Origin of the sequence: Arcanobacterium buesumense (assembly GCF_012563545.1) — a bacterium.
Classification (GTDB): domain Bacteria; phylum Actinomycetota; class Actinomycetes; order Actinomycetales; family Actinomycetaceae; genus Arcanobacterium; species Arcanobacterium buesumense.
Window position 1 is genome coordinate 346,029 of sequence record NZ_CP050804.1, and the last position, 57,671, is coordinate 403,699.

At 49.2% G+C, this 57,671-nt stretch carries 55 protein-coding genes and 1 tRNA gene (2 of these 56 cut by a window edge); 41 read left to right on the plus strand and 15 right to left on the minus strand.

Annotation, left to right across the window (positions count from 1 at the left end; genetic code table 11):
* On the minus strand, positions 1-349 hold the 5' end (the start) of the coding sequence (locus HC352_RS01535) for an AAA family ATPase (protein ID WP_168917270.1). Its footprint begins 2,717 nt before the window's first position; only the first 349 of its 3,066 coding nucleotides appear in the window; the start codon lies at positions 347-349; the stop codon falls past the left edge of the window.
* Between the two features lie 2 nt (positions 350-351).
* Positions 352-1,530, minus strand: a complete 1,179-nt coding sequence (locus HC352_RS01540) for an exonuclease SbcCD subunit D (protein ID WP_168917271.1) — start codon at positions 1,528-1,530, stop codon at positions 352-354.
* 164 nt (positions 1,531-1,694) lie between these two features.
* Between HC352_RS01540 and HC352_RS01545 the strand changes: the two genes are divergently transcribed.
* Positions 1,695-3,134 carry a PAS domain-containing protein gene (locus HC352_RS01545; RefSeq protein WP_168917272.1) on the plus strand — a complete coding sequence of 480 codons (1,440 nt, stop codon included), beginning with the start codon at positions 1,695-1,697 and terminating at the stop codon, positions 3,132-3,134.
* A gap of 80 nt (positions 3,135-3,214) precedes the next feature.
* Here HC352_RS01545 and HC352_RS01550 read toward each other — a convergent pair whose 3' ends face one another.
* The gene (locus HC352_RS01550) at positions 3,215-4,525 is read right to left on the minus strand and encodes a hypothetical protein (protein WP_168917273.1); all 1,311 of its coding nucleotides are present in this window, start codon (positions 4,523-4,525) and stop codon (positions 3,215-3,217) included.
* 43 nt (positions 4,526-4,568) lie between these two features.
* Positions 4,569-5,300, minus strand: coding sequence for a FadR/GntR family transcriptional regulator (locus tag HC352_RS01555; RefSeq protein ID WP_168917274.1), 732 nt, complete (start codon positions 5,298-5,300; stop codon positions 4,569-4,571).
* Between the two features lie 111 nt (positions 5,301-5,411).
* Here HC352_RS01555 and HC352_RS01560 point away from each other — a divergent pair, with 111 nt between their 5' ends.
* Genes HC352_RS01560 through HC352_RS01575 form a run of 4 tightly spaced genes read left to right on the plus strand, consistent with a single transcriptional unit; the run spans position 5,412 to position 9,687 of the window.
* Positions 5,412-6,749: an ABC transporter substrate-binding protein gene (locus tag HC352_RS01560; RefSeq protein WP_168917275.1), complete on the plus strand. Its 1,338-nt coding sequence runs from the start codon at positions 5,412-5,414 to the stop codon at positions 6,747-6,749.
* A gap of 24 nt (positions 6,750-6,773) precedes the next feature.
* On the plus strand, positions 6,774-7,709 hold the full coding sequence (locus HC352_RS01565) for a carbohydrate ABC transporter permease (RefSeq protein WP_168917276.1): 936 nt from the start codon (positions 6,774-6,776) through the stop codon (positions 7,707-7,709).
* Positions 7,709-8,545: a carbohydrate ABC transporter permease gene (locus HC352_RS01570; protein ID WP_168917277.1), complete on the plus strand. Its 837-nt coding sequence runs from the start codon at positions 7,709-7,711 to the stop codon at positions 8,543-8,545. Before HC352_RS01565 ends, HC352_RS01570 begins: the two co-directional genes overlap by 1 nt.
* A gap of 35 nt (positions 8,546-8,580) precedes the next feature.
* Positions 8,581-9,687 (plus strand): Gfo/Idh/MocA family protein, encoded by a 1,107-nt coding sequence (locus HC352_RS01575; RefSeq protein WP_168917278.1) that lies wholly within the window; start codon positions 8,581-8,583, stop codon positions 9,685-9,687.
* 230 nt (positions 9,688-9,917) lie between these two features.
* On the opposite strand, the gene rsgA is transcribed toward HC352_RS01575, so the two are convergent.
* From rsgA to HC352_RS01595, 4 genes are all read right to left on the minus strand, one after another.
* Positions 9,918-10,961: a ribosome small subunit-dependent GTPase A gene (rsgA, locus tag HC352_RS01580; RefSeq protein WP_168917279.1), complete on the minus strand. Its 1,044-nt coding sequence runs from the start codon at positions 10,959-10,961 to the stop codon at positions 9,918-9,920.
* A gap of 6 nt (positions 10,962-10,967) precedes the next feature.
* Positions 10,968-12,323 carry a 3-phosphoshikimate 1-carboxyvinyltransferase gene (gene aroA, locus HC352_RS01585; protein ID WP_168917280.1) on the minus strand — a complete coding sequence of 452 codons (1,356 nt, stop codon included), beginning with the start codon at positions 12,321-12,323 and terminating at the stop codon, positions 10,968-10,970.
* A gap of 27 nt (positions 12,324-12,350) precedes the next feature.
* On the minus strand, positions 12,351-12,863 hold the full coding sequence (locus tag HC352_RS01590; RefSeq protein WP_168917281.1) for a DoxX family membrane protein: 513 nt from the start codon (positions 12,861-12,863) through the stop codon (positions 12,351-12,353).
* Positions 12,864-12,929: 66 nt separating this feature from the next.
* Positions 12,930-13,688: a FadR/GntR family transcriptional regulator gene (locus tag HC352_RS01595; protein ID WP_168917282.1), complete on the minus strand. Its 759-nt coding sequence runs from the start codon at positions 13,686-13,688 to the stop codon at positions 12,930-12,932.
* A 120-nt stretch (positions 13,689-13,808) separates the two neighbouring features.
* On the opposite strand from HC352_RS01595, the gene HC352_RS01600 reads away from it, so the two are divergent.
* The 8 genes from HC352_RS01600 (at position 13,809) to HC352_RS01630 (ending at position 18,963) form a co-directional block, all read left to right on the plus strand.
* Positions 13,809-14,729 (plus strand): ROK family protein, encoded by a 921-nt coding sequence (locus tag HC352_RS01600; protein ID WP_168917283.1) that lies wholly within the window; start codon positions 13,809-13,811, stop codon positions 14,727-14,729.
* Entirely contained in the window at positions 14,729-15,400 is a 672-nt protein-coding gene (locus HC352_RS01605) for an N-acetylmannosamine-6-phosphate 2-epimerase (RefSeq protein WP_168917284.1), read from the plus strand. The genes HC352_RS01600 and HC352_RS01605 overlap by 1 nt, the downstream gene beginning before the upstream one ends.
* Before the next feature lie 34 nt (positions 15,401-15,434).
* Positions 15,435-16,211 carry a glucosamine-6-phosphate deaminase gene (locus HC352_RS01610; protein ID WP_168917285.1) on the plus strand — a complete coding sequence of 259 codons (777 nt, stop codon included), beginning with the start codon at positions 15,435-15,437 and terminating at the stop codon, positions 16,209-16,211.
* Entirely contained in the window at positions 16,208-17,368 is a 1,161-nt protein-coding gene (locus HC352_RS01615) for an N-acetylglucosamine-6-phosphate deacetylase (protein ID WP_168917286.1), read from the plus strand. Before HC352_RS01610 ends, HC352_RS01615 begins: the two co-directional genes overlap by 4 nt.
* Positions 17,369-17,482: 114 nt before the next feature.
* Positions 17,483-18,091 carry a sigma-70 family RNA polymerase sigma factor gene (locus HC352_RS01620; protein ID WP_168917287.1) on the plus strand — a complete coding sequence of 203 codons (609 nt, stop codon included), beginning with the start codon at positions 17,483-17,485 and terminating at the stop codon, positions 18,089-18,091.
* The gene (gene rsrA / locus HC352_RS01625; protein WP_168917288.1) at positions 18,088-18,369 is read left to right on the plus strand and encodes a mycothiol system anti-sigma-R factor; all 282 of its coding nucleotides are present in this window, start codon (positions 18,088-18,090) and stop codon (positions 18,367-18,369) included. The genes HC352_RS01620 and rsrA overlap by 4 nt, the downstream gene beginning before the upstream one ends.
* Positions 18,370-18,490: 121 nt before the next feature.
* The gene (locus tag HC352_RS09165; protein ID WP_369801280.1) at positions 18,491-18,565 is read left to right on the plus strand and encodes a 50S ribosomal protein bL37; all 75 of its coding nucleotides are present in this window, start codon (positions 18,491-18,493) and stop codon (positions 18,563-18,565) included.
* A gap of 104 nt (positions 18,566-18,669) precedes the next feature.
* Entirely contained in the window at positions 18,670-18,963 is a 294-nt protein-coding gene (locus HC352_RS01630) for a P-loop NTPase family protein (protein ID WP_168917289.1), read from the plus strand.
* A gap of 222 nt (positions 18,964-19,185) precedes the next feature.
* Here HC352_RS01630 and HC352_RS01635 read toward each other — a convergent pair whose 3' ends face one another.
* From HC352_RS01635 to HC352_RS01645, 3 genes are all read right to left on the minus strand, one after another.
* A complete protein-coding gene (locus tag HC352_RS01635; protein ID WP_168917290.1) occupies positions 19,186-19,401 on the minus strand; it encodes a type II toxin-antitoxin system antitoxin in 216 nt (71 codons plus the stop codon).
* Between the two features lie 4 nt (positions 19,402-19,405).
* Positions 19,406-20,242, minus strand: coding sequence for an SPFH domain-containing protein (locus tag HC352_RS01640; protein WP_369801253.1), 837 nt, complete (start codon positions 20,240-20,242; stop codon positions 19,406-19,408).
* A 282-nt stretch (positions 20,243-20,524) separates the two neighbouring features.
* On the minus strand, positions 20,525-21,772 hold the full coding sequence (locus HC352_RS01645) for a DUF5692 family protein (RefSeq protein WP_168917291.1): 1,248 nt from the start codon (positions 21,770-21,772) through the stop codon (positions 20,525-20,527).
* Between the two features lie 170 nt (positions 21,773-21,942).
* On the opposite strand from HC352_RS01645, the gene HC352_RS01650 reads away from it, so the two are divergent.
* A complete protein-coding gene (locus tag HC352_RS01650) occupies positions 21,943-22,980 on the plus strand; it encodes a hypothetical protein (protein WP_168917292.1) in 1,038 nt (345 codons plus the stop codon).
* Between the two features lie 66 nt (positions 22,981-23,046).
* Here HC352_RS01650 and HC352_RS01655 read toward each other — a convergent pair whose 3' ends face one another.
* Positions 23,047-24,111: a DUF5692 family protein gene (locus HC352_RS01655; RefSeq protein WP_168917293.1), complete on the minus strand. Its 1,065-nt coding sequence runs from the start codon at positions 24,109-24,111 to the stop codon at positions 23,047-23,049.
* Positions 24,112-24,547: 436 nt separating this feature from the next.
* Between HC352_RS01655 and HC352_RS01660 the strand changes: the two genes are divergently transcribed.
* From HC352_RS01660 to HC352_RS01675, 4 genes are all read left to right on the plus strand, one after another.
* Positions 24,548-28,045 carry an HtaA domain-containing protein gene (locus HC352_RS01660; protein ID WP_168917294.1) on the plus strand — a complete coding sequence of 1,166 codons (3,498 nt, stop codon included), beginning with the start codon at positions 24,548-24,550 and terminating at the stop codon, positions 28,043-28,045.
* Positions 28,046-28,124: 79 nt separating this feature from the next.
* Positions 28,125-29,195, plus strand: coding sequence for a heme/hemin ABC transporter substrate-binding protein (locus HC352_RS01665; RefSeq protein ID WP_168917295.1), 1,071 nt, complete (start codon positions 28,125-28,127; stop codon positions 29,193-29,195).
* A 3-nt stretch (positions 29,196-29,198) separates the two neighbouring features.
* Complete coding sequence (locus tag HC352_RS01670; RefSeq protein WP_168917296.1) at positions 29,199-30,248, plus strand: FecCD family ABC transporter permease; 1,050 nt, start codon at positions 29,199-29,201, stop codon at positions 30,246-30,248.
* Position 30,249: 1 nt separating this feature from the next.
* Complete coding sequence (locus tag HC352_RS01675) at positions 30,250-31,029, plus strand: heme ABC transporter ATP-binding protein (RefSeq protein ID WP_168917297.1); 780 nt, start codon at positions 30,250-30,252, stop codon at positions 31,027-31,029.
* 3 nt (positions 31,030-31,032) lie between these two features.
* On the opposite strand, the gene HC352_RS01680 is transcribed toward HC352_RS01675, so the two are convergent.
* Both HC352_RS01680 and HC352_RS01685 read right to left on the minus strand, forming a co-directional pair.
* Entirely contained in the window at positions 31,033-31,650 is a 618-nt protein-coding gene (locus HC352_RS01680) for a GDSL-type esterase/lipase family protein (protein ID WP_168917298.1), read from the minus strand.
* Between the two features lie 126 nt (positions 31,651-31,776).
* Positions 31,777-35,493, minus strand: a complete 3,717-nt coding sequence (locus HC352_RS01685) for a multifunctional oxoglutarate decarboxylase/oxoglutarate dehydrogenase thiamine pyrophosphate-binding subunit/dihydrolipoyllysine-residue succinyltransferase subunit (RefSeq protein WP_168917299.1) — start codon at positions 35,491-35,493, stop codon at positions 31,777-31,779.
* 251 nt (positions 35,494-35,744) lie between these two features.
* Between HC352_RS01685 and HC352_RS01690 the strand changes: the two genes are divergently transcribed.
* The 4 genes from HC352_RS01690 to HC352_RS01705 all read left to right on the plus strand — a co-directional run bounded on the left by HC352_RS01690 (position 35,745) and on the right by HC352_RS01705 (position 40,033).
* Positions 35,745-37,055 carry a hemolysin family protein gene (locus tag HC352_RS01690; RefSeq protein ID WP_168918560.1) on the plus strand — a complete coding sequence of 437 codons (1,311 nt, stop codon included), beginning with the start codon at positions 35,745-35,747 and terminating at the stop codon, positions 37,053-37,055.
* Positions 37,052-38,083 (plus strand): hemolysin family protein, encoded by a 1,032-nt coding sequence (locus HC352_RS01695; protein WP_168917300.1) that lies wholly within the window; start codon positions 37,052-37,054, stop codon positions 38,081-38,083. The genes HC352_RS01690 and HC352_RS01695 overlap by 4 nt, the downstream gene beginning before the upstream one ends.
* 99 nt (positions 38,084-38,182) lie before the next feature.
* Positions 38,183-39,256 (plus strand): M23 family metallopeptidase, encoded by a 1,074-nt coding sequence (locus HC352_RS01700; RefSeq protein ID WP_168917301.1) that lies wholly within the window; start codon positions 38,183-38,185, stop codon positions 39,254-39,256.
* Between the two features lie 6 nt (positions 39,257-39,262).
* The gene (locus tag HC352_RS01705; protein WP_168917302.1) at positions 39,263-40,033 is read left to right on the plus strand and encodes a glycerophosphodiester phosphodiesterase family protein; all 771 of its coding nucleotides are present in this window, start codon (positions 39,263-39,265) and stop codon (positions 40,031-40,033) included.
* A 160-nt stretch (positions 40,034-40,193) separates the two neighbouring features.
* On the opposite strand, the gene HC352_RS01710 is transcribed toward HC352_RS01705, so the two are convergent.
* Positions 40,194-40,266: transfer RNA gene (locus HC352_RS01710), tRNA-Arg, on the minus strand.
* A gap of 151 nt (positions 40,267-40,417) precedes the next feature.
* On the opposite strand from HC352_RS01710, the gene argS reads away from it, so the two are divergent.
* From argS to nucS, 19 genes are all read left to right on the plus strand, one after another.
* Positions 40,418-42,088 (plus strand): arginine--tRNA ligase, encoded by a 1,671-nt coding sequence (gene argS / locus HC352_RS01715; protein WP_168917303.1) that lies wholly within the window; start codon positions 40,418-40,420, stop codon positions 42,086-42,088.
* A 15-nt stretch (positions 42,089-42,103) separates the two neighbouring features.
* Positions 42,104-42,964, plus strand: a complete 861-nt coding sequence (locus HC352_RS01720; RefSeq protein WP_168917304.1) for a GHMP family kinase ATP-binding protein — start codon at positions 42,104-42,106, stop codon at positions 42,962-42,964.
* Positions 42,965-43,205: 241 nt separating this feature from the next.
* Entirely contained in the window at positions 43,206-44,918 is a 1,713-nt protein-coding gene (rho, locus tag HC352_RS01725) for a transcription termination factor Rho (RefSeq protein WP_211080718.1), read from the plus strand.
* A gap of 195 nt (positions 44,919-45,113) precedes the next feature.
* Positions 45,114-45,326, plus strand: coding sequence for a 50S ribosomal protein L31 (gene rpmE, locus HC352_RS01730; protein WP_168917306.1), 213 nt, complete (start codon positions 45,114-45,116; stop codon positions 45,324-45,326).
* 137 nt (positions 45,327-45,463) lie between these two features.
* Positions 45,464-46,579, plus strand: coding sequence for a peptide chain release factor 1 (gene prfA / locus HC352_RS01735; protein ID WP_369801254.1), 1,116 nt, complete (start codon positions 45,464-45,466; stop codon positions 46,577-46,579).
* Positions 46,580-46,590: 11 nt separating this feature from the next.
* Positions 46,591-47,436 carry a peptide chain release factor N(5)-glutamine methyltransferase gene (prmC, locus tag HC352_RS01740; RefSeq protein WP_168917307.1) on the plus strand — a complete coding sequence of 282 codons (846 nt, stop codon included), beginning with the start codon at positions 46,591-46,593 and terminating at the stop codon, positions 47,434-47,436.
* Positions 47,426-48,064, plus strand: coding sequence for an L-threonylcarbamoyladenylate synthase (locus tag HC352_RS01745; protein ID WP_168917308.1), 639 nt, complete (start codon positions 47,426-47,428; stop codon positions 48,062-48,064). Before prmC ends, HC352_RS01745 begins: the two co-directional genes overlap by 11 nt.
* Positions 48,061-49,206, plus strand: coding sequence for an MraY family glycosyltransferase (locus tag HC352_RS01750; protein ID WP_168917309.1), 1,146 nt, complete (start codon positions 48,061-48,063; stop codon positions 49,204-49,206). Before HC352_RS01745 ends, HC352_RS01750 begins: the two co-directional genes overlap by 4 nt.
* 1 nt (position 49,207) lies before the next feature.
* Entirely contained in the window at positions 49,208-49,627 is a 420-nt protein-coding gene (locus HC352_RS01755; RefSeq protein ID WP_168917310.1) for a hypothetical protein, read from the plus strand.
* A 184-nt stretch (positions 49,628-49,811) separates the two neighbouring features.
* Positions 49,812-50,612 carry a F0F1 ATP synthase subunit A gene (atpB, locus tag HC352_RS01760; RefSeq protein WP_247645209.1) on the plus strand — a complete coding sequence of 267 codons (801 nt, stop codon included), beginning with the start codon at positions 49,812-49,814 and terminating at the stop codon, positions 50,610-50,612.
* Positions 50,613-50,636: 24 nt separating this feature from the next.
* On the plus strand, positions 50,637-50,846 hold the full coding sequence (atpE, locus tag HC352_RS01765; RefSeq protein WP_168917311.1) for an ATP synthase F0 subunit C: 210 nt from the start codon (positions 50,637-50,639) through the stop codon (positions 50,844-50,846).
* Positions 50,847-50,851: 5 nt separating this feature from the next.
* Positions 50,852-51,412 (plus strand): F0F1 ATP synthase subunit B, encoded by a 561-nt coding sequence (atpF, locus tag HC352_RS01770; RefSeq protein ID WP_168917312.1) that lies wholly within the window; start codon positions 50,852-50,854, stop codon positions 51,410-51,412.
* Positions 51,412-52,227 carry a F0F1 ATP synthase subunit delta gene (locus tag HC352_RS01775; protein WP_168917313.1) on the plus strand — a complete coding sequence of 272 codons (816 nt, stop codon included), beginning with the start codon at positions 51,412-51,414 and terminating at the stop codon, positions 52,225-52,227. Before atpF ends, HC352_RS01775 begins: the two co-directional genes overlap by 1 nt.
* 46 nt (positions 52,228-52,273) lie before the next feature.
* A complete protein-coding gene (gene atpA, locus HC352_RS01780; protein ID WP_168917314.1) occupies positions 52,274-53,899 on the plus strand; it encodes a F0F1 ATP synthase subunit alpha in 1,626 nt (541 codons plus the stop codon).
* A gap of 2 nt (positions 53,900-53,901) precedes the next feature.
* The gene (locus HC352_RS01785; protein WP_168918563.1) at positions 53,902-54,795 is read left to right on the plus strand and encodes a F0F1 ATP synthase subunit gamma; all 894 of its coding nucleotides are present in this window, start codon (positions 53,902-53,904) and stop codon (positions 54,793-54,795) included.
* A 36-nt stretch (positions 54,796-54,831) separates the two neighbouring features.
* On the plus strand, positions 54,832-56,292 hold the full coding sequence (gene atpD, locus HC352_RS01790) for a F0F1 ATP synthase subunit beta (protein ID WP_211080689.1): 1,461 nt from the start codon (positions 54,832-54,834) through the stop codon (positions 56,290-56,292).
* Positions 56,292-56,543: an ATP synthase F1 subunit epsilon gene (atpC, locus tag HC352_RS01795; RefSeq protein WP_168917315.1), complete on the plus strand. Its 252-nt coding sequence runs from the start codon at positions 56,292-56,294 to the stop codon at positions 56,541-56,543. Before atpD ends, atpC begins: the two co-directional genes overlap by 1 nt.
* Before the next feature lie 2 nt (positions 56,544-56,545).
* Positions 56,546-56,953, plus strand: a complete 408-nt coding sequence (locus HC352_RS01800; RefSeq protein ID WP_168917316.1) for a DUF2550 family protein — start codon at positions 56,546-56,548, stop codon at positions 56,951-56,953.
* A 35-nt stretch (positions 56,954-56,988) separates the two neighbouring features.
* On the plus strand, positions 56,989-57,671 hold the 5' portion of the coding sequence (nucS, locus tag HC352_RS01805) for an endonuclease NucS (RefSeq protein ID WP_168917317.1). The gene runs 13 nt beyond the window's last position; only the first 683 of its 696 coding nucleotides appear in the window; it begins with the start codon at positions 56,989-56,991; its stop codon lies off the right edge, out of view.

Below are 57,671 nucleotides of genomic sequence, written 5' to 3' on the forward strand. Positions count from 1 at the left end.
AGAGATGCGCTTTTTCAGATACCGTGGTGAAGCCCCCACCGCGCTTTGGTTTATCCCATCGTGGAGAGCGCTCCACCCGATAAGTTCCAGAGCTGACCGTAAAGACAAGTTCTACCCGTGAAGGCTTTGCAATATCCGCATACGATGAACGAATCCGGCTATAGTCTGATTCGGCTCCTGCAGGATCGCCATAAAGAGCGAAAACAATGGCATCAATAAGCGAGGACTTTCCAGAACCGGTTGGCCCTTCGAGTAAGAAAAGACCTCCAGCAGTTAACGAATCTAGATCTATGGCATGCTGCCCACCAAAAGGGCCAACGCCATCAATAACGAGGCGACGAAATAGCATCTCTATTCTTCTCCCTTCGCAAGACTTTCCCATTGGCTAGCAATTAAGGCACGCTCTTCATCGTGCAGTTCACGGCCCCCAGCACTGGTAAAAAACTCATTTAACACATCAAGTGGATTCGTGCCGGCGCGGGTAACATCACGTGACGATAATTGATGGAACTCCACATCATGTTGGACTTCAAGGAGATGAGGAAAATGAAGACGAAGCCGGGCAACCATCCGTGGGGGACGATCAGTATCGGTGACGTATATCCGAACAAAATGATCCTGATAGGCAGAATATTTATCTGAAAGTAGTTCATCAAATGTGCCACGAATCGTAGCTAACGGCCGATAAATGGGGGCTGGAATCAGTTCAACATCTGGAGTATCACCCGGGGCATCAATCGTGACAATAGCACTCGATTTATGGTGGTGTTCCTCAGAAAAAGAAAAAGCGATAGGCGAGCCAGCATAACGCATTAACGGTTCTTCATTCACCTGTTGAGGCCCATGCAAATGCCCGAGCGCCACATAATCGATCATAGAATTTCCGCCAACCCTGACATCAAAAACTGCACTAGGCACACTATCAACGCCACCAATATGGAGATCACGTTCCGAATCAGATGGTTCGCCACCAACAACGAATTCATGAGCCATCACGATACGCGGGACAGCCACATCACAATGCGCAACAATATCCTCACGCACCAAATCCATCGCAGCTTTGACAACCGCCTCATGGCTACGTGCCAATGGTTCATCTGGATCCTCAGCTAACCGCACCCGATCAATATCTGGTTCTAAGTACGGTAGTGCATAGACCTGACCAACAAGCTCACCACCGCGAATGATATCTATCGGTTCCCCAGCCTTGCGAGGATCGGGCACAATCACAACGCGATCCTTCAACAGCCCTGCAGTAAACCCCAAGCGAGTTGGCGCATCATGATTACCCGGAGTCAGCACAACTGTTGTGTATTGTGATAGCCGTTGTAACGTCTCAGAAAGCAACCGCACCATCGTAACTGGCGGAATCCCACGATCAAACACATCACCAGCAATCAGAACCGCATCGAGATCACGGGTGCGCGCTAACTCCACTACATGATCGCACCATAAGGTAAACGCATCAGATAAATCCGCACCGTGGAGTGTGCGGCCCAAATGCCAGTCAGACGTGTGTAAAAACTTCATATTCCAAGTCTACCGAGAGCCTCCCACATAGTTTCATGTACACCCCTCAACTGCCAACACAAGACGCTATACCGCTACACCCTAGCCAGCACCGACTGATAAAATGAAACACAGTCAGGCGTTAACGCAACGTGTGGCACCGTCGTCGTCCCAAGGAGAATCACGTGAAACCCACACCGACCGGAGAAAAACAACAGGTTCAACCCTACGAACTATTCTTTTCCACCACGGATTCTAAAGGCGTAATCAAACTATCAAACGAAGTCTTCACCAGGCTATCACGCTACGACATTGACCAATTACGCGGAGCGCCACACAATATCGTTCGTCACCCAGATATGCCAGCCTCCGTTTTCAAATTAGTGTGGGACACCCTCGAAGCCGGCAAACCATTTGCCGCCTACATGCTCAATCTTGCCGGCGATGGCTCTGAATACGACGTTTTTGCAACCATCACGCCACTACCTGCCGGTGGATATCTATCCGTACGCGCCCGGCCCATGCGCGATCACGTATTCGCCCAGATCCGGGACGTCTACGCCCGGGTGCTCGAACACGAAAAAACATTGATCGACGGCGGACACAACCGTCGCCAAGCAGCCGAAGCCGCCCTGCCATTCCTCGCCCAAACACTGCGCGAGAGCGGAATTGAATCATACGAAGAATTTCAAACCCAATCCCTGCCAGAAGAAGTTGCCGCGAGGGAAGCCGAAGGCGCCAATTTCCCACAACGCGAAGGCGATTCCCAACTTCATGACATGCTCCTCGCCGTCCAGAACGAACACGACACGCTTGATGCGTGGATGCGCCACCAGGACGAACTCGTTCGGATGAATGAGCGACTGACCGCCGTCGTCGAACACGTCCATCACGATATGGAAAAAATGTCCGCCGTATCTCACGAGTTTACCCAACTAGGTGAAGGCAACCCGGCGCTTGCCATATCGCTCGAACCATTGCTGGTATGGAACCGGATGCAAGGCGTGACCCAGACATACCTCGCCACGTTAATCTCCAAAATCACTGCGCTCAGCACACATATTGCACAGACACGGTTCCATATCGCACTCTCGCGCCTGCACTCGGATATGTGTGGAGTTTTTCTTGCCGAACTTATTGACACCGGATACGACGCTAAAATCGGCGTCCCCGGATTAGCCCCCGGATTTGTGACCCGGGAAGTCTTCGGGGTTGCAGAACATGAAACACCACAAGAGCGCGAAATACGCGAGCGGTTGGAATCCCTCGAAATGCTCAGCTCAGTATTGACAGCCGACGTTGAAACGATTCACAACGATGCCGAAACCTACCAAGAACTGGCACAAGACATCGCCCGCTATATGGACCGCGTACTACATGCCATTTCTGTACCGCGTCAGCTACTTGAACTCTGGCAAATGTCAGCCGCCGAAGTTCCGATGCCACAAATCGTAGACTCGGTAAACTCCACAGTTTCCCAAGCAATTGAGCATGCTGAGGTTTTCCATAACCGGCTCACCGTTTTCCAAGGGGAACTTGGCAATGCTAACAACGTAGAAAACTTTGATGAGCTGTCCCGGATCGTGTTAGAGATCCACGCAAAAGTGCTGATTATGCAGGGGTAGGGGCAGAACACCAGCACAAAATCTCGGGATTTGGAACAGCAGGGTCGTATAGTGCACTGCTATGCCAAATCCCGAGATTTTTAGCCGACATCAATAGTAATTGGCGCATCCTGTTTACGGACAAATGTCAATATATAGTTCTTTTCGTCAAACCGGTAGACCGCCTCTTGCATGTTCCCGTTGACAGTGTCGTCACCATCGCTTCCTTGCCTGATAATGGCGTAGATATCTTCGTCCCGGTAGAAAAATTCTGGCGTTGAGTATCCTGGCAAAACAATATCGAGGGTAACATCTTGGTAGGAAACCCCACCATCGAATGTCGCGTAAATGGCAGGTTCTTCTGCCGGGTAACCAATGAAACCATTGTCCGCAGACAGCCATGATGATAAGGAAAGATTAGGCGGAAAATCGCGGAAAAGGGGTTGTTGTGACCACTTGGAAAAATGGCTAGATACATCGCTTCGCCATGAAACATAGTAGTCTGATCCGCCGGCACGCTCTTGAGCAAACGTTGCGATGGCGTGGCCATCGGCGTAGGAAAGAAAACGCGGAGCAGGATAGCCAGAACCAATACTTGTTGTTGACCAGGAAGCTCCTGAATCGGTAGAAAAGATCAGGCGTGCTTGGTTGTCGTCAAAACCAATGAACCCGGTAAAATCTGGGGAAATAACGTAAGAACCGCGGGGTAAATTGGTATCGTTTGAGCCGTTATTCGTGTGCGTGACCGCATCGTAGGCGTGCGGGACTGCTATCCAAGTGTGGCCGAAATCGTAACTTACACTTAACATCCTGTCTGCAATGCGATAGGTGTAAGCGACGGTGGTATCGGGAAGCTTTTCCGCCGGGCCAGGATCGGTAAGAAGTTCTGGGTTTGTCATAATATCGTAGCGGGCTGGCAACATCATTTCGGTAATAACATGCCCATGTTTATCGCGGTTGATAATGATAATCCAGTCGCTATGGAGCACTCCGTCGCTATCTTTGAGTAGGAGAAAATTAGGATTTGCAGATAATTTTTCCACGGAAGAAAAGCGAGGTGTGAGTGTGGCAGTGAGATGAAAAGCCTGAGAGTTGTCCGAAGTGTTTGGTGGAGTTAGTTCTGTCAGAGAATCTATTGATCCGGCTGTTAGCTGGAAAGACGGGGCGACGAAGAAGGACGAGTGCGTTGCCGTCCATCGGATAAACCAGTTTGCTACGTGCTCTGTGGTGACCTGGGTGGGAACAGGTGATGTTTTATTTTTATCTGGTGATAGGTGGAAAACTGATTGCCCAATGATGGGGGATTCTTGATAGCGCGCCCAGGAGATGCCAAGAACCATGCCAGTGCACATCAAGAATCCCGTCACTAATGCTATTGCCCATTTTAGCCGGGAATATCGAGCTGTTTTCATGGCGAATTAGCTTTCGTTAGCGGAGTGGGAGATATGCTTGTGGTTATTCTTCGTCGGGGAAGTAATCTGGGTGGGGGAGGCGTGCCCGCAGTGGCGCGTAGTGTTCTTTTAACCTTTTGCGATAAAGGCGTAGGTTGCCTTCTTCGGCAGCTTCCAGAAGCAGACGATGATGAATCCCGACATCTTTATTATTTTCTAGGGAATCTGTTGGCAGTTTCGGGATGACGACGTCTTCGATGTCCCAAAAAGCATCCATGAGTTGGAGGAGTAAAAGGTTGTTCGCCTTTTTTGCGAGGAGTTTATGGAACTCTCGATCAGCCTCGCGGAATTTTTCTGCGCAATCAGCGTATTTTTCCATTCGGTCGACGAGGGCGTGAAGATCCGGGTGTTCTTTTCCGGCAAGTTTTTTGACGATTTGCGGGGCGTATGCGTCATCGAGGTGTGCACGTAGCTCGATGACGTCACCTAGTGCCATGAGTCCGCCACTGGGGGTGAGCGCGGCTCGGAAAATAAGCGATTGGACCATGGGTTTTAGTGACATATTAGACACATATGTCCCGGTTCCGTGTCGCACTTCAACGATATCTAGGGTGGAAAGGACTTTTATTGCCTCTCGAATTGACGATCGGGATACGTCTAACAGTTCCATCAGGACTGTTTCGGGTGGCAGTAAGTCTCCACTTTGTAATCCTCGTTCAAGGATGAGTTCCTTTAAAGCGTTTACTACCCAGTTTTCTGTTGGGTGAGTGTGTCTGCGAGAATTTCGTTTGACCATCTTAACCTTCTCAGTATTCCTTGACAGCCGTTTTGGATAATTGTACCATGTCGATATGACGTGAGACGTCAGACGTCTAATGTGTAAATTCAGTGGACAAAGGAGTTCATTATGCATAAAAAACTATTTGCCGGATTATTGGCAGGAGCTATGTCGATTGCTGGGTTGGCCAGCTGTTCAAGCGATGCGGATAGCACTAGTTCGTTGGACGGGGAACTAGCCGGAGACATCGTCTTTTGGTCAAGTTACACACAAGGCCCGCGATCTGATTACCTAAAGTCAATGGCTGATCGGTTCATGGAAGAAAACCCCAAGGTCAAGATCAAGATCGAAAATTTTTCGTGGAGCGAATTTAACACGAAGTGGACAACTGGAATTTCAACCGGGCAAGTTCCTGATCTTTCTAGCGCATTGCCTAACCAGGTAACGGAAATGATCGATGTTGATGCGCTGGTACCGCTAGACGATGTTATTGCCGATATCGGAAAAGATCGATTCTATGAGGCAGCACTCGCCGAAGGTGAAAAAGACGGAGAGCACTATTCCATCCCGCTGTACTCCCATGCACAACTCATGTGGTACCGGACAGACCTCCTTGACAAGGCAGGTCTAGAAGTTCCACAAACATGGGATGAGCTCGCCAAGGCGGCTGATACGCTCAGCGATGATGAGACATATGGTTTGTCGGTACCTCTTGGGACAAATGACATGATGGCTACTCGATTCCTTAACTTTTATGTCAAATCAGCCGGGAAAGACCTTATTGCCAAAGATGGAACTATCGATTTAACAAATGAGACAGTTTATGACGGCATCCGTTATTGGGTGGATCGATATAAGAAATCGGCACCAGAAGGCTCGCTAAACTTCAACATCCTTGACCAGGCAACACTTTTCTACCAAGGAAAAACAGCATTTGATTTCAATTCGGGATTCCATATTGGTGGGGTAGAAAGTACAACTCCGGAACTTGCAGACAAGATTGCTGCTGCGCCATTGCCACGGATGAATGCTGATGATCCAATTTATGGCGGGGAAACTACTAACCAGCCAATGGTGGTGTGGAAGAATTCGAAGCATCCAGAAGTTGCTAAAGCCTTCCTGAAAACTCTCTACCAGACCGATGACTACATTAAGTTTTTACATTCGGTTCCTGTTGGCATGATGCCAGCTTTGAAAGACATTGTGGATAACCCTGACTTCTTAAACAACGATCACATTGAAAAATACCGGAGTGTATTCGATAGCCTCAACGAAGTTATCCCACTTGGACAAGCAATCGGCATGGAGCAAGGTCCACAGTTGCAGGCTGGAATTGTTACTAGCCAGGGCATCATTGAACAGATGTTCCATTCGATCATTCTTGATGGCGAATCAGTAGAAAAAGCAGCGAAGACTGCTGAAGACAAGCTCAACGATCTATTTAAAAAAGCTGGCGCTATTAAGTAACGGATCGAAGGGAAAGACAGTAGCATGAACACGCCTCCAGCAAGTACTGGTACTGTTCGTCGGCCGGGTATATGGCAAAAATGCACTAACCTGAATTGGACCGGAGTATTGTTTGTTGCTCCGTCAGTTATTTTAGTAGTCGCACTCTTGTTTTATCCGCTAGGTTCAGCAGTATTCTACTCGTTAACAAATAAGAATCTCATTAAAGCTAATTACGATTTTGTAGGATTAGCCAATTTTTCTGAGTTGCTCCAAGATCCGACGTACTGGCGAGCTTTTGCCATATCAATAAAGTGGACAGCATTGTCGCTGATCGGGCAACTTGGCTTGGGATTTCTTCTAGCTATGGCACTTGATCGTATTCGTCATTTATCGGGCCTATTCCGAACACTCTTGATAGTTCCGTGGGCATTCCCAGCAATTATCATCGGTTTTGGGTGGAAGTGGATTCTAAACGATGTCTACGGATTTGTGCCTAATGCCTTGCGCGATATCGGACTAACGGATGGGTTAGTGGCTTTATTAGCCGATCCAGACGCTGTATTTTGGGTAGTTTTAGGGATCAATATATGGTTTGGTACTCCACTATTTATGGTCAATATCCTGTCTGCCTTAAAAACAGTACCAGCAGATCAGTTGGAGGCTGCAGTAGTTGACGGCGCCAGTGCTTTCCAGCGTTTTCGTTATGTGACATTGCAACATATTCGAGCTGTGATCGGATTACTTGTCGTTCTCAGAACGATCTGGGTTTTCAACAATTTTGATCTGTTATTCCTTATTACAGGTGGTGGCCCAGGTGATTTAACGACGACGCTACCAATATATGCATACCGAACCGGATGGGGATTAAAGCAGTTGGGAATGGCTTCGGCAGTCACCATTACACTTTTGGTATTTCTCATTGTGGTGGCAGTAATTCTCTTTAGATTCATCAATCGGTGGGAAAGGGAAGATCGATAATGAAAGCCTTAGCTAGACGCCGTTTTGTTACCGGTATCGCTTATCTTTTCTTGATCGTGGTAAGTTTGATTTTTATTTTTCCACTGCTATGGATCATTATTTCGAGTTTTAAAACAGGAGCTGATTTAGCTTCAAGCCCGACGTCGTTCATACCGGAAACATTTACCTTAGAGAATTATGTTCATGCGTTATGGGATTTAGGGTTCGTCGTTAATCTCAAAAACAGTCTCATCGTTTCTACGGTCACCACTATTATCACTGTTATTGTCTCTTGTTTAGGGGCATACGGGATTGTTCGGTTCTTTCCGAAAGTCGGTCGTAGGATCACGAAAGTTTTGATCACAACGTATATGTTCCCACCTGTTCTTTTGGCTGTGCCGTATTCGATGGTGCTAGCAAAAATTGGGTTGGTTAATACGTTTACAGGTTTGGTGCTTGTTTACCTATCATTTTCAATTCCTTACGCGTTGTGGATGCTGGTTGGGTTTTATCAAACAGTACCAAGAGAAATAGAAGAAGCTGCAGCCGTGGATGGTGCTGGACGGTTCCATATCTTTATCCGGATTTCAACCCCCATCGTGCTTCCTGGGATTGTAGCGACGACGATTTACACGTTCATCAACGCATTCAACGAGTTCTTGTATGCGCTGTTGTTCATGGGATCTTCCGAAAAAATGCCGGTTGCTGTTGGCTTGTACTCATTAACAGGTACGGAAGTTCTTGATTGGGGAGCGCTCATGGCAGCGTCCACCTGCGTGGTGGTGCCATCTGTTGTTGTCTTTATGTTTATCCAAAAGTACATTGCCGCAGGTTTGAGTGAAGGCTCAGTGAAGTAATAATTCGGCACTTATTTTGAGAAAGGTATATTACCGTGACTATCAATTACGGGGTTATTGGTTCTGGATATTTTGGGGCAGCGCAAGCTCGTGTTCTCAATCAGATTCCAGGAGCGAATGTTATGGGAATCTACGATCCGCATAACGCTGAAGGTCCAGCTAAGGAAGTTGGCGCAAAAGTCTACGAAAAAATGGATGATTTGATCAACGATGATCAAATTGAGGCAATTATTGTGGCTTCGCCAAATGGTGAGCACGCTAAACCTGTTATTCTTGCAGCTCAAGCTGGGAAAGCAGTTTTTTGCGAAAAGCCGATCGCATTAAGCTATGCCGATTGTAAGATGATGGTTGATACAGCCAAGAAGAATAACGTCTTTTTTATGGCTGGACACGTGATGAATTTTATGAACGGTGTACGTCTAGCCAAGCGTCTTATTAACGAAGGTAAGATCGGAAAGGTCCTCTATATTCATACTGCTCGAAATGGATGGGAGGATAAGCAACCTGAAATTTCATGGAAGAAGATTCGGGAGCTATCTGGCGGGCATCTTTATCACCATATTCATGAGCTTGACTTCGTGCAATCCATTCTTGGACCAGCTTCGCGAGTAAATATGATAAGTGGCGATGTTGCGCATCAAGGCGAAGATTTTGGCGACGAGGATGACATGCTGTTTATCCAGTTAGAATTTGATAGTGGCGCGTTTGCGACCTTGGAATATGGTTCAGCTTTCCGCTGGCCAGAACACTATGCGCTTATTCAAGGAGAACAGGGCGCTATCAAGATTGATATGCAACATACTGGAGTCATGGTCATTACACCTGAGGGCGAAGAAAAGTACCTGCTTCACCGCAGTGAAGAAGAAGATCAAGAACGGACCGCGATCTACTCTAATTCTTCAACTGACGGCGCAGTTCAGTATGGCAATCCGGACAAAAAGCCACCTTTGTGGTTAAACGGAATCATCGAAGAAGAGATGAAGTACTTCCATAGTTTGATGGAAGGCAGTCCTGTTCTTGACGAATTTGCCAAGCTTTCTGATGGAACTGCTGCGATGGAAGCTATAGCTACCGCAGATGCCTGTACGCTTTCAGAGCGCGAGGGCCGACGCGTCGAAATAGCCGAAATAATGAATCAGTAACGTTTTCGTGTAGAAATCCTCTCCAATATCTTCTACACATGTATGCCATTGCATATCGCAATAGCGCATGGATGTGGGCAAGTGGATAACTTGCCCACATCCACTTTTTAACAGCAGTTCTCAGAGTTAAGAAAACTCCTCATTGCGGCGTCAAGATAAGCTCGTTTTTTGATCGTAGATATGACGGTGTTATATCTACGACGCTATCCGGGGGAACATTATCTAATGTTTCACCACTCAGGTTTCCCACGGGACGCTAAGAGACGCCTAAAGGAATCTACGCGCGTTGCCAATAATGAACTAGGTTCAACGAATTCCGGATCGTCTAAACAACATTCGATGACGCCTTCTTCGTGAGTGCATCCGCGTGGACAGTTGGCGGCAATCTCTTCTAAATCAGGGAATCCGCGCAACAAACCGTCAGGGGTAACGTGCGCTAACCCAAAAGTACGAACGCCCGGTGTATCGATAACAGTTCCATCACCGAGATAGTCGAATGCCATTGCCGACGTCGAGGTGTGCCGACCCCGGCCAGTCACCTCATTAACATGTCCAGTTTCTCTGGTGGCTTGTGGAATAAGCGCATTAATCAGCGTCGATTTTCCAACCCCAGAATGGCCCACAAGAACTGAAACGCGGCCAGTGAGTTTTTCCCGCAAATGGGCCAAGCCATCATCAACGCTATCGGTGGCTGAAGCATCGTCGTCCCCAACTACGCTAGTGACCACGATATCTAAGCCCATCGGTTCATAGATTGCACGCAACGTGTCCGCCGGCGCCAAATCGGACTTAGTCAAGACCAAAATAACGTCCATACCGGCGTCGTAAGCAGCAACCACACACCGATCAATCATCCCGGTCCGCGGTTCGGGTTGCGCCAACGCAGCCACGATCACTAACTGATTCGCATTGGCGACAATAATGCGTTCGTTTCCGGCTGCTTCGCCTTCCTCACCGACCCGGCGTAGCACGGTTTGGCGTTCGTCAACGTCTGCGATTCGCGCCAGGGTATCTTTGCGACCTGACAGATCGCCAACCATTGCGCACACATCGCCGACGACGATTCCACGCCGTCCTAGTTCACGCGCTTTTACCGCCACAACATTCGTGCCGTCGTCGATCATCCGCACATGGTAACGTCCGCGATCAACACGATAAACCCGTCCCCGCGGAGCCACTGAATAATCGGGGCGAATTTTCGTACGTGGCCGTGACGGCTTGCCCGGACGTACCTTTACCCGATAATCATCAGTGCCAATATCGCGTCTACTCACTTATGTTCATCCATTCATGACCATTGTTTCCCACATGCTGACAAACTGTGGGAATGTTTTTGCCGTAGCTTCCATATTAGCAACTCGAATACCGGGAACGCGTAATCCGAGGATGGCGCCACATGTTGCCATTCGGTGATCGGCGTAAGAATCGAGGTCGCCGGCGTGGAGCGCTCGCGGATTTCCTTGAATAATGAGGGCATCGGTTGTTGCAACCGCAGGTATGCCCACATGCGCTAGAGTTTGTGTGATGGCGTGTAATCGATCTGTTTCATGCCCGCGTAGGTGGCCAATATTGGTCAGGTGGCTTTGGCCGTCTGCGTAGGCACATAGTGCGGCAATGCTTGGGACAAGTTCTCCGACGTCGTGCATATCAGCTGATAATGGAGCAATGGTGGCAGGGCCGCGGCAGGTGAGTTTGCCTGCGGTGCGTTCGGTGAATGTTGCGCCGGCTTGATGCAATAGATCCAGGTAGGCCATTCCCGGTTGATTCGATTGAGTGGGCCAGTTGTCGATTGTGACGTCTCCGCCACTGACCATCGCAGCTACCAGGAACGGACCGGCGTTGGACAGGTCGGGTTCGATGGTGAGGGTTTGGGGGAGTATGAGATCTGCATGCGGAACCGGTTCGACGTGCCACGAATGATCGCCGACGACGACGGAGATTCCGCATTCGGCTAACACCTCAACGCTCATGTTCACATGGGGAGTGGAGGGCAGCAAATGATGTTTGAGATGGACGGTGAGCCCATTTTCCATCAGCGCTCCGGCTAGTAACAGTGCGGAGATGTATTGCGAGGAAGCCTGGGCATCGACCGCTACCGTACCACCGGCTAGGTGGCCTTTTCCGTGAACAACAAATGGAAAGGCAAGAGGACCGTTGGCTGACTGGGGCTGAGTGGAAGTGATGTGTACTCCGAGGTCACGTAGTGCTGTAACCAGGCCGTCTATGGGCCGGTGGCGGGCGTTGTCTGCACAGTCAATCTCAACTGGGCCACGAGCCATAGCCGCTAACGGCAAAATAAAACGCATAACTGTTCCGGCTTGGCCGGCATGTATGCGCACTCCGCCTCGGATTATGATTTTCCCGGTGCTCGTCCGAGGAAAAGGCTTGATAACGCAGGCGTCGAGGTTCCAATATACCCGCGCGCCGAGTTGCTCAAGGGCATGTGCCATTGTTCGAGTATCGGCTGAATCTAAGGCGCCAACAAGACGGGTTGTGCGCCGTGCGAGTGCTGCCAGAATCATCCAGCGGGCAGTCAAAGATTTAGAACCGGGCAATCGAATGGTGCTGGTGAGGCGGGCGTAAGGCGGTAACGTGGGGGCTTGCCACAACGTTGGGTTGCCGAGTGTTGAGGTCATGAGCGTGTACTCATGAATCGATAGCCGTTAGCGTCCCGAAGAAAGCTGATCGAAACGTTGCGAGGCGTTGTCCACCGCGCGTTCACTTAACCGTGCGGCACGCCAACCCATTGAGGGCTTACCAGAACGGTCAGTCGATGCGATTAAGGCACCGCCAATGAGTCCGGCGGCAGCAAGGAGTCCAGAAACATCCTTCTTGCGTTCCGCATAAGATTTCTTTTCCCACACTGGATTATTTGCTAATGCGAGCGGGATTTGAGTGAGCCCTAATAGTAGCGCTGCTGAGCGTGGCGCGCGCGAACGCGCCAGCTGGACGCCTGCTCCCGTAACAACAGCTCCTGAGGCACGTGTGAGGAGATCTAACGTAGCATCGGTCGGTTCGGACATGCCGAGCTTACGATCGATACCAAATTTTTGTGCCAGTCCCCAAAGTTTGCGGGCCGGCTCTCGATGTCCTTGAGGTTTAGTCAAAGCATCAAGACCAGTAACAATAAATGGGGCAGCGAGTAACGGACGAGCGAGTTTATTTACGATAGCCATGCCTCTAGCTTACCGTCCGTTTCCACCATCGTGTGGACAACAGTGAAAATTGTGCCAAAAATGAAGTTATAGGTCGATGATTTTGGCAAGCGGACCGTAATGTGCATCAACCGCGTTCTTGTAAGCCTCTAAATCGCCATTCTCGGCTGCTTCGAGCATAGCGCGGTGGGCGTGCGCAGTTGCCGTTAGTTCATCAGTTGGCGGAGCACCTAAACCGGGGATGAACGCTTGATGAACGAGCCACATGGCGCTCATCAACTGGGCGATAAGTGAATCTCCAGCAAATTCGATGAGAGCTTCGTGGAAAGCAATATCTTCATCAAGATATGTTTGTCCATTGGTAGCTCGCTCAACCATGGTGTCTACCAAAGTGTGGAGTTCTGGATTATGTGTTCCGGTGAAATGTGTGACGACGTCGTCGGCAATACCTAAATCAAGAACTTTTCGGGTGGCCACAACCTGACGCAAACTTGCTTTGCCAGAATTTTGGTCAATCGCGTTACGTAAAATGAGGGTCTGGACCAGCGGTTCGAGTGACATGTCTCCAACAAAAGAGCCACGCCCTTGATGAACAGTCACGATATCAAGAGCCGCAAGTTGACGCAGAGCTTCGCGCACCGATGAACGCGACACCCCGAGGTCAGCACATAGTTCAGCTTCAGTAGGTAACTGATCGCCAGGCTTGAGACGATGGTTGAGAATATAACCTTTAATCGCGTCCATCGTGGCTGTTGAGCGCATGACAGTGCCGATCAGCTTATTATCGGTTGCTGAGGGAGTGCTGTATTTCCTCAGAATCGCTTGCAATGATTTGTCTGACAACATAGGCTTAATTCTAACGAACACAAGGCAGTGTTGCCCTGTTTAACTAACAAAAATGTCTTCATAGTTTAGCGTATTTTTGTTAAAACGGTGTGCAATGAGAAAGAAAGCATAGGAGCAAGGGTGGTTCTTCTTTCGTTAGATATCGGCGGCACAAAAATTGGATGGGCGATTGTGACCGGCAAAACCGGCAATCTTGCTATCTGCTCACGCGGAGAAATCCCTACCCAGGCTTTCGACGGCGGGGCGCGCGTAGCTCAGCGAATCTGCCAGTTAGCCAGCGATCTTGTTGCCCGTGTTGATATTGACGGCGTTGCCGTGGCATCCGCTGGCGTCGTCGATCCGAATACTGGTGCTATCGTTTCCGCCACCGGAACCATGCCCGGCTGGGGTGGAACTGCGCTCGGCGATCTATTACGTGAAGCAACACACAAGCCAGTGTGGGCAATTAATGACGTACACGCACACGGACTTGGCGAAGCGCTCCTTGGTGCCGGTCGGGATTTCCGTTCAGTTTTAGCATGTGCGGTTGGAACTGGAATTGGTGGCGCGCATATAGTCAATGGTCAGATTGTTTTTGGGGACCATAATTTAGCCGGCCATTTCGGTCATATACACCATTATTATGCGGCCGGCCAGCCATGTTCATGTGGTCGTGAAGGACATATTGAAGCTATTTGTTCCGGGTCTGGTATAACCAGCTGGTTCAACTCGCGTGCCAAAGGTGAGACCGTTCGTAACGGGCGCGAACTCCAAGACCTCGCCGAACAAGGACATGAATTAGCTACCACGACATTCGCACAATCAGCATACGCACTCGGAGAAGTGCTGGGTTCGCTGGCCAACGCGATTGACCCTTCCGTCGTCGTTCTTTCTGGGTCAATGACTCGTTCTGGACAAACATGGTGGGAAGAAGTACGTCGTGGATATCGCGCCAATGCCATGGATTTCGTTGCCGGCCTTGAGCTACGCAACGGGGAATTAGGATCAGACGCCCCATTATACGGCGCCGCCCTCTATTACTATTCAAGGGAGAATAATTGATGAATCAACTCATCGAATCATTGCGAGGCACAGTAATCGTCTCTGCCCAAGCATACCCGGGTGAGCCACTGCGTCATCCAGAAACTATGGCGCAAATGGCACGGGCAGCGGAACTTGGTGGGGCCTCTGCTATCCGCTGTCAAGGACTAGCTGACATTTCGGCAATTAAAGGACGAGTACATGTCCCCGTTATTGGATTGTGGAAAGAGGGTGACGAAGGCGTCTACATCACCCCGACGCTTCGCCACGCGCGTGCTTGCTCGATGGCTGGCGCAGATATCGTTGCTATCGATGCAACTGGCCGGCCTCGGCCAGACGGTTTAACATACGCGCAAACCATTGCCGAGCTAAAAAAAGACGGCATTCTTACGATGGCAGACTGTGGCTCATTTGAGGATGCCCAACGTGCCGTCGATGCTGGCACAGACATTATCTCCACCACTCTCGCGGGATACACCGGTGATCGGGAGAAAACTGACGGACCAGATTTTGAGCTCCTCTCCCAGATGGTTGAAGCGTTCCCAGATATGCCAGTCATTTGCGAGGGACGTATCCATACTCCAGAACAAGCGCGTCAGGTCCTCGAAGCAGGTGCGTTTGCCGCCGTCGTCGGAACAGCAATCACGCACCCAACCTCGATCACATCATGGTTCGTTAACGTAGCTAAATAACTCCTAACTCATAGAAAACTGAAAGAAGACGAATATGTACGTTGGTATTTTTAAAGATGAAGAAACACTGGCAAAAGCAGCTGCTGAATATTTGATGAAGAAGCTCAACGCATCTGAGCGCAAAGTAGTTGGTGTCGCCACCGGTTCCACACCACTACCGCTTTACCAGGAACTGCGCGATGCGCATGCCGCTGGAACTTTCTCGCTAGAAGGATTCAAGGCTTTCGCGCTCGATGAGTACATTGGTATCGATCCGGAACACCCAGAGCGTTACCGCAATGTCTTGCGTGCTCAACTCGTTGGTGAGGAGCGCACCGGCTTGCGCGAAGAAGATCTCAACACCCCAGACGGCTCGGCACAAGATCCATATGCAGCCGCTCAAGCATACGATAAGGACATTAAGGACTCTGGCGGTGTTGTGGTTCAGATTCTGGGCATCGGATCTGACGGGCACATCGGTTTCAATGAACCAGGTGGTGCGCTGACCTCACGTACCCACGTCGAAGCGCTAACTGCACAAACTCGTGAGGATAATGCCCGCTTCTTCGACAATGATCTAGCTAAGGTTCCAACCCGCTGCATCACCCAAGGCTTGGGCACCATCATGGAATGCGAAGTGCCGTTGTTGATCGCTACTGGCGCTGGTAAGGCTGACGCAGTACGTGAGCTTGTTGAAGGTGGTATTTCCGCAAAGTGGCCAGCCACGATTCTGCAGATGCATCAAGAAGCTGTGGTGTTCTTGGATGAAGCTGCGGCAGCTAAGCTGGAGTTTAAGGAGTTCTACATGGAACGTTGGGAGTCTTTACGATGAACGTTTTCGAAGGTAAAGTCCTCAATGGCCAGGGCGAATTGGTTGGCGCTGGTTTGGAACTGGACGACGACGGCGTGCTTGTGCGCGTTTTGCCTGCCAGCGATGAGTTGCCTGAAGGCTGGATTACTCCTGGTCTGATTGATATTCACAATCATGGCGGTGGTGGAGCTTCCTTCCCTGACGAGACTGACTTAGATGGTGTTTATACGGCAATTGAAGCGCACCGACGTATGGGTACGACGGCAATGATTGCTTCTACTGTGTCCATGATTGATCCGTTGCCGGCTATCGAAAACTTAGTGAAAGCATGTGAAGCTGGTGAGCTGCTCGGCATTCACATGGAAGGCCCATACATTTCCCCTCACAAGTGCGGTGCGCAAAACCCGGCCGCAGTCCGTAATCCAGATCTGGCAGAGTTACGTACCTGGTTAGCGGCTGGCAAGGGCTGGATTAAAACCATGACGATTGCTCCTGAAGTGGATAACGCTTTTGAAGTGGCATGTTTATTGCTTGATTTTGGCGCGTTACCTTCGTGGGGGCATACGAGTGGGACGACGGCGCAAGCGCGTGACTTGATTGCCCGTACTACTGAATATGGCCGAGCTAAGGGAATCGAAGTGCCGCAAACAGCTACCCATTTGTTTAACGCAATGCCAACGCTGGCACACCGTGAGCCAGGCCCGGTCCGGGAGTTGATTGCGTCTGCTTGCCGTGGGGAAACTATTGTTGAGTTGGTGGCCGATACGATTCACGTCCATCCAGATTTGGTTGGGGATGTTGTTCGAGTGGTTGAGGGCTCTGGTCAGATGAATGGCGTCGTTTTCGTTACCGACGCGATGGCTGGTGCTGGCATGCCCGATGGTGACTATGTCTTGGGCTCGCTTGCTGTCACTATCGTTGATGGAGTAGCACGCCTGACCGACGGCGGTGCTATTGCTGGCGGTACGGCACGGCTTGCTGAAGAAATCCAGCGCATGGTTACCGGCGGTCACCTCTCTATTGAATCTGCTGTTCGTTGCTGTGTTGCCGGTCCGGCACGCGCCCTTGCGCTTACCGGAGAAGAGCCTGGCGTCACCTTGGAGTTCGAAGTCGGTAAGAAACCGAACTTCGTCGTCTTCGATGCTGATGTAAATATGACACACTATCAGCGAGCCTAACATTTTCATGACACAACGGGTTATTGGCGCTTTTTGCGCTGGTAACCCGTTGTATGTTTCTTGCCATGTGGTGTACCGCGGACGAGGTCTGTGTTCTGCGGTAAACTGGAGTTGATGAACGATGTAGCCTCAGTCCAAGATCGTAAGCAGTTATCTCGCCAGTTTGAAGAGCAGGCATTGCCGCTGCTCGATCAGCTGTATGGTGCTGCGCTTCGCCTTACTCGTAATCCGCAAGATGCGGAAGATCTTGTACAGGAAACCTATGCGAAAGCATTTGCGGCCTTTCATCAATATCAACAGGGGACAAATCTTAAAGCATGGTTGTATCGCATCCTCAATAATGCTTTCATTTCTAATTACCGTAAAGCCCAACGCAGACCAAAAGAAGCTGATGCGGAACAAGTCGAAGATTGGCAAGAATATGCGGCCTCAATGCATGATTCACGAGGATTGATGTCGGCGGAAGCTGAAGTTCTTGAGCGGCTGCCTGATTCAGAAATTAAAGAGGCGCTGGAACAACTTTCGGACGATCGTAGAACTGTTGTGTATTTGGCTGATATTGAGGGGTTTTCGTACCAAGAGATAGCTGATATTGTCGGGGTGCCCATCGGCACAGTCATGTCTCGTCTTCACCGTGGGCGTACTCAGCTTAGAGAGATTCTTCGTGACTATGCCCTTGGGTTGGGGTATAAAGTGAAGCAGAAGGCGAAGGAGACAAAGTGAAACAATTTGACGAATTATTAGCACAACTTGATGAGTGTCATTGTGCCGATGTTGAATGTGACTGCTCTGAAGTTCTTGCGCATCTTTTTGAACTTGTAGATGCTGATATGCCAGCGAGCCATGCACATCGCTTATTACAGCACAGCGCAGCGTGTGCGCATTGTGGGGAAACGATACGAAGTGAAATTCGGGTTCGATTGGCTCTGCGTCGTTCATGTCATGGGGATACGGCACCAGCAGAGTTGCGTGCACGAATCGTGCGAGTAATCGGGGGATAGTGCCGCCATTATCGTGCGTGAGTAGATACATCTTGGATGGATATGACGTAATGGCTATCAACCCGGTACAATATAGTCTTGTCGTGCCGTAAAAATACGGCCGAAGGTTAAGGAGTACACAATGTCGAAGCGTTCGCGTAAGCGCCGTGACCGCAAGAAGCGCGGTGCAAACCACGGCAAGCGTCCCAACACCTGATTTTGGGTCCGAAGCTTGAGGATCAAAGATCCGAATAAAAGAGGGCGAATTTTAGTCGCCCTCTTTTATTTGTCATACGTTTGTACGAGGAAGGTGCGTATTCAATGCCAATAGCACATGAACATGAGATCGTGTCAGCTCGGCGGGTGGTGTTTTATGGTGTTACTGGAAGCGGAAAGTCAACGTTAGCTCGGGAATTTGCGCAACTCCGGCGCTATCCGCTGTGTCTTGTTGACGAACAAATTGGTTATGCGCCAGCTTCGGAAGCGGTATGGCAAAACCGGGACGAACATGAGATGCGTATATTGGCAGATCAGTTCACGCAATTACCCGAATGGGTGTGCGATTCAGCGTGGGGAAAATTCAAAGATGTCATTTTTCGCGCGCAGATTTGTTAGTAGCTCTTGACTATCCGCGGTACGTCTCACTCTGGCGCGTGACTAAACGCTCAATTAAACGAGTGATTAGGCGCGAGCATGTATGCAATGGGAATATCGAAACGTGGAAACGTTTATTTAGCTCCGAATCGATTATTCGTTGGCATTTCCTTTCGTTTTCACGAAAGCGCCAATGGATGCGAGAGCAGGAGAACAGCAGTGCTGGGATACCTGTAGTGCGTCTTACGTCTCCGTCTGCTGCGGAGGCTTTTTTGGCGGCCGTCCGCGTTTCGGTAACTGACCGGTAGTGCCAGGGAGCCGGCCAGCTCTGCACAACCCGTCTCGGAGAAGGACTTCAATTTGCGCATTAACTGAGCGCAAGTCATCCTCGGCCCAGCGGGCGATGGCATCGTGGACCGCTGGGTCGAGGCGTAACGAAATGGCTTTGCGGGGTGTCATAAGCTTACTGGTAAAGACCTCCAGCATTAATGACTGGTTGTGTCTGTCCGTCAGAACACAGAACTACGAGCAGGTTGGATACCATCGCGGCCCGTCGTTCTGGGTCAAGATCCACAATGTTTTTCTGTTCGAGCTGATCGAGTGCCATCTCAACCATGGAGACGGCGCCGTCAACGATTGTTTCGCGAGCATCCACGATTGCGGCAGCCTGCTGACGCTGTAGCATTGCTTGGGCGATTTCAGGAGCGTAAGAGAGGGAAGAAATGCGGGTCTCCACAATTTCTAAGCCGGCAACACTTACTCGCTCGGCAACTTCATTAGCTAGCTCAATGCTGATGTCCTCGGTTGAACCGCGCAGAGAGGAACGCCCATCAACAGGAAAGTCGTAAGGATGTTGAGTGGCGATATGACGGAGTGCTGACTCAGATTGGGACTTAATAAAGTCTTCATAGTTTTCAACCGAGAACTGCGCCTTCGCGGTGTCTGCGACCTGCCAGACAACAATTGCTGCGATATTAATGGGGTTTCCAGAGTAGTCGTTAACCTTCGTCTCGTTGGTTTCAAAGTTGCGTACGCGCACTGAAACTTTTTTACGATTAGTGAATGGGATGGTGTAACTGAACCCAGTACTCCGGATCGTGCCCATGTAGGTTCCAAAAAGCTGAACGACGCGAGACTCACCCGGGGAAACGATCGTGAATCCAGTAAGTAAAAAGAATACCAGTAAGAAGACGATGCCGCATATAGTCATGACGACATTTGTTTGAGTGGTGGCAGTGCCATTATCCTGCGCAATCGCGCCTTGGATGAAGAACCATGAGGAGAGTCCGATAGCTGCCAAGATGCTGAAAAAGAGAAGGATCGTCCCAGCTGATCCTAGTGCCCATGCTTTCTTTTCTGTTACATCTACCCGGATGCCAGAGTGGCCGACCGGGTCGGCGGCTACCGTGACTGGTGTTGATGTGTCCTTATAAAGTCCTAACCTCTAAAAAGTGATATAAAAATGATATCACTTTTTAGAGGTTAGGTGAAGAGTGTGCATAGAGTTTGCATATCTGGCTTTAAAACAGACCATAACCACTATTTATTGCGTGGCATGCGCATTCTATGCTCGCCAGCTCCCTTACTTCTTATGCTTCGCTTTGTTCGCAGGCTTTGAAGTGGAATCGATAAATCCGAGTTCCTCGGGAGTTTCCGGAATTTCATTGGTAAGCCAACGTGCGGTGTCCTCATCGGCGTGGTGGCGAACAATCGTACGGAACTCGCTCATCTCGAAGTACAAGCAGTTGGTGAGTGGGTTGCGCTTGTGCTTGATGATCTTGTAGAGCCAGTAAATGAACAAGCCGAGATTGAAGATGAGGGCCGCCCATGCACAGACGATATTGGCAACTGGGTTCATCGTGGCATAGTTCGTCATCGAACTTGGCTTAACGAGGAGTTCAGGTAGCAAATTATTTGCGGCAATCCAGAACATGAGTGTGAAGCAACGGAACCAAATCCACTGACCTTTTGCCCATGTGAATGCTGGAATCGTACAAGCGAGCAACAGTGCGAATGTGCAGTACCACGTGTAATCAGCCAGAGCGTTGTATAGGAAGGCGTGGTTCCATAGATCGTAAGCAATGACCCATGGCCAAACCATATCTACCCAAATTAAGCCGCGAACTTGCTTCTTTCCGTTAGAGAGAACGGTCTTTGCTTCCGAGGTGACAAAGATCTTGCCAAGACCAGTAATGGTAATGATGTTAAGAAGGCCGGCAAGTGCAGAAACGATATTCCAATGCCCGCCAATTGTACGGAAACCGGTGGCTGGATCAATTCCAACATGATTAGCTTCAAAATTTGATGCCAATGCTTGATACCACTCAGCAGAGTGGAGAGGGGCGGTAATTCCACGGGATTCGGGCAGTCCGTTCAGCACGTCAATGGAGTGACCAGCATTGATTGCTTGTAAACAATCGGTGCTAGCGGCACAAGCGTAGTATTCGTCTGCTTGGAAGTAAATAGTGATATCTCGAATATTTGCTTCCATGATATTGATGGAAAGTCCTAGCCATAATGCTACGCCCATCCATAAGGCGTACTTGCGCGCTTTATCTGGATGACGTTTACCGAATACGAGCAAGTATCCAGTCATGGTTGCTGTGGCGATCATAATGACGAATTTGCCGAACGGGAACCAGCCAACCATCGGTACGCCATGGATGATGACGTAAGGCATGACGGCGATTCCGCCGATAGTCCAGAGTGTAAAGATAGTCCAATTCCATCGACGGTTAATTTCAGCGATGGCAATCTGGGCGATGAGTACGACTATCCACGCTATATAGACGGTAGGCGTTCCAATTTCCCACAGGAATAGTGACGACATGAGAATTCCTTAGAATATGCAATTAAAACTAACCCAAGTACTGTCTTCGTTGTACAGGCTGGGACTTTCTCCTCAATATTATCGGTAAAAATCTGAGATACTGGAGACTAACGTCACAGAGAAGTGACAGGCTGTAAATCTTTTACGGCATATCTAGTGAAGGGGACTCCATGAAGAAATCAACGTGGATTAAGCTCGGCGGAGCCGCGGCCCTGACGGGGCTGAGTGGACTGGTGGCATTTAGCCAATTTACAGGTAAGGCTACCAAAGAGGAACAAGAGTGGGTTTATCCGGGCGACGATTTAATCGACGCTAACTATAAGAATGGATATTCTTCCACCTATGCAATTGATATTGATGCGCCAGCGTATGCGGTGTATCGAATCTTTAAGCAGATTGGTGCGGAAAAGTCGGGTTCATTTAGCTCGGAATTTTTAGAGCGTACTTTTGCGCGGTTGCCATTCTTTAACTCCTATGAGATTCAAGAAGAGTTCCAGCAGCCAGATTCTATGGTTCCAGGTGATATTGCAGCCTTCGATTTTCATGGTATGTCGATGGAGTGGGCAGACGTTGTTCCTGGAAAGTACATGGTTCAGTGGGTTGATACAAAGAATCCGCCGGCTGCACCGGGATCTTATGCTTTCCGTTTCCCGTTTATGAAGCATTTTGCGGCAGCGTGGTGTTTCTACTTCATTCCATTAAAGGGTGAGCGTTGCCGGTTGATTAACCATTGGCGTATTGGTTTCGAACCGGATACGCCAGCTATCTCGGCTATTAACTGGGTCAATATTGAACTGATTGGTGGGGTTATGACTCACCTGCAGAATCTCTATGTTAAGCGAGTGGCGGAGTTCCGCAAGAAGCAACAGCATAGTGGAAAGATTATGCGTGGTTTGCTTGGTGGCCGCTGGTTTAATACCGGTACTCCAGCTGGTCGCTGGGATGATACACCGCTGTACGAAGAGACCTACACGCAGTGGATGCGTTATGGCCGCCAATCTCCGGCAGTGGCCGAAATTCGTGAGCCGGTAACGGATAATCCAAACTGGCCACCGACAGGTCCTGGAACGCCGTGGGAGGATATCGTCGACGAGGATTACTTCACTGATTGGGAAGAGCCTGAGTTCTCTTGGGATGAGCAGATCCGTCAGAAGAAAGAAAAGACGTATCTCAAGGGATGGGGAAAGAAGAAGCCTGCAGATAAGTAATACTGCTTAACGTTGAGGGGCAACATCTTAAAGATGATGCCCCTCAAACTATCTAGTTTTGTTCATTTAGCGCTTGGTGCGTAGTCCCTTGGGGCGCTTTGAGGTGCGACGATATCCAAGTTGTTCGGGTGTTTTTCCAAGACGGCCAGCGATGCGCTCTTTCTCTTCGTCGGAAGCGTTCTTGCGGACCATACGTACGTATTCGGGGGTATCAGAGTACACTTCAACCTTAAATGGATTGCGTTTTAGGGTGAAAATCCGGTAGAAGTGATAGCCGAAGACGGCGATGTTTACAACGAGTGCCAGGAATGAGAAGAGGAATAGTGCGGTGGAGTTGTAACTTGAGCGATGTGCGAACATTGAGTCGTGCATGAAATGCGGGAATGTAAGGACGACGGCGGACCAGAGCGTCAGGGTGTATGCACGGAATTGGATCCAGGAACCACGTAGGCTGGGGAACAGCGCTGGGACGGTACATGAAGCTAAGAGAGCGAGTCCGGAGTACCAGGCCCGATCAGAAAGACAATTGTATACGTAGGCGAAATTCCATAGATCGTAGGCGATGATCCAGCCTAGTGTGAGGTCGCCCCACATAATTGCTTTGCTCTTATTGTTTGCGACGAAGATGCCTACCCAGCCGGAAATTGCCAGGAGATTGAGAATTCCGGCAACACCGTTCATGTAGTTCCAGATTCCACCCGATATGGTCAGACCGGTTTCAGGATCTAGGCCTTGGATGTTTGCGCACTGGAAGTCGCGGATAACGGCTTCCAAAATGTTGATGGCTAAAATGACTGGTGGAATAAGTAAGTACCACTGATTGTGACGTAATCTCTGGGAGTATTGTAGAGCAACTAAACATAGCGAGCCGGCTAATGCGGAATACTGCTTGACGATAGGGAACCAGCCAGCGGAGGCAGTCCCGGCAGTTGAATAAGGCCACCAGAAAATCGTTAACAAAATGGGGGCGACGATAAATACTGCTAGCACGACCCATTTATTGCGTTGTGCTAACCATGCTGTTATCGCCAGGGCGGCAGTAACAATAATAAGCATGAGGTAATCCCACCATTCGCCGACCTCAAAGGCGAATAGTACGGGATATTCAGGTGTGGGAATTGACGTAAACATAAGCACCTTAATCAACTAGGTAGAAATGTGATCTGATTATCATATGTATCTATGTTATGACAGTTTGTCAGCTATTTTTAGGACTTTTGTTAGAGGTGACTTTCCTCAGATTTTCACATTTTTCTATTAAATGATGATGGTAGTGGGATCTCGGGTTGGATGTATGTCGTGTTTGGTTCCGGGAAGTGCCTGGGTCTATTGGTGGAATGTATTTCTGGTCGATGGTAATTTATTGTCCGGAAAGACGGATTTTGAGACGTGATCCTTTTTTGGTGTCGCTAAAGGGTGAGAAGCCAACAAAAGTGGTTGACGTCATGTATCAATCGTTGGTGGTTTAATTGATTACTTAGGTGAACCTAAGTAATATGAGGATGTCACTAAGACTGTGACTTGTCACTCCCTTTGAAATAGGAGATATTCACTTATGAGACCCGCTGTGAAGAAATTATTTATTTCCTCCATGGTAGCAACTGCACTGTTGCTAGGAAATACTGTGCCGGCGCTTGCGAACGAGAATCCTGAAAGTGTCAGTACGGAATCTGCAGTAGTTAATGATGAGGTTGCGCCTGCTGATGTGGAGGCAACTTCTTCTGAAGCTGATGGTGTTAATGGCACTACAGAAGAAGATCAAGGTGATGCAGTGCAAGAAGGTACTGCTCAACCAGCCGCCAGCCAAAAGGACCAAGCTGCCGCGAATCAGGAGGCAGCGGATCTGCCCGGTTTGGAAAGTTCTGCACCGGAAGTAAAAGCTGAAACAAATAGTCAAATAGTGGATGTGGCTGAAGGGTACGCAAACTGGGATTTCCGTCGATCATTCCGAGATTATGTTGGAACAACCGGCGAAGAACTTACCGGCATCTCCATACTTGAAAAAGGTCAACACTTATTGTGGAAACCAGAACCAGGTCAAAAACTTGATCTGTCAGGCAAGACTGGAAAGTTAGCGTTCCCAGGCAAAATCCATTGGACTAAGTACGATGGTATTTTAGATGTGTGGATTGCTAATCCGACCATCGATTTTGTCAATAAAGAACTTCTAGCTGATGGCTACACCCGCGGTACGATGGCTAAGGAAGGCGTTCGTACTTTCGAGCAGAAGCCTATTGCGGAACTCAAGGATCTCGAGATCAAACAGCACGATGGTTATATCGTTGTCTCATCGCTTAGCCCAATATTGACGGATAACGTCAAAAGCTTAGTCGGTTTTTATGAAGGGGAAGCTGGTGCTCCATTAGTAGTAACTATAGGCACTGCTAAGAGCGAAGAGAGCACTGTTCCGCAACCGGTTTTATGGGAGCTATTCCCGAAACGGTGGTCAAATCCTATTCATGGTCCAGTGTACAGTGACGATCCTATTGCAGATGTAACAATTGCAGACAAAGGACTGGAATCATGTGTACGTTCAATGCTTGATAGAGACTACAACGCTGAAGATGAACATGCTCGCTTACCTATTACAAATAAAGATCTGGAAAGCTTGCAAGTATTAAACTGCCAAGCATGGTCTATTGAGAGTTTAAAAGGAATTGAAAAGGCAATTAATGTTGCTACTGCTGATTTCTATCATAATAGGATCACAGATTTAGCTCCGTTAACCGCATTAAAGAAGCTCACTGATCTTAACGTCAGCAGTAATCGTTTAGCTTCTGTGAATGTTTTGGAACAAATTCCAAGTCTTGAGCGTCTAAACCTTGCTGATAACTGGCTTACTGATATTAGTGTTGTGAAGAAATTGCCACAACTGGTTAATCTCAATGCTTCAGAAAATCGTATTACTGATATTACCCAAGCACAACTAACTGAAGACCGCGTTGACCTCCTCGATCTTTCGAAGAATCGTATCTCTGATCTTTCAGCGTGGAAAGATATGCCAGTTATCTCTGAAGTCAACCTTTCACATAACTTGATTAAAGATCTTGGTACTTTGCCAGGTAAGCGTGGTACTCGCAAACTGAACTTAGAGTACAACTTCATCACCAACCCAGAACAGCTTTTGCCATGGGCAAATAACATCGAGTTCGTTGATCAGATCAAGTTGGCGAACAATAAGTTTGATTATGCGGGCTGGGAAAAGCTACGTCCTTTTACAACTGCTACCGATCGCTGGGGGGGGCCACGTAGGATTCTTGTCGGTTACCCAACCACTCCCGAACAGGCCAAGGACTTAATGAATTCTTTGTCTGAAGCTGATGTTAAGGCTAAACATGATGCACGCGATGCTGAGATTGCAACTGAAATCGCACAAATTCAAGAGCAATTAGAAGCTAAGCGTAAGGCTGAAGAGGAAGCCCGTAAGGCAGAAGAAGCGCGCCAAGCTGAGGAAGCCCGCAAAGCTGAGGAAGCCCGCAAGGCTGAAGAGGAAGCTCGTAAGGCTGAAGAAGAGGCTAATAAGCTCGTCAAGGTCATTACGGGTAAGCTGAATTGGGGCGTCAAAGAATCTTTCCGCAAGTACATCACTGGTCCTATCGCCAACGGTAAATGGGAACTTTCAGAGGGTGTTACCGGAACTTTCTCCTTCCCACTCAAGCCTGGGCAAGATATCATGCCATCAGATTTTATCGAAGCTAACTTTAAGGGCAAAGTGCATTTCTCTGGCCACCATGGCTTGTTGGATTTGACGATTTCCAATCCAACTATCAAGAAGGAAGGCAACCAATGGAAGCTCTATGCGACTGTTACATCGCTTCCATTCAATAAAGACGATGTACCAAAAGCGCTGGCAAATCCCCATGCTTTCAAGCCATCAGGAGATTTCTCTACCATGCGCGTTGCTATCGCAACATTGTCTGAGCCAAAGCGTACTGTCGTCACAGATTCAGCTCAACCAGAAATGGTTGCTGCTGCTTTCGCTCCTCGCTCTGCCGCTCCAAAAAAGGCAGTTGGGGAAAATGCCACGCTCACTTTTGCCACTGTAAAACTGACTGATGAAGGTGCACGAGCATTTTCTGATTTCTATGATCCGGGCTTAGTTATTGATCCGATCACAGTTAATGTCGCATCATCGTATGTGAAGCAGTCGGAAACTCCGGCTCCGGAAAAACAACTTCCAAGCGACGATAATGATGGGGTGACACCATCAGAAGATACTCAGGATCAAGATCACAAGAACAACCATGATCCAGTTGCTCAAGATGACAAGAACAACCATGGTCCAGTTGCTCAAGATGACAAGCAGTCCACGCCGGAAGAAAGCACTGGAACTGAGACCAAGAATGAGGAAGTTAAGAAGTGCGCAGTAGATCCTTATAAGAAGCGCATCACAAGTGGCAACCTTAGCTGGGGAGTGCGTAGCTCATTTACCACGTATATCCGTGGTTCGATTGCCCATGGCGGCTGGGAACTCAACGGTGCATCGTGGGATGGTACAAACTTCAATTTCCCAGCAACTGGCGGTTTGTACAATACGTCAACGCGTACTGGAAATATCTACTACAGCGGAACTGTACACTTTACTGGACATGATGGAATTCTCGATCTGACCATGTCAAACCCAAGCATTGCCATCAACGGCAACCGCGGATCGCTCTATATGACCGTGGCTGGTTCAGATATGAGTGGAAATAAATTCCACCTTGGTCGGGTTAATTTTGCGACCATCTCTTTCAACGGTATCAACGTCACCGATGGTGCACTCAACTTCAGTGGTGCTTCAGTGAATCTGAGCGATGCAGGAGTCAAGGCTTTTGCTGGATTCTATCAGGCAGCTGAACAACTTGCGCCGATGTCTTCGTCGGTTAAACTCGTTCCAGCTACCGCTTGTGATCCAAACACTGGTGAACTCATCGAATACGATGCCTTTGGTGGAAATCTGGCACAGACGGGTATTAGTGCACAAGGCCTCCTCGCAGTAGCCGTTATCGCACTATTCGCCGGCCTGGGTGTGATAGGAACGCGTCGTCGAGAAAAAATCGACGCTATTGGTCGCCATAACTAAATTGCGGCCTGGATAACAACGAAACAAAACGGTGTGGAGTACAGCTGTGTACTCCACACCGTCGTCCCGTGAGAAAGCTATGAAACTTAAATTAACGGCAAGCGTAGCCACCCTTCTTCTCGCACTGAGTGCGTGTTCAACTCCAGTACACCCTCAAGAAGCACAACCAGATCCACAAGTAGAAGAAGCACAAACCAGCGCTGCGCCAACAAATCTGCCTAACCCGCATGAAATTCAAGGTCTAACTGTGGTGCCAGATATTGATGATCCGCAGCCGCTAACAGAGGAATTTCCCCAGAAACTGCCGACGACTGTCACTGATGCTGAAGGCAATGACGTCACTATTACCGATACTTCGCGGATTCTGGCCATGGATCTGCCAGGAACTTTAAGCCGCACTGTTATCGCGCTTGGATATGGAAAGAACCTCGTCGGACGTACCGTTTCATCAACCGAAAAGCAACTAGCTGACCTTCCTGTCGTAACTGAAAACGGTCATACCCTCAATACTGAAGCAATCCTTTCTCTTGAGCCTACCGTCATCCTTGTTGACCATAGCGTTGGTCCACCAGAAGCAATTGATCAATTACGTGCTTCTGGTATTCCACTCGTAGTGATCGATTCTGAGCGAGGTCTCGATAAAAACACCCCACTGATCATGTCCATCGCGCGTGCGTTGGGAAATGAAGCTGCCGGCAAAGCCCTTGCCGATCGTACGGAGAAAGAAACAAACGAGGCACTTGAACAAATTCGCCAGTGGACACCAGAAAATCCAGTAGAAGCAGCATTTTTATACGTGCGTGGAACAGGCGGAGTGTTCTTCATTTTGGGATCAAAAGAAGGTGCAACAGAGCTTATTTCTGCGGTTGGCGCAAAAGACCTCGCTAGTGAACAAGGTATTACTGGGGTAACACCAGCAAATGCTGAGGCACTCGTGTCACTCAACCCCGAAGTCATTTTCACAATGAGCGCCGGATTGGAATCAACCAATGGTATGGAAGGCTTCCTAGCTCGTCCAGGAGTTTCCGAAACACGAGCCGGACAAAAGCAACGTGTCATCGCGATTCCAGACGGTTTATCATTATCCTTTGGGCCGCAAACTGGGCAAACGCTTTTGGCTGTAGCCCGCGCATTATATGGAGTCGAATAAACAATGGCACCTGCTACAGCGGGCTTTGCCCAGCGTAAAATGCGCATCACAATAACATTCGGAATCGTTATTGTAGCGCTGTTTTTATCAACCTTATTGTCCGCTCTTTTAGGACAGTATGCGGTGAGTGTAAGTGACGTTATTCGTTCACTACTTGCTCCGCTAGGTCTTACCGATTACCCACAAGATCCGTTAGCGTTTTCGACGCTGTGGAACATTCGTTTTCCACGAATTTGTTTAGGAATATTGGTGGGGGCAGCGCTCGCTGTGGCAGGTGCAGTTATGCAGGCGGTTTTCTCCAATCCGCTTGCCGAACCAGGAATTATTGGTGTGTCATCAGGCGCATCAGTTGGAGCAGCACTCGCGCTCGTTTTTGCGCCGCATGCGTTAGCTGGTTTTTCTGTTCCACTTGCGGCGTTTGCCTCGGGATTAGCAGCGGCAGCGATTGTGTACATGTTGGCCCGTTCGCAGGGGAAAGCAGATGTTATCGTTCTTGTTTTAACGGGTATTGCAGTTACCGCAGTGTGCACAGCTTTAGCATCAATCGCTACCTATATTGCGCCGACGACGGCTCGCGACCATATCGTGTTCTGGCAGATGGGATCGCTTAATGGTACCGTATGGGCGCACGTGTGGATTGTTGCCGTCGTCGTTATTATTGGTATCGTACTTTCCCTGACGTTATCGCAAAAACTCGATACGTTATCGTTAGGAGAACGCGCCGCCGGGCATGTGGGAATCAACGTACAGGGGCTGCGTTTAGCAGCCATTACATTGGCTACGCTTTTGACGGGTGCCGCCGTATCATATGCGGGTGTTATTGCCTTCGTCGGATTGATTGTCCCGCATGTGATGAGGCTAGCCCTCGGTCCTGTTAACCGGATCTTGTTGCCGGCATCAATGTTTGCTGGCGCACTTCTTATTACGCTTTCGGATCTTGCTGCACGCACAATAATTCCGTTTGCTGATTTGCCCATTGGCATCTTTACTGCGCTTGTTGGTGGGCCAACATTCTTTATCTTGTTGCGTACGCGACTACGGATGGGACGATAACATGTCTTCTATATATCGCCATGGCACGACTGCTATCAGCGTAGCAGGTATCAATTTTTCCTACGGTAGCCGCACTATTCTCAATGATGTGTCATTTACTGTTAACCACGGTGAAGTTGTTGGGCTGCTCGGGCCCAACGGTACGGGTAAATCCACATTAGTAGGTATTATGGCTGGCGATCTTGAACCTCAGTCTGGTTCGGTTGCCTATCATGGTAAGGCACTGTCTGATTTTGCTCGGCGTGAGCTGGCTCAGACTCGTTCTGTTATGCCGCAGACAATTGAGTTTCCATTCTCATACATGGTTCATGACATTGTTGCTATGGGACGCCAATGCTGGGATCCGGATCCACAAAAAGATAATGAGATCATTACTCAGTCCTTGATTAGTACTGATGTGGGCGGATTCGAAACTCGGGACGTCACTCGACTCTCTGGCGGTGAGAAGGCGCGGGTGACATTAGCTCGCGTATTAGCACAAGAAGCAGGTGTTGTGTTTTTAGATGAACCAACTGCAGCATTGGATATTGCTCATCAAGAACGCACGATGAAGATTTGCCGAGAACTGGCAGACTCCGGGCATGCAGTGATTGCAGTGATGCATGATTTACAGCTTGCTGGGGCGCATTGCGATCGGATAGCTCTGATGAGTCAAGGTTCGATTGCCGCTTATGATAGTCCAGATGTGGTGTTAAATAGCGAGCTACTTTCTCAGGTCTATGATTGGCCGATTTCAGTGGCTCGAGTAGCCGATGGACGCTTAGTTATTTTGCCCCAGTAATTGTTACGATAGTTGGTCAGGTGAAGAAATCCCTAGCCAGGAATGCCAGCCTTTGTGTAGTACGAGCCAGGCCATGAGACCGTATCCAGCTTGGCGCGGGGCATAGGTAGCATTCATGGACATATCTGTTATCCACTGCTCATGGTTATAAAGTGGAGTAAAACAATCGACGAATGGAACATTGCGTCGGGTACACACATCTGCGAATGCTTGGCTTAGATCGTGTTGGTTTCGTTGTGGCTGATCATTTCGCGGCGGTGGGCCGACGACGAACGGTGCTAATCCCAAACTCATCGCGTTATCTAAAATATTGGCAACATATAGACGTGAGCGAGCTAGTGATAGGCCGTGATCGAGATCGTGTGAGCCAAGTCCAAGCACGAGTCGATTATCACCGCCACGATCCATTCGGGTAACGACGTCGTTTTCCCAGCGAGCTGCTAACGCTTCAGTTCCTTCGCCTGGTGTTGCCAGTGTTAATGGCATAAGCGGAGGTTCGCAGGCAGTGCGTGCCATGACTCGGCCTGTCCACCCCAGGGCACGCGCGTCACCAAACCCGGCAACGAGTTCGTCACCGACGAACAAAATGCGCGTCGGGTGTTCTATGTTGTCTCTAGTCATGGCCATTCTCCGAAGGTTGGATTCAGATATTATTATCTATTGTCCTATCTTAGTTGGAGTATAAAGAAAACGCGGATTGAGTGCGCCATATATCAGAATCTCCACGGAAAATATCGCCTACTAACATTACCGGGCAAATGCCTCATCGATTAATGTGGCGGCTTGTGCTTGGTGGATCTTTGCCAAGCCAGTCGCGGTAGAAGCAGTAGCTGGCCGAGAAACTCGCCGGATATGCAAGCCCATCGGCATGAACATCTCCAATGCAAGATGCGGCCATGCGCCCTGGTTAGCAGGCTCGTCTTGGACCCACAGCACTTCTGCGTTTGGATATTTTGCCAGCTCAGCTGCTAACTCAGCTACTGGATGCGGATAAAGTTGTTCGAGGCGAATAATTGCCACTGAGGTGTCACCGTCGTTATCCCGGCGTTCAAGCAGATCATAGTAAAGACGACCAGTGCACAATAAGACTCGGGTGACGTTTAAGTCTGTACGATGTTCGCCAATAACAGGTTGGAAGGTGCCAGAGGTAAATTCCTCAACTGCAGATGTAGCCCCTTTACGGCGCAAGAGTTGCTTCGGGGTAATAGCGATCAATGGTTTGCGCGGGCGCTGGTAAGCCTGGCGGCGCAACATGTGGAAGTGATTGGCCGGAGTTGACGGCTGGGCTACGATCATATTGTTTTCCGCACACAACTGTAAGTAGCGTTCAATACGAGCCGAGGAATGATCCGGGCCCTGACCTTCATAACCGTGTGGCAACATGAGTACTAGTGAGGACTTTTGGTTCCACTTTTGTTCTGCGGAAGAGATGAATTCGTCGATGACGGTTTGTGCGCCATTGGCAAAGTCGCCGAATTGGGCCTCCCATACGACAAGCGCATCAGGACGTTCAACTGAGTAACCATATTCGAACGCCATAACAGAATATTCAGAGAGTGCAGAATCGTAAATCTCGAATGGTGCTTGGTTATCGGTGAGATGATTAAGCGGAGTCCATTCCATACCAGTTCCTTCACCATGCACGGTCGCGTGGCGTTGAACGAATGTACCACGGCGGACGTCCTGGCCAGACATGCGTACTGGAACTCCTTCGATAAGGAGCGATCCGAAAGCGAGAAGCTCTCCGAAGCCCCAATCGATATTGCCTTCACTGCACATGTGGTTGCGTTTGGCAAATAGTTGTGTGATTTTCTTGTGGGGTGTAAAGCCTTCAGGTACATGGACGTGTGCTGCCCCAATACGGGCGATGATGTTAGCTGTCGTAGCACTTGTCCAGCCAAGCATGGTATCGGCGTCGTCGTCTTGTGAGTGTGGTTGGCCGAGGGATTGCGCAGCTTGCACTTCTGATTGTGTACGTGAGTTGGCGTTTTCTCGGACAGATTCTAGAGCCTCGGTCAACGTGTTGTGATATGTCGATTCGAGTTCGATGACTTCCTCTGCCGTCATGTCACCACGGCCGACTAATGCTTCGGCGTAAATGCGCCGAGTGGTGCGTTTCGAATCAACTAAAGAGTACATGACCGGCTGAGTCATCGAAGGGTCATCGCCTTCATTGTGGCCTCGTCGTCGATAACAAATGATGTCAACGATAACGTCTTTATGAAATGCTTGGCGATATTCTTGCGCCATGCGCGCCACTCGTGAAACGGCTTCTGGATCATCGCCGTTGACGTGGAAAATGGGGATTTGGAGACCTTTGGCGATATCGGTTGTGTATCGCGAAGAACGGCCAAGGGAGGGGGAGGTGGTAAAACCAATCTGGTTATTGACCACAATATGGATGGTTCCGCCATTTTTGTAGGCCGGTAATTGAGATAAATTGAAGACTTCCCAGACGACCCCTTGCCCGGAGAGTGAGGCATCACCATGGATGAGGATAGGTAAGACTGGATAGAACGTACCATCGACTCCCATTCGGTCATGCTTGGCACGCACGATCCCTTGGACAACGCCGTCAGCGGCCTCAAGATGTGAGGGGTTTGCGGCTAGTGAAACACCCACATGGTCGCCATTTGGTGAGGTATAGATACCTTCGGTCCCTAGATGGTATTTCACGTCACCAGATCCTTGTACGGATGATGGATCGATTCGGCCATCGAATTCGTTAAAGACTTGACCGTAGGATTTGCCAGCGATATTCGTTAAGACGTTGAGTCGGCCGCGGTGTGCCATACCGATGGTGACATCGGATAAACCAGATTCGGCAGCACCTTCAAGGATGGCGTCGAGTGCCGGAATGAGTGATTCTCCGCCTTCGAGGGAGAAGCGTTTTTGCCCGACATATTTTGTTTGTAAGAATGTTTCGAACGCTTCAGCTTGGTTCAGCTTTGTCAGAATCCGGCGGCGTTGTTGAATAGAGGCTGGTTGGGCAGGGCGTTCGAGCCGGTCTTGGAACCATTGGCGCTGGGCCGGATCGACGATATGCATGTATTCGATACCTACTGTTTGGCAGTAGGCTTCGCGTAGCTGATCGAGAATTTCTCGTAGTGTTAGGTGGGAGGAGTGTGCAAAACCACCGGTGGGGAAAGAACGGTCGAGGTCCCACAAAGTCAATCCATAGGAACGTATTTCCAGATCGGGGTGGCGGCGGATGTGGTAGGAGAGTGGATCGGTATCTGCGATGAGATGACCACGGGAGCGATAGGCGTGGATCAATTCAGCAATACGCGCTGGTTTACCGAGTTCTCGTTGCGCATCGTATTCGACGTCGGTTTCCCATACGAATGGTTTGTAAGGAATATGGAGAGCGACGCAGACGCGATCGTAGAAGCCGTCAAGACCGAGGAGTTTATGTTCGAGTAGCCGCAAGAATCGTCCGGAGGTTGCCCCTTGGATAACGCGATGATCGTAGGTTGAGGTGACGTGAACGACTTTTGACACTCCCATCCGGGCAAGTTGCGCTTCGGCTGTTCCGGCAAATGCTGGTGGGTAAACCATGGCGCCGACGCCGATAATAAGTCCTTGGCCTTTCATGAGGCGTGGTATGGAGTGGGTGGTTCCGAAACCGCCGGGATTGGTCAGCGAAGCAGTGGCTCCTTGATAATCCTCTATTGTTAGAGCATTATCGCGTCCGCGTGTGATGAGATCTTCGTAGGCGGTGAGAAACTCGGAGAAAGTCATATGTTCGGAGCCTTTTATAGACGGCACGACGAGGGTGCGTTCTCCGTTAGGCTTTTTGACGTCGATAGCGATACCGAGGTTGATTGTGCCAGGTTTGACGAGGATGGGCTTTCCGGCGTCGTCAACATCGTAGGAGTAGTTCATCTCAGGCATTTCTGAGAGAGCTTCAATCATGGCGTAGGCAATTAGATGGGTAAACGAAATTTTGCCGCCTCGAGTAGCAGCTAAGTATTTGTTGATGACAGTGCGATTATCAAACATGACGCGGGCTGGCATGGCTCGCACTGTTGTTGCGGTTGGCAGTTCACGGGAGACGTCCATATTTTTCGCCAAGCTGCGATCTGCGCCTTTGAGCGGGACGCGTTCTGATTGTCCGCGGGTAAAAATTTCGCCTAGTTTTGGTTTGAGATCGAATTTTGCTGCATATGGTGTGGTTGCTGGCTCGGCTGCGGCGCGTGGCTGAGGTGGTAGATCGGATCTTGTGACGTTCGTTGACGGGGTTGCTTCGCGGCTGTGAGAAGCGTGGACGGAACGTTGGGCGTGTTGTGTTTTTTCTGATGACGACGGCGGTGCAACCTGGGCTTTTCGACCTGCTGTCTGCCATTCTCGAAACATTTCTTGCCATTGCGGACCGACGCTGTGTGGGTCATGGAGGTAGGAGGAGTAAAGATCTTCGATAAAGCTTTGGTTGGCTCCGAATTCCTCTGGTTGAGATGACTGCATTGTCTGTGCCTCGCTCGCCAATAGAATAATTATCTCAACTTCAAACTATACGGTAGTTTCGGGGGTTTTTCAGGTTCAGAAATGTTTGTGAAGTAGTTCTTTACGCTACAGTTGCGTGGTGTTTTTTCGGTGGCTGTGATGGTGATTTGAGACGAATGCGCCTTGTTAATGAAAGTAATATTGCCCGCCTACGATACGATAAGAACTATGAATAACGATGTTGGTGATAGATAGTGCTCGTAGATCTGATTATGCTCGGTCTGGGTGTGTTACTCACAGCTGGTACCGCAGTTTTTGTGGCTGCAGAGTTTTCGTTAGTGGCATTAGACCCGGCAACGATAGATGCAAAAGCTGAAAGTGGCGATCAACAGGCAAAGAAGGTGACTAAGGCTTTGCATCGGCTTTCGTTGCAACTGTCCTCGTGCCAAGTCGGTATTACCATAACCACGATTTTGCTTGGCTATGTTGCCCAAGCTCCGCTTCAGGATTTGTTTGTTCGACTACTGGGGAAAACACAACTGGCTTATCCGGCTGCACTTGCCTCGGCAGTTATTATTGCTTTTATTGTGGTGAATCTTTTTTCCATGGTATTCGGTGAGCTAGTTCCAAAGAATATGGCGTTGGCTGAACCATTGCGTACCGCTGCTATAGTTTCACTTCCGTTGCGTGGTTTTACGGCTATTTTCCGGCCAATCATCGTCTTATTAAATAATTCAGCAAACTGGATCTTGCATCGTTTTGGTGTTGAAGTAGCTGAGGAATTATCTGGTGCTCGTTCGGCAACAGAATTATCGGCGTTAGTGCGTCGGTCTGCCGAGCAAGGAACACTTGATATTTCGACGGCTCGGCTTTTGACTCGATCAATTGATATCGGTGCGCTCACGGCGGTTGATGTGATGACTGACCGGGGCCGGGTGGCGCATTTGACAATTCATCAAACTGCTAAGGATATTGTTGATCTTGCTCGAATGACTGGACACTCACGTTTTCCGGTAATCGGCGAAGATATGGATGATATCCGCGGAGTTGTTAATTTACGTCGAGCTATTGCGATTCCGTATGAGCGTCGAGCAGATGTGAGTGTAACTTCGTCGTCATTAATGATTCCGGTTCCCCGAGTGCCGGAAACTCTTGAACTTGCTCCACTTTTGGTGCGGTTGCGCGCGTCGGGATCGCAAGTAGCCGTCGTCATCGATGAGTATGGCGGTGTTTCGGGAATTGTGACTTTAGAAGATGTTATCGAAGAAATTGTTGGTGACGTATCTGATGAGCACGATCGCCGGCGAACCACTCCGACGCATGTCTTGGCTACCGGAGAAACTATCGTTCCTGGACTTATGCGACCAGATGAGATAAGTCGCGAATTCCATATTGATGTTCCAGACGATGGTCCGTGGGAAACTCTCGGCGGATGGATGATGGCTGGCTTGGGGAAGATTCCAGAAGTCGGTGACGAGTACACTGACGGAGATATCACGGCGCGAGTCGAGAAAATGGACGGAAGGCGTGTAGATTCAGTGCGATTAACAGTAAAAGTAATGTCGGAGGAGGATAGCGAATGAATCTTGGTCCGGCTATTGCTATTACGATTGGCTTGCTAGCAATCAATGCTTATTTTGTTGCTGCGGAGTTTGCCGTGATGGGGTCTCGAAGGTCACGCATAGAACCTTTGGCCGATCATGGGAAAAAGAGTGCGAAAACGGTGTTGTATGCTCTTGAGCATGTCACACTTATGTTGGCGACGTGCCAACTGGGAGTGACTATTGCTTCGGTAGCGCTTGGTGCGGTAGCCGAACCTGCTATCGCGCATACGATCAGTGGACCACTTCATCATTTTGGTATTCCAGAGTCGATGACACATCCGATGGCCATTGTTATTGCGCTCGCGATCGTTGTTTTTGCTCATGTGGTTATAGGCGAGATGGTTCCGAAGAATCTTGCAGTTACGAACCCGGAGACAACTGCGCTTATTCTTGGCCCGCCGCTTGTTTTTATTTCCAAGATTTTCTATCCAGTTGTTGCCTCTATGAATTGGGTGGCAAATCATTTCATCAGGATTTTTGGCTTCGAACCAAAAAATGAGGTTGTCTCAGCATTTACTGCCGATGAGGTGGCTTCGATTGTGGAGGTCTCTAAAGCAGCTGGCGTGCTAGATGCTGATGTTGGCCTGATTTCGTCAGCGATTGAATTCTCGGAACAAACAGCACGGGAATTGATGGTTGGGGAAGCTGATCTAGAAACAGTACCGGATTCACTTACCCCGCACGAATTGGAAGAGCGGGTTGCCCATACTGGCTACTCGCGTTTCCCCGTCGTTGCTTCTAATGGTGTGCTGATCGGGTATGTGCATGTTAAAGATATCTTGGATATCAGCCCGAAACGCCGTTTTGAGTCGATTCCTGGATGGAAAATTCGTCGACTTGTGACAGTAGATCCGGATGATGAAATCGAAAACGCAATGCGAGTGATGCAAAAGGCGGGTGCTCACATGGCGGAAGTTAATCTGAAAGATGGTTCACAAGGCGTGATCTTTTTAGAAGACGTTTTGGAAGAACTTATTGGTGAAGTCCGCGACGCAATGCAAAGATAAATGCGAGCTGTGGCTCTAGTCACGCAAATATATTTGCTGAAATTGTTATCAAACCGTTATCATTAGGTTGTCTATGGGGAACTCGTTCAAGGGAGTAGCGTGAGCGAACAACAAACTCGGCCCTCGCGGCGCGATTTGCGTCTTGCGCGTCAAGCGCAGCAAGCGAGTACGCTTTTGTTGGATGACAGTTTTCAAGACAATACCAGTATGCGAACCGTCGCCACTATGTCGGCCACTGCTGCGCAACATAATGATAATCGTGCTGGTAATAAGGAAGAAAATTGCCAGACGCAAGAAACTGTCGTCCTGCCTTCTGCTGAAAATATCGAGCCGGCAAGCGCTAAGGTCCCTGCGAGTACGTGGCTAACAACTTCCGGTCTGAGCCGCTTCTTTCTGCCGCAATGGTCAATGAGAACTCTAGCAAGTGCATCATGCGCATTTTTCCTTGCGGTGGGTGGCGGTATTGGAATCGGTTCATTCGTTTTCGAAAGTTCCGCTGCCGCCTATCAAGATGACAGTGTGCTTGAAGGTATAGCTGAAGAAGGCGCAGATACACCCAGCAACCTCAAGGCTTTATCCGGAGCTGCAGATTCAGCTCGGTTTAAAGCGTATGAAGAGCAGTTTGCTGGCAAACCAGTGTTATGTGAAACTACCGCTAGTGCAAACTCGCTCACATCTGTTTTGCGAAACAAATTAGATCGTTTCATTCATCCAATGGCAGCTGGAACATTTCAAGAGTCCTCACCATTTGGATGGCGGTTACATCCTATTCTTGGTACCTCTAAACTCCATGAAGGGGTAGATTATGCTGCCCCGCTTGGCACCCCTATTTATGCGGTCGCAGATGGAAAAGTCGTTTTTTCTGGGGCTAACTCAGCTACGTTAGGTGCTCCCATCCTCATTATTGAACACAATGTGAATGGTGTTATTTTCACGTCGTGGTATCTGCATTCGTTCAGCGAAGGTATTCACGTGCGTGAAGGTGATGAAGTGAAAATGGGAGATCATGTTGCCGATGTTGGAAATTCTGGGAGATCTACTGGCCCGCATCTTCATTTTGAAATTCATCCCGGTCCATACACAGGATTAGATGGGGCTGGCCCTGTTGATCCAACAGAATTCATGAAAGACCATGGCGCAGTCGATATTCATGATATTTGCGGGGCTAAGTAGGACGTTATGCCCAATTCCCGGTTATGGGATAGTCTTGGTGAGCCAGTCATCATTGCCCATCGTGGCGGTGCTATCGAAGCACCGGAAAATACTCGTTACGCCTTCGAACTGATGCGTTATCTTAATTTTCGTTATATTGAAACTGATGTTCGCAGTACCAAAGATGGCATCGCAGTTATCGTCCATGATCGGCGTATTGATAGGGTCTCTTCGCATCGTGGCCGAGTTTGTGACTACACCTGGGAAGAGTTATCGGCAATGACTGATCACTCTGGTGGCTATTTTATGCGACTTGATGAAGTACTCAGCGAATTCCCTGACATGATCTTCAATGTTGATGCCAAAGAAAATCGTGTCGTAGAACCATTAATTAATGCTATTGAAGCAGCTCAAGCCCGTTCCCGAGTATGTGTGGCATCGTTTTCCGAACGACGATTACGTCGGCTACGGCGGGCACTTCCGGGGATCGCTTCTTCGTTGAGTGTGCTATCTGTTATCAAGCTTTTCTTTGCGGTACGCTCGCCGCGAGCCATTCGCAGTATTTTGCTTCGCTTTATTCCTGGTTATTTACAAGGAGTTCAAGCAGTGCAAGTTCCCCGAGAATTTCATGGCATTGAGATTGTCAATCAAGCATTTGTTGAGGCGGCCCGCGAGCAAGGCTGGGCAGTACATGTCTGGACAGTTAATGACACGACAGTTGCACGGCGTCTGCTAGATCTTGGCGTGCAGGGCATCATCACCGATATTCCCCAGCGAATGGCGAGTATCTGGCCGTAAGTTCGCTGGTGGCGGTCTTTTTGCAAGTGCGCATCAGGCTACTTAACATGCGAAGATAACAGCCCTATCCAAGGTGGGAGATGGGGTAAGGTGGGGTGAATGGCAGAAAAGCATAACAGAACCGCTCATAGCTTTCGTTATGCTATAGCGGTTTTTATCGTACCCCGAACTGGATTCGAACCAGCGACCTTCTGCTCCGGAGGCAGACGCTCTATCCCCTGAGCTATCGGGGCTCAGACCTTTGCTAGCATAGCAGGATTATTTTCCTAATAAAAATACAGCAGGGCATTGCGCGTCCTAAATCACCTTGAATGTGGCCAAACGCATGAGTCTTTGTTCGGCAGTGATAGAAAAATTGGTGGCTTGGACAGATACACTTGATTTATGACTCCAGAAGAACTCAAGGTACTGATTTTTAATATCGTTCATGAAGCGGCACAAGACGGAACAATTGCGCTTGACCCGGATACAATTCCCCCGGTTCGCGTCGAACGCCCACGTGTTCGCGAACATGGTGATTGGGCGACTAATGTTGCCATGCAATTAGGTAAAAAAGCTGGCATGAACCCGCGTGATTTTGCTCAGCTCGTCGTCGAAAAACTTGTTGCCCATGAGGGGATTGACCACGCCGAAGTGGCTGGTCCAGGTTTCATCAATATTACTGTCAATGCAGCGCAAGCCGGTGAACTCGCACGTACCATCCTTGACCAAGGAGAAAGCTACGGAAAAAGTCAAGCGCTTGATGGTCAGGTCGTTAATCTAGAGTACGTCTCTGCCAATCCAACTGGCCCTATCCATATCGGCGGTGCTCGCTGGGCTGCGGTAGGGGACTCGCTGGCTCGTATTTTGCAAGCTAGTGGCGCTAGTGTTGTGCGAGAATACTACTTTAATGATCACGGTTCACAAATTGATCGTTTTGCAAAATCGCTTTTGGCCCGAGCGCGTGGTCAGGAAGCTCCTGAAGACGGCTATGGCGGTCAATATATCGAAGATATTGCCAACGCTGTGATGGCAGAGCATCCAGATGTTGATCCATTATCTTTAGAAGATGATCAAGCTCAAGAGTTTTTCCGTGAGTACGGCGTTCATCGTATGTTCGGCGAAATCAAAAAAGAACTAGCAGGATTCCGTGTCGAATTTGATGTCTTCTTCCACGAAGATTCACTGCATGAATCTGGTGCAGTGAATCAGGCGATCGGTGATTTGCGTAGTAAGAACGTAGTCTATGACCAAGATGGCGCAACCTGGCTTCGTTCAACAGAGTTTGGTGATGATAAAGATCGGGTTATCATCAAGTCTGACGGTGATGCGGCATACTTTGCTGGCGATATCGCTTACTATCTCAATAAGCGTGAACGCGGTGCAGACCACGTCATTATTATGTTGGGTGCTGACCATCATGGATACATTGGCAGAATGTATGCAATGGCTCGTGCTTTTGGTGACACTGCTGGTAAAGGGGAGAACCTTGAAATCCTCATCGGCCAACTCGTTAACTTAGTCCAAGATGGGCAGCCAGTACGGATGTCAAAACGTGCCGGAACCATTGTTGTTTTGTCTGATCTTCTTGATGCGGCAGGTGTAGATGCTGCACGTTACTCATTAGTGCGAGCAGCAATGGACACCACACTTGAAATTGACCTTGGGCTCATTTCTTCGCGTACGAATGAAAATCCAGTGTATTACGTACAATATGCTCATGCGCGCACTAAGTCAGTTGATGCCAATGCAGCTGCGCACGGTGTTACCCGTGATAGCTTCGATCCAGCTCTGCTAGATTCAGCTGCCGATGCAGAGCTCATTGCGAAATTAGCACAGTTCCCAGAGATTGTTGCGCAATCTGCCCAACTGCGTGAACCGCACCGAGTAGCACGATATTTGGAAGAATTAGCTAGCGCGTATCACGGTTGGTACGGTGTTTCGCGTGTGACACCGCGTGCTGATGAGCCAGTATCAGATCTGCACCGCACTCGGTTATGGCTTAACGATGCCGCTGGCCAAGTTCTAGCTAACGGATTGTCATTACTGGGTGTTAGTGCACCAGATAAAATGTGAGAATTGAATCCGCGTATGCGATTAGTCAGGGATTATGCCCGTATTCGTGTCCCGGCTACTACAGTTCTAGCTAGTAGCCGGGACGGCGAAAAGCTTGGTGTCGCACTTAATATGTGTGACGATTACGCAATAACTGTCACTGTGGGGCAAAGCAGGGCGATGATTACTGGGCCAAACAAACAGGTTTTTCCACAAAATGAATCTCATCCAACTATTGAGGCCATTTTTGCAACACTAGATATCCTCCAAGAACCGCATGCCGGTATATCGCTCATTGGTCAAACGGCCATCCCGCCTGCAGCTGGTTTAGGTGCGCGATCTGCGGCAGTAGTAGCTGGAATTGCTGCAGTGCGACACCTATATGGGTACCCGGCAGAATTTACTAATAATCAGATAATTGAGATTGCGAGAAAACTCGGTGTGTCACCCGAGCGGGCATCTGCCATTTTGTCTGGGAACGGTTGTGGGTATTGGCAAAACCAGAATAGTTCCCATATCTGGCCGGTAGAGCTGGCAGCAGATCTCCCGGCCACGCTAATGCTCCCTGAGTTCGGGAAAAACCGAGACCAGCATACCTATTCGGTAGGACCAATATCGGCATTATTACGGGGATTAACCAATGATCCACAGATATTGACACATGTGTGCCCTACGTTTCTTGTACCTCAAACACAAGATGAGCGGGTTGCATATAGTGCCCACATTCTTACTGCACTGCATAAGGCACAGTGGCCGGCACTCATGTGTGGATCAGGTCCGGCGTTTATTGTTTTTGCCCGTCTTGAATCTAATATGTGTGCGATGCTGAAAGAGCAAGGGTATGTTGCTCACGAGACTTCATGGGGTACAGGCTTGGAGGTTGTGAGCGCTACGTAACGCTTTTCGCATAGCATAGCGAAAGTAAAGTGTGTATTATAAGAACAGCGGACAACCTCCTCTGGTTGTAGTATGTCTCTTAATGAGTCAAGATCCGCACGGCTGATGAATTATCTCGCCGTTTATCCTTAATGATCCTTAAAGCCATTGAGGCTTGATTATATCTAGAAGGCCTATGGGCCGCCGAGGAAGGAACCTCGTGAGCGAAACAACAACTGCTCGTAAGCCCGCACTATCTACAATGCGGCTCCCAGAACTTAAAGAATTGGCTGCGTCGATGGGAATTAAAATGCCCCCCAAGTCACGCAAAGCTGATTATATTGCGGCGATTAGAAGCAATAATACTGAAGTGAAGAATTCCCGGTCGGGAAAGTCGGTACAGAATGCTGATAAAACAGAAAATGAATCAGTATCGCGAACCGTCCAGTCTGACGCGTCGAATGAATCTGTAGATACAGAATCGAAAAAGATTGATATTGAATTACCAAATGAAGGCGGGCGTAATCGTAACCGCCGTGACCGGCACAATGATCGTCGCTCAGCAAAAGCTAAAATGAGTGACGAAGAAAAAGCCGCTGCGCTTAGCGCTTTAGAAGAGGCTGCTGAACGCCGTGCTGAGGAACGTGGGCCGGTACGAGACAATGATGATGAAGATAATCGTCATCGTCGTGATCGCAACCAAAACAATCGTCGTGATCGCAACCAAAACAATCGTCGTGATCGCAACCGTAATCGTCGTGATCGCAACCAAGAGAATAATCAAGAATCTCATAACAACGATCACGCATCTGAGCAATCAGCAGCTGAAGATGTTTTGATTCCAGTTGCGGGAATCCTTGATATTGACGGAAATAATGCCTACCTGCGTACTGGCGGCTACTTACCAGGCAAGAGTGACGCATACGTTTCATCACAAACAATTCGTCGTTTTGGATTACGCCGTGGCGATGCGATCCAAGGATCAGTTCGTCCGCACGCGGAAAACTCTCGTGGACGCCAACACAAATATAATCCACTTGTTGATGTAGAGACGATTAACGGGCTGAGTATCGAAGATGCTGCGTTGCGTCCGGAGTTCAACAAGCTCACCCCGCTTTACCCGCAAGAAATGCTACGGTTAGAAACTACACAAAAGGCACTGACCACGCGAATTATTGATCTTGTAGCCCCAATCGGTAAGGGACAGCGAGGCTTAATTGTCTCCCCGCCAAAGGCTGGTAAGACCGTTGTGATGCAGCAAATCGCGATGGCGATTGCCAATAACAACCCAAACGTTCATTTAATGGTGGTTCTGGTTGATGAGCGACCAGAAGAAGTGACCGATATGCAACGTTTAGTAAAGGGCGAAGTTATTGCATCAACCTTTGACCGCCCAGCATCTGATCATACAATTGTTGCTGAGCTTGCAGTTGAGCGTGCTAAGCGTTTGGTCGAATTGGGACAAGACGTCGTTATCTTGCTAGATTCCCTTACCCGGTTATCGCGAGCTTACAATCTGGCCGCCCCAGCATCTGGTCGAATTTTGTCTGGTGGCGTTGACGCTGCTGCATTGTATCCGCCAAAGAAGTTCTTTGGCGCTGCTCGAAACATTGAAAATGGCGGTTCGTTGACGATTATTGCCTCCGCGCTCGTGGAAACTGGATCGAAGATGGATGAAGTTATTTTCGAAGAGTTCAAGGGCACTGGCAATATGGAATTGCGGTTGTCACGTCAGCTTGCGGACCGACGAATCTTCCCGGCAGTAGATATTAATGCATCCGGCACTCGCCGTGAAGAGCAACTACTTTCGCCTGAAGAGCTCAAGATTATGTGGCATTTACGCCGCGGCTTGGGTCAGATGGATGTCCAAGAAGCCTCAGATCAACTACTGGGACGGATGCGTAAAACAGAATCGAATTCAGCATTGCTGATGTCGATTGTTCGCGGTGTCCAAGGTGCGGGTATCGAAGAGTAACTTTTCTCCATATCGGCCGTGAATCTACTCACTAATAATGGTAAAACCGCGACCGATATGATGTAATAATGCGTCGGCTTTTGGTTCACCACATGGCCGCTGAAAGCTACTATTGCTTTCCGCAAGCTACGAAAAATCGATATTTTTCGGGTGCGATGTGGACCCAGGGCACAAAACGATCCAAGGAGATTTCCTATGAAAAAGGACATTCACCCAAATTACGCTCCCGTGCACGTAACATGCACCTGCGGTAATGAATTTGATACTCGTTCCACCCTCACTGGTGGCGAGTTGCGTGTAGACGTTTGCTCGGCATGCCACCCGTTCTACACTGGTAAGCAGAAGATTCTGGATACCGGTGGTCGTGTGGCTCGCTTCGAAGCTCGATACGGCAAGCGCACCAAGTAGCTTTGTTACCAAACGCCGGTACGATTCGTCGTACCGGCGTTTGTTTTACACTTAATACTAGTAACGATCAGATCGACGACGCGGATACGGCGCCGTCATAAAACCCGGCCGACAGCCGTCAACATATAAGGACAATAATGAGTGCATTTCCCGCAGCTGATGCGATGGTGGCAGAATACCAGGAGATCGAAGATCAAATGTCTTCACCGGAGGTCTTATCGCGTCCGGAAAAACTGCGAAGCTTAGGCCGGCGATATGCTCAACTAGGACGCGTCGTTTCTCGATATCGCACATGGCAAAAGGCCGCGGCTGACCTTGCTGACGTGCGTGAGATTCTCTCATTAGGCGGTGAGGACGCACAACTTTTTGAATCTGAACTCCCGCGATTAGAAGAAGAAGCCGCTGCTGCCGCGGCTAGTCTTCGTGATGCTCTGATTCCGCGCGACCCTGACGATCCGCGTGACGCTATCGTAGAAGTTAAAGCTGGCGAAGGTGGTGAAGAGTCTGCCTTGTTTGCTGCCGATTTAGTGCGTATGTATCAACGTTACGCTGAATCTCAAGGATGGAACGTTCAGGTATTGTCAGCTACGCCAACGGAACTGGGCGGATATAAAGATATTCAAATGGCAGTGAAATCACCATCTGTATCTGAAGATCCAGCCGACGGAGTGTGGGCACATTTGAAGTTCGAAGCTGGTGTACATCGTGTTCAACGAGTGCCAACCACAGAATCTCAAGGACGTATCCACACATCGGCTGCTGGCGTTCTCGTCTTTGCTGAAGTAGATGAACCAGAAGAAGTACAAGTTGCGGATAACGAACTTCGTATCGATGTTTTCCGTTCCTCTGGCCCAGGTGGCCAGTCGGTTAATACCACCGATTCGGCAGTGCGCATCACCCACTTACCGACTGGTATTACGGTTTCAATGCAAGACGAAAAATCTCAGATCAAGAATCGCGAAGCAGCTATGCGTGTTCTTTTAGCGCGGCTTCGCCAATTACAACTTGAAGAACAGGCAGCGAAGGAAGCTGATCAGCGTCGTTCACAGGTTCGAACAGTGGATCGTTCCGAACGTGTGCGAACCTATAATTTCCCCGAAAACCGTATTGCTGATCATCGTACTGGTTATAAAGCACACAATCTAGACGCCGTCCTCAATGGCGATCTTGCACCGATTATTGAATCACTGCGCGTGATGGATGAAACTCAACGCTTGGATCAGGCTGCGAAAGACGCAACTGAAACGAAATAAGGCACTGGTTGATGACTACCTGGGCACAGAAGTTACGCGTCGGCACAATGCTCCTTGCCGACGCTGGTTTGCCATCTCCAGATGTTGATGCTCGATTGATAGCCGAATGGATCGTTAGCCAGGTACCACTTGGGCACCAGACGATAACTGTGGCTGACGAAGAACGCTTTGACAAGGCAATATCTCGCCGCGCAACAAATGAGCCGGTGCAACATATTATTGGTCGGATGTGGTTTCGATATTTGGAACTCATCAGCCGGCCAGGTGCTTTCATTGTGCGACCCGAAACTGAAATGGTGACTCAAGCTGGACTTGACGCCGTGACAGCGATGCAGAAAAAGACTCCCATCGTCGTTGATTTGTGTACTGGATCTGGAGCAATTGCGTTAGCTGTTGCAACAGAAATACCAACCAGCCGGGTATGGGGTGTGGAACGTGATGCCACGGCGTTTGCGGTAGCTGAAGAAAACAATGCCCGTTATGGTAAGCCGGTAACGCTGATTCACGACGACGCACGCACCGCCTTGCCAGAGCTTAATGGCAAAGTCGATGTGTGCATTTCTAATCCGCCTTATGTGCCACAGGAGCAAAATCTCCCTGCAGATGTGTACCATGATCCGCCGCAGGCGTTGTACGGTGGAGGAGTAGATGGCTTAGATGTGCCACGCGAACTGGTTATACGTGCATTCGATATGCTCAGACCAGGAGGCGTGTTAGTGATGGAACATGGTGACAACCAAGGTTCAGCTCTAGTTACTCATGCGCGTAGGTGTGGTTTTTATACCGCCCACACTGGGGTTGATTTGACTGGTCGAGATCGCTGGCTTTATGCCGAAAAGGGGAAAGATGATCGTTGATACAAACGAAGATCTTGATGTGGCATTAGACGTTGCCCATCAGGCCGTTACTCATGGGCATGTGGTATGTTTGCCAACCGATACCGTTTATGGCATTGGCGCAGACCCGTTTTCTTATGACGCGGTTACTGCCTTATTGGCGGCAAAGTCACGCACCCGCGCGATGCCACCACCGGTTCTTGTTGCATCTATTGAACAAGCACGTTCATTAGTTGCTCAGCTCCCACAAAGTGCGCACAGGTTAATGGATAAGTTTTGGCCTGGTGCATTGACGATTATTTTGCCTGCTAAAGAAACCTTAGGTTGGGATTTAGGAGAAACCTTCGGAACTGTTGCGCTGCGGATGCCAGATGATGCTGTGACCTTAGAGCTTTTGCAGCGAGTTGGCCCGTTGGCAGTGACGTCAGCTAACAAAACTGGGCAACAACCGGCTGTGGAAATATCCCAAGCTGTTGCACAGTTAGGAGAAGCAGTTGCCGTATATCTTGACGGCGGAACCTCACCAGGTGGCGTGCCGTCAACGATTGTGCGGTGGAACCACGATTCCGATACCTATGACGTTTTACGTGACGGTGCTATCAGCCAGGATGATATAGCAACTATTGTGAGTCTTGAGGTGACGTCGTGAGGGCTTACCTGCTGATTATGGTTATGGCCGGAATCGTGACCTACTTGCTTGTACCTGTAGTGCATCGAATTTCGCTTGCTGTTGGGGCGGTAACACAAATTAGAGCTCGCGATGTTCATAAAGTGCCCATTGCCCGCTTAGGGGGCGTGGCAATGTATCTGGGTTTCGTTTCAGCGCTTGTTATTGCTTCGCAAATTCCTTATTTCCATAGTGTTTTAGGGGATAGCTCTGTGGCATGGGCAGTGGTTGCTGGCGCCGGGATCATATGCTGTATCGGAATTATTGATGATATTTATGAGTTGCCGTGGTATGCCAAACTTGCCGGCCAGATGTTGGCTGCTGGAGTAATGGTGTGGTTTGGGGTGCAGTTGGTGAGTGTTCCGCTACTCGGCCTGACTGTTGGGTCTGCACGACTAACTTTATTTGTGACTATTGTTGCGGTTGTCGTCGTCGTTAACGCAGTGAACTTTATTGATGGGCTGGATGGTTTAGCGGCTGGCGTTGTTGGAATTGCGGCATTGTCGTTTTTTGCTTACACCTACTATCTGACCCGAGAGAACTCGCCTGGTGATTTTACTTCCGTAGCAACGGCATTGGTCGCTGCCTTAGTGGGAATATGTTTTGGGTTTTTGCCTCACAATTTTCATCCTGCCCGGATATTTATGGGGGATTCGGGAGCGTTAATGCTGGGGACCATTATTGCTGGTGCTTCTATTGTTGTTACTGGCCAAATCGATCCGGCAGCGGCGAATACGCCAGAGGCTATCCCGGCCTATATGCCGTTAATTGTACCGTTGTTAATTCTTATCATTCCGCTAGTGGATTTGGTGTGGGGTGTGGTTCGTCGCGTGGCTCAGGGACGTTCTCCTTTTTCGGCCGACGCTGGACATTTACATCATCGACTTTTACGGCATGGACATTCACATACGAATGCAGTGCTGGTGTTGTATATGTGGACTGCAGTAGCCTCGGTGAGTGCAGTTTGTGGGGTGGCTTTCCCGTTAAAGTGGGTGGTGCCGATGGCGCTTTTAGGTGTGATAGGGGCAATTGCTGTAACTTCGCGGGTCTTTGCAGCGCGTCGGGAGTTGATTGCTCGGCGTATGAAAGAAAAAGTCGAGTATATTCGTGCGCAATGGAAGTAATGTGAAGCGAAAACCGGGCCAGCGCCTAACTGCTGATCAGATTATTTCGAGAGCCACGCTGTGGAGCATCATCGGTGTGGGACTAATGACAGTTATAGCCACGCTGATAATGGCCCTTAGTGGCATAATGCACATTGTTCCTTCTGTTGTGCTGGGTGGCGCTGTTGTCTGCGTAATGAATGCCGTTTCGCTTATCGTATCTCATATTGGAGACCGGGTAACTTCCTTAACGACGGTGAGTGCTATCGGCGGCTATGTGGTGAAATTAGGCCTAATAATTGGGACTTTCATCTCACTTATTAAGTGGGATATTTTCCTTCCTAATATCGTGGCAATTTCAATAATATGTGGAATTATGATCTGGATAAGCGTCATGGGTTTTATTGTCATACGGACTGAGGGCCCAGAAATCGAAGAATGAGCAATACTTGTTGTAAGGCTACTTATTTGCCTTTGGTTAAGGGAGAGAATATCGGGTAGAGTTATCCGTGTTCGTACCTGGAAGTCCGGCTGTGTGCTGTGCTCGCAAATGGCTCCAAGTTTAATCCACGTGATACTGAGGGAAATTAAGAACTGTGCTTTCTTTGCTAACCACTCTGAGAACCGTGCCGATTCTGCTTGCATCAAACTCTGGCGATGGATTTGTCGCTCCTGGTCTTGAACATGAATTCAATCCAGATCCGCTACTTTTTGCTGGAACCCCGTTTGCGATTCACCGACTAATCCTCGTTCGGCTTATTGCCGTTTTTGTTTTACTTGCTGTGATGGTGTGGTATTCACGTCATGCAAAACTTGTTCCTTCTCGGGCTCAGTCAGCAGTGGAGTCTTTACTAGATTTTTCGCGGGTACAAATCGGTGAAGAAATTTTAGGTAAAGAACATGCTGAAAAGTATCAGGCCATGCTGGCCACACTCTTTCTGGGCATCTTGTTTATGAACCTCACTGGAGTGATTCCAGGTTTGCAAATCGCCGGCACATCACTTATCGGCATGCCACTCGTATATGCGTTTTTTGCTTTTGTTGGCTTTGTTGTTGCTGGAATTAAAACTCGTGGGTTTGGTCGATTCTTGCGCGAACAACTCTTCCCACCGGGAGTACCCACACCGGTCTATGTCCTAGTAGCTCCGCTAGAATTCTTATCAACGTTCGTTCTTCGTCCTTTGACTCTCACAGTTCGTCTCTTATCGAATATGGTCGCTGGACACTTTATTTTGGTTTTGTGTTTCTTGGGGACACATTACCTCTACTTCCAGATCGCCGGAAAATTTGGCGTAGCACTTGGAAGTCTGACACTTCTCGCAGGCGTTATTTTCGTCGTCTTCGAGCTTTTTGTTGGCGCATTGCAGGCATACATTTTCGCGATGCTTGCAGCCGTCTACATTTCATTATCCATCTCAGAACACTGAGACATACAAACAAAGGAAACTCCAATGATCGGTAACATCGCCACCATCGGTTACGGTATTGCAACTATTGGCCCAGGTATTGGTATTGGCCTTATCGGTGCAAAAAACCAAGAGGCAACCGCTCGTCAGCCAGAACTTAAAGGCTATTTGCGTGTGAATATGATTCTGTCGATCGCATTCGCTGAAGCACTCGGCCTTATTGGCTTCGTGGCTGGTTTCGTCTTCGCTGCGTGATACTGATGCTAAGTTCAACTATCCTTGCAGTAACTGAAGGCTCTGGCTTTTCGTTGCTAGTTCCGGCAGTGCCGGATCTTATCTGGGGTACCGTTGCCTTTTTGATTGTAGCGCTGGCGATCTATAAGTTTGCTTGGCCTTCGTTTATCGCCATGCTCGATGAGCGTGCCGAAAAAATCGAACACGGCATTAAGGCGGCAGAAATTGCGCGCGTAGAGATTGATGCGGAACGCGCTGATCTTGCTGATCAGATTCGTGATGCCCATCGAGATGCAGAGCAAATTCGCGAGAAAGCAACTGCTAACGCTAAAGCTATTGTTGCAGATGCTCAAGAGCAGGCCCGCTTTGATGCTGACCAGATCCTTGACATCGCGCACCGGCGTATCGCTGCAGACACTGACGCGGCACGTCGTACATTGCGTTCTGATGTGGGCGCGTTAGCAACGGACTTGGCTGCTCGTATTGTTGGTGAGGCATTGACTGACAGTGAGCTAGCCCAGCGGGTAACAGACAGATTCCTTGACGAACTAGAAGTTTCAACGATTTCAGCTCATCAGGAGGCCTAATGCGTTCGGGAAGTATAGCGGCTCTTGACCGGGCACGCGATCGTTGGGATGCGGTATTACGCAATACGCCAGGAATGGAAATCGATAGCGCGAATGCTATTTTTGCGGTTATTGATATTCTCTGTAGCTATCCCAACGTTATCGCCGCAATGGAAGACAGCGCCCGTGGTGAAGATAGCCGTGCTCAACTTGCGCACGATATTTTCAGCGGTAAGGTGCGTGAAGACGTCGTCGAACTGTTGATGGGGCTGACGCGTGATCACTGGTCAGAAAACGGCGATCTCCCACTAGCCCTTGAGTACCTTGGTATTCACACGTTGTTAGTCGGGGCGAAGCAATCTGGGCAACTAACTGATGTTGAGCAAGAGCTTTACGTTATTTTGCGTACCTTGCGCAATGAACGCGGATTGCGCCTGACACTCAGTGACACACTATATGAGCCGCTGCAACGTGCTGAACTAGCTCGGAAAGTTTTTCACGAGTACGGAACATACACTAAAGAGTTACTCGCGCGGGCGGTCGTCCGTATTGAACGAGGCCGAACCTTGGCGCAGTCTCTTACGCGGTATCTCGATCTGGCAGCTGACCTCGATCATCATATCGTTGCTTCGGTTATCAGTGCGGTTCCGCTTACTAGGGCGCAAGAAGAGCGACTTACGAAAATTCTTACCCGAACCTACAACACAGCCGTTGCCATCCATGTGACTTTGAATCCCGACGTTATCGGTGGTATTCGAATTCACGTGGGCGATGATGTGATCGATGGGACACTTGCCAGCCGAATTGCGGCACTGCGAGAAAAATTTACTAACTGAAATAGAACTGGCAGCTTTCGGGCTGCTTCGAGCGAAGGAATGATGAATGGCTGAAGTAACAATCCAGCCCGACGACATCCGATCAGCGCTGGATAACTTTGTTAGCTCATATGAGCCAACAAAAGTGAGCAGCGAAGAAGTCGGACATGTCACCCTCAGCGCAGACGGCATTGCCCGCGTTGAAGGACTGCCGGGTACAATGGCAAATGAGCTCCTCAAATTTGAAGACGGCACACTAGGTTTGGCGATGAACCTTGAAGAGCGTGAAATCGGCGTCGTCGTTCTTGGTGACTTCTCCCATATTGATGAAGGCATGGAAGTGCGCCGTACCAGAGAAGTTCTCTCTGTTCCGGTAGGCGATGGTTATCTTGGCCGAGTTGTTGACCCGTTGGGCAAACCAATTGATGGTCTGGGTGAAATTAGCGGAATTGATACTCGCCGTGCACTCGAACTCCAAGCTCCAGGCGTTATGGCACGTAAATCAGTCCACGAGCCACTACAAACTGGTATTAAAGCAATCGATGCCATGATCCCAATTGGGCGTGGCCAGCGTCAGCTTATTATTGGGGACCGCAAAACAGGTAAGACAGCACTTGCTGTGGACACTATTTTGAATCAGAAGGCTAACTGGGAAACTGGTGATCCACAGAAACAAGTACGTTGTATTTACGTTGCTGTCGGTCAAAAGGGATCAACCATCGCAGAAGTTCGCGCAACGCTCGAGCGTAACGGAGCGCTGGAATACACAACCATTGTGGCTTCCCCGGCATCAGATCCAGCTGGCTTTAAATACCTCGCTCCATATACCGGTTCGGCTATTGGTCAGCACTGGATGTACGACGGAAAGCACGTGCTCATCGTCTTCGACGACTTGTCTAAGCAAGCCGAAGCATACCGATCTGTATCGCTACTATTACGCCGTCCACCGGGGCGCGAAGCTTACCCAGGCGACGTCTTCTACTTACACTCACGGCTACTCGAACGTTGTGCGAAGCTATCCGATGAACTCGGTGGCGGCTCAATGACTGGTTTGCCGATTATTGAGACTAAGGCGAATGACGTTTCCGCGTATATTCCAACAAACGTTATTTCCATTACTGATGGCCAAATCTTCTTGCAGTCTGATTTGTTTAACGCAAATCAGCGTCCAGCAGTCGATGTTGGTATTTCAGTTTCCCGCGTCGGTGGTGACGCCCAAACGAAAGCAATGAAGAAAGTTGCTGGAACACTAAAGATCACTCTCGCGCAGTATCGCGCACAGGCAGCATTCGCTATGTTTGCTTCTGATCTTGATGCCACCACACGACAGCAACTTACCCGCGGTGAGAGACTCATGGCACTGCTCAAGCAACCACAGTACACGCCGTATGCAGTAGAGGATCAGATTGCTTCGGTTTGGGCTGGCACGCACGGTTATCTTGATGATATCGATGTTGCTGACGTGGCTAAGTTTGAAGCTGGATTGATTCGTCACCTACATACCAACACAAACGTTTTGGCAGATATTGTTGCTACCGGCAAGCTTGAAACAGAAACTGAAGATGCCTTGCGGGCAGCGGTTGAAGAGTTCCGTGCCGGATTTGTAGCCAATAACGAGACGATTGATCCAACTGATGATGAGCCAGAGGCAATTAAGTCTCAAGAGCAGATCGTTCGTCCGAAGCGAGGCTGATGATGGCAGGCGCACAACGGATTTATAAACAAAAGATCCGAGCAACGAAAACGCTCGAAAAAGTCTTCCGCGCGATGGAGCTCATTGCGGCTTCACGTATTGGCAAGGCTCGTGATCGTGCGCTTGGGCAAGATCCGTACACGCAAGCACTTACTCGATCAATCGCAACAGTGGCTGCACATGCTCATGAAGATCATCCATTGATCAAAGAGCGAACGGACACCAATCGCGTTATCGTTTTTATCGTTACCTCTGATCGCGGTATGGCTGGAGCTTATTCGTCGTCAATTTTGCGCGAATCTGAGCGGCTTATCGCTCAACTCAAAGAAGACGGAAAAGACCCGGTGCTTTACGTTTCTGGACGGCGCGGAGCTTCCTATTTTAGGTTCCGTGATATACCGGTAGAACACTCATGGACCGGAGAATCAGACAAACCTTCTGACGAGACGTCGTTCGAGATTGCCAGGGAATTCCTTTCCCGGTTCCTTGCTGATGCTGATGAAGGCGGGGTATCTGAGCTCTACATGATCTACACGCAATTTGTCTCTATGGTGACCCAAACAGTTGAAGTTCGGCGGATGCTCCCGTTGCAAATTGTTGACGGCGATTCCTCCATTGATACAGATAGTGAACCGCTATATGAGTTCGAGCCGTCTGGCCAAAAGGTTTTCGATGAGTTGTTGCCGATGTATGTTAGCCAGCGAATCCACTCGGTTATGCTGATGTCGGCTGCCTCAGAATTGGCTGCCCGGCAACAAGCGATGCATTCTGCAACGGAGAATGCGGGCGATCTTATCGAGTCCTACACCCGTCTTGCCAATAATGCACGGCAGGCGGAAATCACCACGGAAATTACAGAAATCATCTCGGGCGCAGACAGCCTGGGTAAAAGCTAAATGTCCCTTCTGCTTGGGACACAGTAAGGAATAACAATGACTGCAATAGACAATATGCAGGGAGTGACCACTGGACGTATCGTTCAGGTCGTGGGCGCTGTTGTGGACGTGGAGTTTCCGCCAGATGCGTTGCCACAGTTAAATAACGCGCTGATTACGGAAGTGGATCTTTCGGGTCAGGGCGAAGGCGAAAATATTCTTAAGATGACTCTTGAGGTTGCTCAGCATCTTGGTAATAACATCGTGCGCACCATCGCAATGAAACCAACTGATGGATTGGTACGTGGCGCTACAGTTATCGATACCGGCGCGCCAATCACCGTTCCAGTGGGTGATGTGACTAAGGGACATGTCTTTAACGTTACTGGTGAGGTACTGAATCTTCCAGAGGGCGAAACCCTTGAGGTAAATGAGCGTTGGCCGATTCACCGCAAGGCTCCGGAATTCGATGAGCTTGAGCCAGAAACTAAGATGTTTGAGACCGGTATTAAGGTTATCGATTTGCTAACACCGTATGTCCAAGGCGGCAAGATCGGCTTGTTCGGTGGTGCAGGTGTTGGCAAGACTGTTTTGATTCAGGAAATGATTCAGCGTGTGGCACAAGACCATGGCGGTGTTTCAGTTTTTGCTGGCGTGGGCGAACGTACTCGTGAAGGTAATGATCTCATCCATGAAATGGAAGACGCCGGTGTTTTAGATAAGACCGCGCTGGTCTTTGGTCAGATGGATGAGCCACCAGGGGTGCGGTTGCGTATTGCGCTTTCTGGTTTGACGATGGCGGAGTATTTCCGTGATGTTCAAAACCAGGACGTTTTGCTGTTCATCGATAACATTTTCCGCTTCACCCAAGCAGGATCAGAAGTTTCTACGTTGCTTGGGCGTATGCCGTCGGCAGTTGGCTACCAGCCAACTTTGGCTGATGAAATGGGTGCTCTTCAGGAGCGTATTACGTCAACTCGTGGACATTCGATTACTTCACTTCAAGCAATTTATGTTCCAGCTGACGATTACACTGACCCGGCTCCGGCAACGACTTTCGCGCACTTGGATGCAACCACTGAGCTTTCGCGTGATATCGCTTCGCGTGGTTTGTATCCAGCTGTTGATCCATTGACTTCCACCTCGCGTATCTTGGATCCACAGTATGTAGGTAGAGAACACTACGATGTTGCAACGAAGGTGAAGTCGATTCTGCAGAAGAATAAGGAGCTCCAAGATATCATCTCGATTCTTGGCGTTGATGAACTATCTGAAGAAGATAAAGTGACTGTGGCACGTGCTCGTCGTATTGAACAGTACTTGTCACAAAACACGTACACCGCGAAGAAGTTCACAGGTGTGGAAGGGTCAACTGTTCCAATTGCTGAAACAGTTGAAGCGTTCCGTCGGATTACAGATGGCGAATACGATCATATTCCAGAACAGGCATTCTTCAATATTGGCGGTATTGAAGATATTGAGCGCACGTGGCATAAGCTTCAACAGGATATGCGCTGATGAAGCTGGAAATTGTTGCTCGTTCCGGAGTTCTGTATTCGGGTGACGTCACCGAGATAGTTGTGCCAGCTTACGACGGCGAGTTGGGTATTCTTCCTGGTCGCGCACCTGTTTTGTCAGTTGTTATGCCGGGTAAAGTTCGGTTTGTTACTGTTGATGGCCAATCGCAAGAGATTTGGGTTGGTAAGGGATTTTTGACAGTGGATCATGACGACGTCATGGTTGTTGTAGAAAATTACGAAGGACAGTAACGGTGATACCGGGGTTTCTATGGTGGTCACTTGTTATTGTGGCCAGCGTTATTATCGTTGTCGGGATATATGCCCTTATCAGATTGCGTATTCTGTTTTCCCGCAGTGGCTCCTTCCACGTAGCCCTGCGGGAACCAGGGCAAGATCGCTGGCAAACCGGAGTGGCGGTATTTAAACCCTTTGAGCTTGCTTGGTATTCGACTCGTTCGTTACGTCCAGGTCCCAATGTCGTATGGCGACGAGGAGAGCTCGATTTTGCTGTCGAGCCGGCGTCAGGTGACGAAATACAGGTAGTTCGTATTACTCGCGCTCAGCGCACGTGGACGTTAGCGACGACGCCGTCAGCAGTTTCTGGTATAGTATCGTGGATTGATTCTGCTCCTCCGGTAGAAGAACCAGAACTGTTTTAACGTGTTTTCTAAGGAAAAGTTAGTGGTAAAAGTCTATGCGTATTGTCATTGCTCGTTGTAGTGTGGATTATTCTGGCCGACTTGATGCACATTTAGAACCTGCTACTCGGGTACTTATGATAAAGCAGGACGGTTCGGTGTTGGTTCATTCCGATGGGGGCTCGTATAAGCCTTTGAATTGGATGTCCCCACCGGCAACATTGACGCAGGTCGATGTTGCGCAGGCTGATCGTGCCGCTGGTGTACAAGAAACGTGGTCGATTGAGCACAACAAAACCAATGATGTGTTGCGTATTAACATTTATGAAATTTTTGACGATATTTCTCATGATTTAGGTACGGAACCGGGACTGGTAAAAGACGGTGTGGAAGCACATTTGCAAAAGCTACTAGCTGAGCAAGTCGATGTTCTTGGGGATAATCTTGAGTTGGTCCGTCGGGAGTACCCGACTGCGATTGGTCCAGTGGATTTGATGCTTTTGGATATGGACGGCGGACATGTTGCGGTTGAAGTTAAACGACGCGGTGAAATTGATGGCGTTGAACAGTTGACCCGGTATCTTGAGCTCCTTGGGCGTGATTCGACGTTGCAGCCGGTGCGTGGTATTTTTGCCGCTCAAGAGATTAAGCCGCAGGCCCGAGTGTTGGCGGAAGATCGCGGTATCGAATGTGTCATTTTAGATTATGATGCGATGCGCGGGGTTGACCATCCTGAAGA

What these genes read in the sequence shown, in the direction of transcription:
- HC352_RS01540 (WP_168917271.1), bottom strand. Translation starts at nt 1,530, where the DNA reads ATGAAGTTTTTACACACGTCTGACTGGCATTTGGGCCGCACACTCCAC.
- HC352_RS01550 (WP_168917273.1), bottom strand. Translation starts at nt 4,525, where the DNA reads ATGAAAACAGCTCGATATTCCCGGCTAAAATGGGCAATAGCATTAGTG.
- HC352_RS01555 (WP_168917274.1), bottom strand. Translation starts at nt 5,300, where the DNA reads ATGGTCAAACGAAATTCTCGCAGACACACTCACCCAACAGAAAACTGG.
- HC352_RS01560 (WP_168917275.1), top strand. Translation starts at nt 5,412, where the DNA reads ATGCATAAAAAACTATTTGCCGGATTATTGGCAGGAGCTATGTCGATT.
- HC352_RS01565 (WP_168917276.1), top strand. Translation starts at nt 6,774, where the DNA reads ATGAACACGCCTCCAGCAAGTACTGGTACTGTTCGTCGGCCGGGTATA.
- HC352_RS01570 (WP_168917277.1), top strand. Translation starts at nt 7,709, where the DNA reads ATGAAAGCCTTAGCTAGACGCCGTTTTGTTACCGGTATCGCTTATCTT.
- aroA (WP_168917280.1), bottom strand. Translation starts at nt 12,323, where the DNA reads ATGACCTCAACACTCGGCAACCCAACGTTGTGGCAAGCCCCCACGTTA.
- HC352_RS01590 (WP_168917281.1), bottom strand. Translation starts at nt 12,863, where the DNA reads ATGGCTATCGTAAATAAACTCGCTCGTCCGTTACTCGCTGCCCCATTT.
- HC352_RS01595 (WP_168917282.1), bottom strand. Translation starts at nt 13,688, where the DNA reads ATGTTGTCAGACAAATCATTGCAAGCGATTCTGAGGAAATACAGCACT.
- HC352_RS01605 (WP_168917284.1), top strand. Translation starts at nt 14,729, where the DNA reads ATGAATCAACTCATCGAATCATTGCGAGGCACAGTAATCGTCTCTGCC.
- HC352_RS01610 (WP_168917285.1), top strand. Translation starts at nt 15,435, where the DNA reads ATGTACGTTGGTATTTTTAAAGATGAAGAAACACTGGCAAAAGCAGCT.
- HC352_RS01615 (WP_168917286.1), top strand. Translation starts at nt 16,208, where the DNA reads ATGAACGTTTTCGAAGGTAAAGTCCTCAATGGCCAGGGCGAATTGGTT.
- HC352_RS01620 (WP_168917287.1), top strand. Translation starts at nt 17,483, where the DNA reads ATGAACGATGTAGCCTCAGTCCAAGATCGTAAGCAGTTATCTCGCCAG.
- HC352_RS01630 (WP_168917289.1), top strand. Translation starts at nt 18,670, where the DNA reads ATGCCAATAGCACATGAACATGAGATCGTGTCAGCTCGGCGGGTGGTG.
- HC352_RS01635 (WP_168917290.1), bottom strand. Translation starts at nt 19,401, where the DNA reads ATGACACCCCGCAAAGCCATTTCGTTACGCCTCGACCCAGCGGTCCAC.
- HC352_RS01645 (WP_168917291.1), bottom strand. Translation starts at nt 21,772, where the DNA reads ATGTCGTCACTATTCCTGTGGGAAATTGGAACGCCTACCGTCTATATA.
- HC352_RS01650 (WP_168917292.1), top strand. Translation starts at nt 21,943, where the DNA reads ATGAAGAAATCAACGTGGATTAAGCTCGGCGGAGCCGCGGCCCTGACG.
- HC352_RS01655 (WP_168917293.1), bottom strand. Translation starts at nt 24,111, where the DNA reads ATGTTTACGTCAATTCCCACACCTGAATATCCCGTACTATTCGCCTTT.
- HC352_RS01665 (WP_168917295.1), top strand. Translation starts at nt 28,125, where the DNA reads ATGAAACTTAAATTAACGGCAAGCGTAGCCACCCTTCTTCTCGCACTG.
- HC352_RS01670 (WP_168917296.1), top strand. Translation starts at nt 29,199, where the DNA reads ATGGCACCTGCTACAGCGGGCTTTGCCCAGCGTAAAATGCGCATCACA.
- HC352_RS01675 (WP_168917297.1), top strand. Translation starts at nt 30,250, where the DNA reads ATGTCTTCTATATATCGCCATGGCACGACTGCTATCAGCGTAGCAGGT.
- HC352_RS01680 (WP_168917298.1), bottom strand. Translation starts at nt 31,650, where the DNA reads ATGACTAGAGACAACATAGAACACCCGACGCGCATTTTGTTCGTCGGT.
- HC352_RS01685 (WP_168917299.1), bottom strand. Translation starts at nt 35,493, where the DNA reads ATGCAGTCATCTCAACCAGAGGAATTCGGAGCCAACCAAAGCTTTATC.
- HC352_RS01690 (WP_168918560.1), top strand. Translation starts at nt 35,745, where the DNA reads ATGCTCGGTCTGGGTGTGTTACTCACAGCTGGTACCGCAGTTTTTGTG.
- HC352_RS01695 (WP_168917300.1), top strand. Translation starts at nt 37,052, where the DNA reads ATGAATCTTGGTCCGGCTATTGCTATTACGATTGGCTTGCTAGCAATC.
- HC352_RS01705 (WP_168917302.1), top strand. Translation starts at nt 39,263, where the DNA reads ATGCCCAATTCCCGGTTATGGGATAGTCTTGGTGAGCCAGTCATCATT.
- argS (WP_168917303.1), top strand. Translation starts at nt 40,418, where the DNA reads ATGACTCCAGAAGAACTCAAGGTACTGATTTTTAATATCGTTCATGAA.
- HC352_RS01720 (WP_168917304.1), top strand. Translation starts at nt 42,104, where the DNA reads ATGCGATTAGTCAGGGATTATGCCCGTATTCGTGTCCCGGCTACTACA.
- rho (WP_211080718.1), top strand. Translation starts at nt 43,206, where the DNA reads ATGCGGCTCCCAGAACTTAAAGAATTGGCTGCGTCGATGGGAATTAAA.
- rpmE (WP_168917306.1), top strand. Translation starts at nt 45,114, where the DNA reads ATGAAAAAGGACATTCACCCAAATTACGCTCCCGTGCACGTAACATGC.
- prfA (WP_369801254.1), top strand. Translation starts at nt 45,464, where the DNA reads ATGAGTGCATTTCCCGCAGCTGATGCGATGGTGGCAGAATACCAGGAG.
- prmC (WP_168917307.1), top strand. Translation starts at nt 46,591, where the DNA reads ATGACTACCTGGGCACAGAAGTTACGCGTCGGCACAATGCTCCTTGCC.
- HC352_RS01745 (WP_168917308.1), top strand. Translation starts at nt 47,426, where the DNA reads ATGATCGTTGATACAAACGAAGATCTTGATGTGGCATTAGACGTTGCC.
- atpE (WP_168917311.1), top strand. Translation starts at nt 50,637, where the DNA reads ATGATCGGTAACATCGCCACCATCGGTTACGGTATTGCAACTATTGGC.
- atpF (WP_168917312.1), top strand. Translation starts at nt 50,852, where the DNA reads ATGCTAAGTTCAACTATCCTTGCAGTAACTGAAGGCTCTGGCTTTTCG.
- HC352_RS01775 (WP_168917313.1), top strand. Translation starts at nt 51,412, where the DNA reads ATGCGTTCGGGAAGTATAGCGGCTCTTGACCGGGCACGCGATCGTTGG.
- atpA (WP_168917314.1), top strand. Translation starts at nt 52,274, where the DNA reads ATGGCTGAAGTAACAATCCAGCCCGACGACATCCGATCAGCGCTGGAT.
- HC352_RS01785 (WP_168918563.1), top strand. Translation starts at nt 53,902, where the DNA reads ATGGCAGGCGCACAACGGATTTATAAACAAAAGATCCGAGCAACGAAA.
- atpD (WP_211080689.1), top strand. Translation starts at nt 54,832, where the DNA reads ATGACTGCAATAGACAATATGCAGGGAGTGACCACTGGACGTATCGTT.
- atpC (WP_168917315.1), top strand. Translation starts at nt 56,292, where the DNA reads ATGAAGCTGGAAATTGTTGCTCGTTCCGGAGTTCTGTATTCGGGTGAC.